The organism is Flavobacterium sp. NRK1 (genome assembly GCF_024054175.1).
In the GTDB taxonomy this organism is placed as follows: Bacteria; Bacteroidota; Bacteroidia; order Flavobacteriales; family Flavobacteriaceae; genus Flavobacterium.
Genome location: NZ_JAMXLA010000001.1, coordinates 2360571 through 2418241 on the forward strand (window position 1 = coordinate 2360571; position 57671 = coordinate 2418241).

At 35.5% G+C, this 57671-nt stretch carries 52 protein-coding genes and 1 pseudogene (1 of these 53 only partly in view); 23 read left to right on the forward strand and 30 right to left on the reverse strand.

Annotated elements, in window-relative coordinates; genetic code table 11:
* The 12 genes and pseudogenes from NHE85_RS10795 to NHE85_RS10850 all read right to left on the reverse strand — a co-directional run.
* Nucleotides 1–3057: pseudogene (locus NHE85_RS10795) on the reverse strand (hypothetical protein); the annotation flags it as partial.
* A gap of 39 nt (nucleotides 3058–3096) precedes the next feature.
* A complete protein-coding gene (locus NHE85_RS10800; RefSeq protein ID WP_252812038.1) occupies nucleotides 3097–4698 on the reverse strand; it encodes a T9SS type B sorting domain-containing protein in 1602 nt (533 codons plus the stop codon).
* Between the two features lie 131 nt (nucleotides 4699–4829).
* A complete protein-coding gene (locus NHE85_RS10805) occupies nucleotides 4830–5669 on the reverse strand; it encodes an ABC transporter permease (RefSeq protein ID WP_252812039.1) in 840 nt (279 codons plus the stop codon).
* A 6-nt stretch (nucleotides 5670–5675) separates the two neighbouring features.
* Complete coding sequence (locus NHE85_RS10810) at nucleotides 5676–6581, reverse strand: ABC transporter ATP-binding protein (RefSeq protein ID WP_252812040.1); 906 nt, start codon at nucleotides 6579–6581, stop codon at nucleotides 5676–5678.
* A 93-nt stretch (nucleotides 6582–6674) separates the two neighbouring features.
* Nucleotides 6675–8534: a hypothetical protein gene (locus NHE85_RS10815; RefSeq protein ID WP_252812041.1), complete on the reverse strand. Its 1860-nt coding sequence runs from the start codon at nucleotides 8532–8534 to the stop codon at nucleotides 6675–6677.
* Nucleotides 8535–8671: 137 nt separating this feature from the next.
* Complete coding sequence (locus NHE85_RS10820; RefSeq protein WP_252812042.1) at nucleotides 8672–9730, reverse strand: nucleoid-associated protein; 1059 nt, start codon at nucleotides 9728–9730, stop codon at nucleotides 8672–8674.
* Between the two features lie 111 nt (nucleotides 9731–9841).
* Nucleotides 9842–10387: a plasmid pRiA4b ORF-3 family protein gene (locus tag NHE85_RS10825; RefSeq protein WP_252812043.1), complete on the reverse strand. Its 546-nt coding sequence runs from the start codon at nucleotides 10385–10387 to the stop codon at nucleotides 9842–9844.
* A 132-nt stretch (nucleotides 10388–10519) separates the two neighbouring features.
* On the reverse strand, nucleotides 10520–10909 hold the full coding sequence (locus NHE85_RS10830) for a VOC family protein (protein ID WP_252812044.1): 390 nt from the start codon (nucleotides 10907–10909) through the stop codon (nucleotides 10520–10522).
* A 5-nt stretch (nucleotides 10910–10914) separates the two neighbouring features.
* Nucleotides 10915–11295, reverse strand: a complete 381-nt coding sequence (locus NHE85_RS10835) for a VOC family protein (protein WP_252812045.1) — start codon at nucleotides 11293–11295, stop codon at nucleotides 10915–10917.
* 60 nt (nucleotides 11296–11355) lie between these two features.
* Nucleotides 11356–11961: an HPP family protein gene (locus tag NHE85_RS10840; protein WP_252812046.1), complete on the reverse strand. Its 606-nt coding sequence runs from the start codon at nucleotides 11959–11961 to the stop codon at nucleotides 11356–11358.
* A 1-nt stretch (nucleotide 11962) separates the two neighbouring features.
* Complete coding sequence (locus NHE85_RS10845) at nucleotides 11963–13270, reverse strand: chloride channel protein (RefSeq protein ID WP_252812047.1); 1308 nt, start codon at nucleotides 13268–13270, stop codon at nucleotides 11963–11965.
* Nucleotides 13271–13308: 38 nt separating this feature from the next.
* Nucleotides 13309–14481 (reverse strand): tRNA modification GTPase, encoded by a 1173-nt coding sequence (locus NHE85_RS10850; protein ID WP_252812048.1) that lies wholly within the window; start codon nucleotides 14479–14481, stop codon nucleotides 13309–13311.
* Between the two features lie 152 nt (nucleotides 14482–14633).
* Here NHE85_RS10850 and NHE85_RS10855 point away from each other — a divergent pair, with 152 nt between their 5' ends.
* Nucleotides 14634–16787: a TonB-dependent receptor gene (locus tag NHE85_RS10855; RefSeq protein ID WP_252812049.1), complete on the forward strand. Its 2154-nt coding sequence runs from the start codon at nucleotides 14634–14636 to the stop codon at nucleotides 16785–16787.
* On the opposite strand, the gene NHE85_RS10860 is transcribed toward NHE85_RS10855, so the two are convergent.
* From NHE85_RS10860 to NHE85_RS10870, 3 genes are all read right to left on the reverse strand, one after another.
* On the reverse strand, nucleotides 16784–17296 hold the full coding sequence (locus tag NHE85_RS10860) for a hypothetical protein (protein WP_252812050.1): 513 nt from the start codon (nucleotides 17294–17296) through the stop codon (nucleotides 16784–16786). The two genes, NHE85_RS10855 and NHE85_RS10860, sit on opposite strands and share 4 nt — an antisense overlap.
* A 238-nt stretch (nucleotides 17297–17534) precedes the next feature.
* A complete protein-coding gene (locus tag NHE85_RS10865) occupies nucleotides 17535–18383 on the reverse strand; it encodes a helix-turn-helix transcriptional regulator (protein WP_252812051.1) in 849 nt (282 codons plus the stop codon).
* Between the two features lie 104 nt (nucleotides 18384–18487).
* Nucleotides 18488–19075, reverse strand: coding sequence for a hypothetical protein (locus tag NHE85_RS10870; protein WP_252812052.1), 588 nt, complete (start codon nucleotides 19073–19075; stop codon nucleotides 18488–18490).
* Between the two features lie 291 nt (nucleotides 19076–19366).
* On the opposite strand from NHE85_RS10870, the gene NHE85_RS10875 reads away from it, so the two are divergent.
* The 9 genes from NHE85_RS10875 to NHE85_RS10915 all read left to right on the forward strand — a co-directional run bounded on the left by NHE85_RS10875 (nucleotide 19367) and on the right by NHE85_RS10915 (nucleotide 24341).
* Entirely contained in the window at nucleotides 19367–19996 is a 630-nt protein-coding gene (locus tag NHE85_RS10875; protein ID WP_252812053.1) for a hypothetical protein, read from the forward strand.
* Between the two features lie 13 nt (nucleotides 19997–20009).
* A complete protein-coding gene (locus NHE85_RS10880) occupies nucleotides 20010–20429 on the forward strand; it encodes a hypothetical protein (RefSeq protein ID WP_252812054.1) in 420 nt (139 codons plus the stop codon).
* A complete protein-coding gene (locus NHE85_RS10885; RefSeq protein ID WP_308219351.1) occupies nucleotides 20407–21759 on the forward strand; it encodes a 2TM domain-containing protein in 1353 nt (450 codons plus the stop codon). The genes NHE85_RS10880 and NHE85_RS10885 overlap by 23 nt, the downstream gene beginning before the upstream one ends.
* Nucleotides 21750–22073 (forward strand): 2TM domain-containing protein, encoded by a 324-nt coding sequence (locus tag NHE85_RS10890; RefSeq protein ID WP_252812055.1) that lies wholly within the window; start codon nucleotides 21750–21752, stop codon nucleotides 22071–22073. Before NHE85_RS10885 ends, NHE85_RS10890 begins: the two co-directional genes overlap by 10 nt.
* Nucleotides 22074–22391 (forward strand): 2TM domain-containing protein, encoded by a 318-nt coding sequence (locus tag NHE85_RS10895; protein ID WP_252812056.1) that lies wholly within the window; start codon nucleotides 22074–22076, stop codon nucleotides 22389–22391. It begins immediately after the preceding gene.
* A 1-nt stretch (nucleotide 22392) separates the two neighbouring features.
* Entirely contained in the window at nucleotides 22393–22713 is a 321-nt protein-coding gene (locus tag NHE85_RS10900; protein WP_252812057.1) for a 2TM domain-containing protein, read from the forward strand.
* Nucleotide 22714: 1 nt separating this feature from the next.
* Nucleotides 22715–23035, forward strand: coding sequence for a 2TM domain-containing protein (locus NHE85_RS10905; RefSeq protein ID WP_252812058.1), 321 nt, complete (start codon nucleotides 22715–22717; stop codon nucleotides 23033–23035).
* Between the two features lie 42 nt (nucleotides 23036–23077).
* The gene (locus NHE85_RS10910; RefSeq protein WP_252812059.1) at nucleotides 23078–23833 is read left to right on the forward strand and encodes a LytTR family DNA-binding domain-containing protein; all 756 of its coding nucleotides are present in this window, start codon (nucleotides 23078–23080) and stop codon (nucleotides 23831–23833) included.
* 85 nt (nucleotides 23834–23918) lie between these two features.
* Nucleotides 23919–24341, forward strand: coding sequence for a hypothetical protein (locus NHE85_RS10915; protein ID WP_252812060.1), 423 nt, complete (start codon nucleotides 23919–23921; stop codon nucleotides 24339–24341).
* A gap of 100 nt (nucleotides 24342–24441) precedes the next feature.
* On the opposite strand, the gene NHE85_RS10920 is transcribed toward NHE85_RS10915, so the two are convergent.
* The 5 genes from NHE85_RS10920 to NHE85_RS10940 form a co-directional block, all read right to left on the reverse strand.
* The gene (locus NHE85_RS10920) at nucleotides 24442–24624 is read right to left on the reverse strand and encodes a CsbD family protein (protein ID WP_252812061.1); all 183 of its coding nucleotides are present in this window, start codon (nucleotides 24622–24624) and stop codon (nucleotides 24442–24444) included.
* 74 nt (nucleotides 24625–24698) lie between these two features.
* Nucleotides 24699–25739 (reverse strand): heme A synthase, encoded by a 1041-nt coding sequence (locus tag NHE85_RS10925; protein WP_252812062.1) that lies wholly within the window; start codon nucleotides 25737–25739, stop codon nucleotides 24699–24701.
* A 250-nt stretch (nucleotides 25740–25989) separates the two neighbouring features.
* Nucleotides 25990–27420, reverse strand: a complete 1431-nt coding sequence (locus NHE85_RS10930; protein WP_252812063.1) for a CCA tRNA nucleotidyltransferase — start codon at nucleotides 27418–27420, stop codon at nucleotides 25990–25992.
* Nucleotides 27420–27995: an L-threonylcarbamoyladenylate synthase gene (locus tag NHE85_RS10935; protein WP_252812064.1), complete on the reverse strand. Its 576-nt coding sequence runs from the start codon at nucleotides 27993–27995 to the stop codon at nucleotides 27420–27422. Before NHE85_RS10935 ends, NHE85_RS10930 begins: the two co-directional genes overlap by 1 nt.
* Nucleotides 27996–27998: 3 nt before the next feature.
* Nucleotides 27999–29102 (reverse strand): DegT/DnrJ/EryC1/StrS aminotransferase family protein, encoded by a 1104-nt coding sequence (locus NHE85_RS10940; RefSeq protein ID WP_252812065.1) that lies wholly within the window; start codon nucleotides 29100–29102, stop codon nucleotides 27999–28001.
* 124 nt (nucleotides 29103–29226) lie between these two features.
* Between NHE85_RS10940 and NHE85_RS10945 the strand changes: the two genes are divergently transcribed.
* The gene (locus NHE85_RS10945) at nucleotides 29227–30354 is read left to right on the forward strand and encodes a glycosyltransferase family 4 protein (protein ID WP_252812066.1); all 1128 of its coding nucleotides are present in this window, start codon (nucleotides 29227–29229) and stop codon (nucleotides 30352–30354) included.
* Nucleotides 30338–31309, forward strand: coding sequence for a hypothetical protein (locus tag NHE85_RS10950; RefSeq protein WP_252812067.1), 972 nt, complete (start codon nucleotides 30338–30340; stop codon nucleotides 31307–31309). The genes NHE85_RS10945 and NHE85_RS10950 overlap by 17 nt, the downstream gene beginning before the upstream one ends.
* 19 nt (nucleotides 31310–31328) lie before the next feature.
* Here the strand turns inward: NHE85_RS10950 and NHE85_RS10955 are convergent, their stop codons facing one another.
* Nucleotides 31329–32183 (reverse strand): glycosyltransferase, encoded by an 855-nt coding sequence (locus tag NHE85_RS10955; protein WP_252812068.1) that lies wholly within the window; start codon nucleotides 32181–32183, stop codon nucleotides 31329–31331.
* A gap of 94 nt (nucleotides 32184–32277) precedes the next feature.
* Between NHE85_RS10955 and NHE85_RS10960 the strand changes: the two genes are divergently transcribed.
* Together NHE85_RS10960 and NHE85_RS10965 are read left to right on the forward strand one after the other, a co-directional pair.
* Nucleotides 32278–33042 (forward strand): Kdo domain containing protein, encoded by a 765-nt coding sequence (locus NHE85_RS10960; RefSeq protein WP_252812069.1) that lies wholly within the window; start codon nucleotides 32278–32280, stop codon nucleotides 33040–33042.
* An 86-nt stretch (nucleotides 33043–33128) separates the two neighbouring features.
* The gene (locus NHE85_RS10965; RefSeq protein WP_252812070.1) at nucleotides 33129–33962 is read left to right on the forward strand and encodes a glycosyltransferase family 2 protein; all 834 of its coding nucleotides are present in this window, start codon (nucleotides 33129–33131) and stop codon (nucleotides 33960–33962) included.
* Between the two features lie 14 nt (nucleotides 33963–33976).
* On the opposite strand, the gene NHE85_RS10970 is transcribed toward NHE85_RS10965, so the two are convergent.
* Together NHE85_RS10970 and NHE85_RS10975 are read right to left on the reverse strand one after the other, a co-directional pair.
* Complete coding sequence (locus NHE85_RS10970; protein WP_252812071.1) at nucleotides 33977–35815, reverse strand: glycosyltransferase; 1839 nt, start codon at nucleotides 35813–35815, stop codon at nucleotides 33977–33979.
* Between the two features lie 8 nt (nucleotides 35816–35823).
* Complete coding sequence (locus NHE85_RS10975; RefSeq protein WP_252812072.1) at nucleotides 35824–36639, reverse strand: 2,3,4,5-tetrahydropyridine-2,6-dicarboxylate N-succinyltransferase; 816 nt, start codon at nucleotides 36637–36639, stop codon at nucleotides 35824–35826.
* Nucleotides 36640–36764: 125 nt separating this feature from the next.
* Here NHE85_RS10975 and NHE85_RS10980 point away from each other — a divergent pair, with 125 nt between their 5' ends.
* The 5 genes from NHE85_RS10980 to NHE85_RS11000 all read left to right on the forward strand — a co-directional run bounded on the left by NHE85_RS10980 (nucleotide 36765) and on the right by NHE85_RS11000 (nucleotide 40943).
* Nucleotides 36765–37499, forward strand: a complete 735-nt coding sequence (locus NHE85_RS10980; protein ID WP_252812073.1) for a class I SAM-dependent methyltransferase — start codon at nucleotides 36765–36767, stop codon at nucleotides 37497–37499.
* Between the two features lie 47 nt (nucleotides 37500–37546).
* Nucleotides 37547–37957 carry a Holliday junction resolvase RuvX gene (gene ruvX / locus NHE85_RS10985; protein ID WP_252812074.1) on the forward strand — a complete coding sequence of 137 codons (411 nt, stop codon included), beginning with the start codon at nucleotides 37547–37549 and terminating at the stop codon, nucleotides 37955–37957.
* Nucleotides 37958–38066: 109 nt separating this feature from the next.
* Nucleotides 38067–39578, forward strand: a complete 1512-nt coding sequence (locus NHE85_RS10990) for a malate:quinone oxidoreductase (RefSeq protein ID WP_252812075.1) — start codon at nucleotides 38067–38069, stop codon at nucleotides 39576–39578.
* A 127-nt stretch (nucleotides 39579–39705) separates the two neighbouring features.
* Nucleotides 39706–40323, forward strand: a complete 618-nt coding sequence (locus NHE85_RS10995) for a hypothetical protein (protein ID WP_252812076.1) — start codon at nucleotides 39706–39708, stop codon at nucleotides 40321–40323.
* The gene (locus NHE85_RS11000; protein WP_252812077.1) at nucleotides 40323–40943 is read left to right on the forward strand and encodes a hypothetical protein; all 621 of its coding nucleotides are present in this window, start codon (nucleotides 40323–40325) and stop codon (nucleotides 40941–40943) included. Before NHE85_RS10995 ends, NHE85_RS11000 begins: the two co-directional genes overlap by 1 nt.
* 55 nt (nucleotides 40944–40998) lie before the next feature.
* Here the strand turns inward: NHE85_RS11000 and NHE85_RS11005 are convergent, their stop codons facing one another.
* Nucleotides 40999–43218 (reverse strand): FUSC family membrane protein, encoded by a 2220-nt coding sequence (locus NHE85_RS11005; RefSeq protein ID WP_252812078.1) that lies wholly within the window; start codon nucleotides 43216–43218, stop codon nucleotides 40999–41001.
* A gap of 180 nt (nucleotides 43219–43398) precedes the next feature.
* Between NHE85_RS11005 and def the strand changes: the two genes are divergently transcribed.
* From def to NHE85_RS11025, 4 genes are all read left to right on the forward strand, one after another.
* Entirely contained in the window at nucleotides 43399–43986 is a 588-nt protein-coding gene (gene def, locus NHE85_RS11010) for a peptide deformylase (protein WP_252812079.1), read from the forward strand.
* Between the two features lie 56 nt (nucleotides 43987–44042).
* Nucleotides 44043–44483, forward strand: coding sequence for a DUF5606 domain-containing protein (locus NHE85_RS11015; RefSeq protein WP_252812080.1), 441 nt, complete (start codon nucleotides 44043–44045; stop codon nucleotides 44481–44483).
* Between the two features lie 76 nt (nucleotides 44484–44559).
* Nucleotides 44560–45333 (forward strand): nucleoside triphosphate pyrophosphohydrolase, encoded by a 774-nt coding sequence (gene mazG, locus NHE85_RS11020; RefSeq protein WP_252812081.1) that lies wholly within the window; start codon nucleotides 44560–44562, stop codon nucleotides 45331–45333.
* Between the two features lie 379 nt (nucleotides 45334–45712).
* Nucleotides 45713–49354 (forward strand): T9SS type A sorting domain-containing protein, encoded by a 3642-nt coding sequence (locus NHE85_RS11025; RefSeq protein WP_252812082.1) that lies wholly within the window; start codon nucleotides 45713–45715, stop codon nucleotides 49352–49354.
* Nucleotides 49355–49566: 212 nt separating this feature from the next.
* Here the strand turns inward: NHE85_RS11025 and NHE85_RS11030 are convergent, their stop codons facing one another.
* The 6 genes from NHE85_RS11030 to NHE85_RS11055 form a co-directional block, all read right to left on the reverse strand.
* Entirely contained in the window at nucleotides 49567–51651 is a 2085-nt protein-coding gene (locus tag NHE85_RS11030) for a DUF349 domain-containing protein (protein ID WP_252812083.1), read from the reverse strand.
* A 136-nt stretch (nucleotides 51652–51787) separates the two neighbouring features.
* Nucleotides 51788–52528 (reverse strand): shikimate dehydrogenase, encoded by a 741-nt coding sequence (locus NHE85_RS11035; RefSeq protein WP_252812084.1) that lies wholly within the window; start codon nucleotides 52526–52528, stop codon nucleotides 51788–51790.
* A 68-nt stretch (nucleotides 52529–52596) separates the two neighbouring features.
* Nucleotides 52597–53997 (reverse strand): tetratricopeptide repeat protein, encoded by a 1401-nt coding sequence (locus NHE85_RS11040; protein ID WP_252812085.1) that lies wholly within the window; start codon nucleotides 53995–53997, stop codon nucleotides 52597–52599.
* A 103-nt stretch (nucleotides 53998–54100) separates the two neighbouring features.
* The gene (locus NHE85_RS11045; RefSeq protein ID WP_252812086.1) at nucleotides 54101–55297 is read right to left on the reverse strand and encodes an aspartate aminotransferase family protein; all 1197 of its coding nucleotides are present in this window, start codon (nucleotides 55295–55297) and stop codon (nucleotides 54101–54103) included.
* Nucleotides 55298–55305: 8 nt separating this feature from the next.
* Entirely contained in the window at nucleotides 55306–56967 is a 1662-nt protein-coding gene (locus tag NHE85_RS11050) for an OstA-like protein (RefSeq protein WP_252812087.1), read from the reverse strand.
* A gap of 144 nt (nucleotides 56968–57111) precedes the next feature.
* A protein-coding gene (locus NHE85_RS11055; protein WP_252812088.1) for an adenylosuccinate synthase crosses the window boundary here: on the reverse strand, nucleotides 57112–57671 show its end. It continues 712 nt past the right edge of the window; 560 of the gene's 1272 nt are visible here — the last part of the coding sequence; the start codon falls outside the window, past its right edge — the gene reads right to left on this strand; the stop codon is at nucleotides 57112–57114.

Below are 57671 nucleotides of genomic sequence, written 5' to 3' on the forward strand. Positions count from 1 at the left end.
CCCCTGCCCGATGCCTGATGGGCCTAAAAGCTGGTCTTCCCTTACCGTAAGGTCAAACTCGGCCTGGCCGTCGTTTGGAAGGGCCTCGTTACAGATAGCAAGAGGGCTCGGGGTGGTAAGGGCATGCGGTGCATTGAAGATAAGCATGAAGCTCTCTACGCTGTAGCAGCCCGTTACGGGGTCTTCTACCCTTACCCAGATCACCTGCTGGTCTGAGCCCATATAAGTGGCAGGGTTGGTGATCCTGTTGGCTAGGCCGCTGTTGGCTCCTGTCTCGGTGGTATAGTATTCTACAATAAGATCATCCGGTATGGTAAGGCCAAGGGCATCGGCAATTACGGCATTCTGTACCGTAAGGTCTACCCTGCGTTTGCCGTCCTGTCCGTTGTTGTCCGCATCATCACAGAAGGTAAGATCCTCCAGTGAAGGCGCCTGTGGTGCAGGGGCTACCATCAGCGTCAGCATGAATGTATTAAAACATTTATATTGGCTTTCTACAACCCTTACATAGATGAACTGCAAATAAGGGGACGCATTTGTATAGTTATCAGGATTTGGTATGGCATTTACGCCATTTTGAGCATCGTCGGCTGTTTCATGAAAAGAAATTTCAAGGTTTGGCTCATTGTTCATCATGTCCGGTATTAGTGCACTCAAATCAAATTCTCCTATACCCTGACCGTTGGTATCACATACTGTAAGGTCATCCTGTGTTGGTTCGAGAATAATAGGAAGTGGCGCCACCCGGATATCTAAAAAGCCGATTCTGTAGCAGGAAGTATCGTCAAAAGTAAAACGTACAAAAATAGTTTCTACCCCTTGTTCCTGATTTTGATAGGCCCATGGCTCATCAATCATATTTATATTATCCTGAGCATCATTAAAAGTTGTATGAAAGGTGGTTGTAACGCTGCCCTGATCGGCTATGAATTCAGGAATTTTTGAAGTTAGGTCAAATATTTCTTTTTCATTGTTAGCAGGGGCAGTTATGTCACAAAGTGTATAAGTAAGCTGATTTGTTATTAAGACAGGCAAAGAATTTACAATAAGCTCTAAGGGTACTATATCATAGCAACCCGTAGCGTTATTGGTTACCCTTACATAAACTATTTTACTGTTTGACAGATAATTTACCGGGTTAAGTATTCCAGGCGTTCCCAAAGCAGCATCATTAGCGTTTAAATGGTAGGTAAGGCTATATTGGGCAGGATCTAAGGAGCCTAAGATTTCAACAGCCCTGCTGGTAAGATCAAAAATAGCCTGCCCGTCAGAATCGTTAATGCCATCATCGCATAAAGCATAGGGTAATGGAGTTATCGCTTCAGGAACAGGATTAACGATCAATTGTAATTCAGCAATATCAAAGCAGCCAATTATAGATTCTGCACGTATATAAAGCGTTTGATTATTTTGATCAATATTAGTGTAATTATCAGTATTTGGAATACTATTTACATTAAAAAAAGCATCTTCAGGAGTTTCATGAATGGTTACCGTAACATTTCCTAAATCATTTTCTATTTGCTGTAGTACTGGTATAAGGTTAAACTGTGTAAAACCATCATTATTAAAATCGCACTCAGCTAAAGCTGAATGTGGATTTATAGTTGGAGTAGGGAGAATATTAATTTCAAAAGTGCCAATTGTGTAGCATCCTGTTATTCCATCAGTAAGCCTTGTATAAATAGTCTGCGGATTTGTTATATTGTAATAATTGGTAGGGTGTGTAATAAAATTAGTTCCTGTTTCGGCATCGTCTTCATTGTCATAATATGTAATTTCTACTGTATCCTGATCACCCTTCATTACTTCGGCATGTAAAGTAAGGTCAAACGGCGTGGAATTGTCGTTTACATCATCAAGGTCACATTTATCCTGGTCAAAAGATATATTATCAGGATTATTGATAATAGGAGAAGGAATAATATTTATAGTAAATGTATTAAAGTCATAATTAAAACATCCGTCTGCATCTTCCAGTCTTGGCCAGATAGTCTGAGCAGTATACGGAGTCTGATTGTCAAACATGGGGCCTACAGGATTGCTTCCTGATAAAGCATCTTCTTCAGAAGTATAATAGGTGACTATGGATGAAGAGGGGTTTACACCTTTCACATTAGTATCATTAAGAGATAGGTCAAAAGTGTTTATACCATTTTTATTACTATCGCATAAATTTAGATCTTCGGGAATACCTGTTGTTATAGGATAGGTTGCCTCTATATTGAAAGTCTGAATAGAATAGCATCCTGTTACCGTGTTAGTCATCCGTAAATAAACAGTTTGCGGATTAGATACGTTCTGATATGCTTCGGGAGATGTTATTTGGTTTGTATTTGTTGTTGCACCGTCTAAATCATCATGATACGTAATTTCCATAGGACTTTGACTACCTATAAACATATCGTTGTAAATAGTAAGATCAAAAGTTGCAGTATTATCATTTACTCCGTCTTTATCACATTGCTGCATGTCTAAAGGAATGCCGTCAGGATTAAGAAATACGGGTACGGTGTGAAAAGTTGCTGTACCTGTCCATTCCATAGAAAAATTACCAAAGCCATGCGGGCGGTCTACAACTAAAAAATAAAACTCATTATCCTGTACCGTTATCCAGTTCACAAATGCATTTCCATCGGGACCGGGGCCTTCAGATATATCCGTTTCGGTTTCGTTCATACCTGTAGTGATATAATCAAGGCCTGCCTGAATAGGATTTGTTGTAGAACATCGTATGGCAGTACCTATATCATTACAATCCTGAATAGGCCCAAATAACCAGAAGTCAAAATCTATAATCAGGTCATCTTCTTCAGGTGTAAGAATAAATCCTAACGTTCCCCCTTGGTTAATCTGTATTTTAAGCCATATGGAATTATTCTCACCACTTGAACAGGCATTATTAAAATTTATTTCAGGAAAGTCACCTATACCAATAGCTTCAAGGTCATAATAATTGGCATCACCACATACTATTATAGCCTCAGGACAGTCGTTCTGGGCATATGAGGTAAAGCCAAAAAGAAGCAGTAATATTAGTGCATAGGTAATCTTCACAGCATAGCAATGTTAATTTTTCTATAAATTTAGAAAAAATTATCGTATCATCGCAAAGTGCCCTTTAATAATTCGTCCACTATCTAGTTGTAACACAAACCAATAATCAGTTGCGGGCAGCTTAACATTGTCTAATGTACCGTCCCAGCCACCGCTGCCTCTAAAGCCTGTTATTACTTTACCATACCTGTCAAAAATAGTAACTTTTGCCTGTGGCTGTAAGCTTAAATAAGGTATCCGCCAGGTTTCATTTTTGTTGTCTCCGTTAGGTGTAAAAAATCTCGGATAATTAAGTATAATAACATCTTCTGTTACGGTTTTACATCCGCTTTTAGCTTTTATAGCAATAGTATAAGGACCTGGTTCTAAGCCAGTAAAAGAAGTTTCATCGGTAAAAGTGCTATTGTTCAATGAAAATTCATAATCTTCAGCATTGGGCATAACTACATTTATAACATTGTCATTATTAGTAAAATCCTTAATATCCAAAGTATAAATAATATCAGGCAATGGTGTAACTGTTATAGTGAATGATGTTATATCGTGTCCATAGCAGCCTTCCGTGTTTTCAAGCCTTGCCCAAATAGTTTTTGAACCTGATTCATATTGAGCAGGTAATGCATTCGTTCCCGATTCGGCATCAAACTGAGTTGCATAATACGTAACTGCTGCAGTAGTATTGCCATCTCTTACTAAGTTATCATTTGCCGAAAGATTAAATTTTTGTACGCCTGTCTCATTAAAATCACAAAGGGTTAAATCTTCAGGTTCTCCGGCTACTACAGGATTGGTGACCTCTATGTTAAAATCAAGCACTTCAAAACATTCTGTAGCATTTCGCTGTAAACGCATATAAATAGTCTGAGGATTACTTGTATTAGGATAAGCCTCAGGATTTTGAATGGCATTAATTCCTAATATAGCATCATTAATACTTTCATGATAGGTTAAGGAAGAATCAAACTGATTATTAACCAGCATTGTTTCATTTTTGGTAAGATCAAAAACACTTATTTCATCATCTACTGTATCATTATCACATTGTAAAATATCAAGTGCTTCCGCCTGCGGATTATTAAAAACCGGGGCAGCATTAAATGTTGCAGTTCCTGTCCATTCTATAGAAAAATCGCTGGCGCCTATTGGCCTGTCTATAACCAGAAAGTAAACATCACCAGCTTCCACTGTCAGCCAGTTTATAAAATTATTACCATTTGGGCCGGGACCTTCGGCAATATCAAATTCATCTTCATTGAGGCCGGTTTGGTTATTAATGGCTCCTGATGCTTCGGGATTTGTGGTAGAACATCGTATGGCGTGCCCTAAATTGGCGCATGTAGCCTGAGGTCCAAAAATATAAAAGTCGAAATCTATAGTTACGCTTGAGCTGCTTGGGGTAAGTATAAAGCCCAGAGTGCCGCCCGTATTGATTGGAAGCCTCAGCCAGAGGCTGTTTGTTTCAAGGCCTTCACAGTCATTATTACTAAAAGAAAGTTCCTGCTGCGATCCGGAACCGGTAGCAGTAAGGCCTGAGTAGCCTGTGTTTCCGCATACTGTAATGGCATCAGTACAATCACTTTGGGCCAATAGCGGATATATGCTGAAGATTAACAGCATACTGAATATAAATTTGAATTTCATAGCAAGGGTAACGGTTAACTTTTTTGTTGTAAAGATATTGATTTACACTAAGCTAATATTAAGTTAAATGCATAAAGGGTAACCTTTTACTAAAAAATTACCCTTTATTACAATGTGTTGTGAAAATGAAATTATAAATCTCTTTTTTTGAGTATCCTGTAAGACATATATACAAAGAAAGCCAACCAAAACAGTACTATTACATATTCATACCAATGTGTACCATAATATTTTAGATTTTGAGTTCCTGACATCTGAGTTTCTATCGCTTTGTAGGCCTGAAATCGCGTAAAAGGCTCTTTAACAAGATTGTTCATAGACTCTAAAGGGAAAAAGCCCATAACTATCTCTATTGTAGTTTTATTGCTAAATACTTTCCAATGCAGTAATCCTCTGATTATATTTTCTGCAATCCACCAAACAAATACAAAACCTATTGCAAATGCAGACCTCTTTATTAAAACTCCGATAAATAAACAGAAAGCAAAAAAAGCAGATAGTTTAACAAAATAGGCGACTATATAATCTAAATCTGTTATTACTATTGAAAATTCATTGTAAGATGAAAATGTGTATCCTAAAATAAGAGACATTATAAAAACAAAAATTGTAGAGCCTAAAGCAAAAAGCAATACAGTATAAAATTTAGAGGCTATAAATTCTTTTTTACTTAAGCCGTCTATAAGATTTTGCTTTAATGTGCCATAAGTATATTCGTTAGCCATCATGGATACTATAACTACTGCCAGGAAAAATTTTAGCAGCGCTGCCATATAGGTATTGAAATGCCATATATACGGGAAGTTAAATATTCCCTGATCTGCAAGGCGAAAATCTATTCCTATGATTTTAAAATTTACAGATGCTAATAAAGCAATAAATGATAATAAAATAAAGTAAGTAAATATCAATATTTTACTTGCTCTGTTTTTCCATAATTTCTGAAGCTCTATATTTAAAAGTCGTTTCATGATGTGTTAGTTTGAAGGTTGGTTAGAAGTTAACTGAAGGAATTGCTCTTCAAGACTGTATTTTTTATTTACCAGGTGACTCAGGCAAATACCCTTTGAAAAAAGGTAGCTGTTTAATTCGCCTGGCTCTAAAGGAGAGTGAGGATATGCAATCAGTTTTCCTTCTGTTTCTTCAACTTTTGCTATCGCAGGATGCTCTAATAAAATATTTTTAAGCTGTTCGTTATCGTCAGCCTGAAGTTCAAAAAAGCCCTCATTGGCAGTCATCCCGGTAACGCTGCCTGTATATAATATTTCTCCGTTTCTTAAAACCACTACATGGCTGCATACCTTTTCTACTTCATCTAAAAGGTGTGAAGCAAGTAATATAGTAGTGCCCAATGAAGCTATGTGCCTTATTATATCTCTTATTTGTCTTATACCTTGAGGATCAAGTCCGTTTGTAGGTTCGTCAAGAATTAAAATTTCAGGATCATTTAACAAAGCAGAAGCGATAGCCAGGCGCTGTTTCATCCCTAAGGAAAAGGTTCTGAACTTACTGTCTTTTCTTTCTATAAGGCCGACAAGTTCCAGTTTTTCATCTATTTTAGATAAGTGAGCTCCTTTTATTTTACATACAAGTTTAAGATTGTCATAAGCAGACATGTAAGGATAAAAGTTAGGTCTTTCTATAATAGCCCCTACTTTTTTTAATGCTTCATGGGTTTCCATAGTTCCCCCAAACCAACTGTAATTACCAGCTGTTTTGTTAACCACATTAAGTATAATGCCTAATGTTGTCGATTTTCCACTTCCATTGGGGCCTAAAATTCCATATACGTTTCCTTTTTTTATCTCAAACGAAACATTTTTAACGGCATGTATCTTACCAAACCTTTTATCAAGGTTATTTATAGTTAATATAGTTTCCAAAATAGTTGGTTTTATAGTTCTTTTAGTTAGACGAGAGTAAACATCTTTTGTTACCGGCAATACCAAAAGAAATAAAAAACCAGAATTAATTCTCTATTGATAAGGAACAACAGTAGGCTTGCCAACCTGAAAATCAGGCAGCTGAATATCAGTGTTTTTAAATGAATTAGTTTTAAAAATATTCTGTCCTTCACTGGGTATTGAAGGATAAAAGGCAAAAGAAAGCTGAAAGCTGTTAAAAATTAAGTAGTCATTATAAATAAGTAGGCCCAGCCCAAACGTAGTATATATTTTGCTGTCATACAGCTTGTTTTGTTCGTCGCCTATAATACCCATGCTGAAATTGGCAAATGGATTTAAACGGAAACCAAAAACATTCCAGGGTGAGTAGGATTGTGTCTGCAGTGTTAAAATAAATTTTTTGGTACCCAGTAATGTTCTGGAATTAAATCCCTGTATTCCGGTATCGCCATTAAGATTCAGCTGATCTTTAATTATGGGCATCCTGTTATCACCAAAAACAATTGTAGGTTTTATAAAATGCCTGAAACGCCAGTTGCCCCAGTCTTTTATATTGCTAAAATACAGCATATTGAATGTAAGGGCAGTCTGCTCTGTACGGTCTTTATAATAAAAGGTGCCAATTTGTGCATCAAGGCTAAAATATCCCCAGTTATAATAATTACCAAAAGCATATCTTCCTCCCAGATAAATACGATGCTCATCATTTTTATGCTGTACACCACTGGTAATAGAATATACTTTACCTATAGGTATATCTTCAACGATATTATAATTAAAAAGGAATTTATCCTGAACGAACTTTCTCGATGTTAAACCTATACTTGCTAAATAAAGTTTTTCATTAGAGAAAAAACCAATGGAATCATATTCTAAAGAAGGCCTTTCTTTATAATGCTGTGTAAAAAAGCGGCCCGTGGTAACAAGCCTGGTAGTACGCTCTTCTTCACTTTCTCCTTCATATATTTTGAAGGAATAACCTGCCCAGTAGTCCTGCGCATCCGATCTGAAATTTTGTATTGCCCAGTCATTGTTTTTATTGGGTAAAGAGTCCTGCTGCATTCGTGACTCAAAATATACACCTCCTGCCCATTTGGTATATGCAGAGAAGAACTTACGGTCAAGGCCTACACTTTTAAGAGAATTATCGCTTTTCCATATTTCATAGTTTATGCTGGCATTTATATAAGTATTCATAATATTAGGAATAGTATATCTGGCCAGGTAAGATGTTTGTCCTGTATTAAACTTTTTATCAAAATCATTTCTGAATTCATGGCCCAATCCCATAAAGTTTCTTTCTGTAAGCTCTATAGATGTGCTTGAACTTGAAAATGAACCATTAGGTATAAGGCTCCATGAATCAAGTACCCTTATATCTAAATCTACAGAGTCTTTACTGGTAGCTACCGCAACGGGACGTATAACAACCCTTCGGGTATAGCGCTGGCTTCTTATTAAACGCTCGGATTCTTTAACCAATAGTGAATCCAGAGGCTTGTTTCTTTTAATTAGCAATAAATTTCTAATTGTGAGCTGTTTTGTTTTAAGGTGAATGCTATTGCCCGTACGTTCAAGCCAAGTGTTTGGCTTTTTGGTAGTGTCATTAATTGAATAGCCGAAAGGGTCGAGGGTTTCTACATTAATTTTACGGACAATTTTTCCCTGAAACTGTTTAAATGTATTTGTCATTTCCGGAGTCTCTTCCTTTATTTTTCTACGTGCCTGAGAAGGAGTCTGCTTTGTAACCGGCTTGAAAATAAGTTTATGTATAAATTTTGTAAACTTTTTTCGTTTAGAATAGTTTTCAATTTTTTTATACATCTGGTCTCTTTTCTCCTTCACTGTATCTTTTTGTGTGGTAACCTGAGACCATGACGGGGTAATAGCAAAAAATGCCAGCAATAAAATCAGTCTGAGTTTTATGGCCATATAGTTACCCTGAATTATGGATGAATTTAGGAAATATTAGTTTAATAAAAACATAAAAGTGAGTTGCAGCTTTTCTTTTACGAATGTTTTAACAACAAAAAAGAGGCCAAAGCCTCTTTAAGTATTTTTAATAAAAATCAGGATTTTTGCTCTTTGTTAAAATAAACAAGATAGTAATACATCTGTTTTTCTTCATCCCAGCCTTTTTCAACAAATTTCTCTGCGCTTTCAGGATTTATAAAGTCCATTTTAATCTGAATATTAGTATCCAGATTTATCACATTCTTTATTTTTTTTCTTGCGTCAGTAACTGCGGCATTGGCAATAGGGAAAGAAGTAACATCTTCAATGCTGTATTTAGGAGCCTTTTCTACCTTATAATTTTTAAATTCAGGTATAAGGTCAGGATTATCCAGTACTTCATTTAAGAATTTAGTTTCTTCAAAATCATCATTTTTTGCAAAGTGGTTAACAGCCCTGTTCATAAACATAACCTCCTGCTTTTTATCTTCGGCAGGCAATACTACATCTTTAGCAAAGTCCTGGCAAAATTTAAGGTACTTTTTAGTGATGAAGTTCTCATCCTGAAAAGCATCTACAGAAAGAAAATGTTCCAGCCAGTAACGCGCATCATAACGGTTGCTGTCTATTGTTAATATTTTATACCCGTCTTCTTTTTTATAATTAAAAATAAGGCAGCCTTTATCCAGTTTATTAAGGTTAATACCCTGTTGTAATAATAATTCAAGGTTAGAGCCTTTTTCTTCAAACTGAAGGAAATCTGTTTTTATTTCGCTTTTAAATATTCCTATTGCATCAACAGGATTATTATCAATAGTTACATGGGTAAGATACGTAACATATACCTCTCCGTTTTTAATATGCGGATGGTTTGACTGCTCAAAAAGATGTTTGGTTATTTTTTTAGATACCTCATGTGCCGATTCAGGATTTTCAAATATCTCTGAAGCAAGTTTGTACATATCATGGTAATCTAAATGAACATCATGTGCAAACTGAAAATAGTTTTCTTCCTTATCCCTGAATGGTTTAAAAAAGTATTCTTTTAAAAGAGGAAGAATTTCATCATTAAGGCTATAAGCCTGCTCAGATAAAAATATAGCTTCGTTTCTGCTTTTATTGCCTACTCTGTGTACAGAAAGGTTTTCTATGTGCGCATTAAAAAGATTGATCATTTTTTTAAAAGTAGCAAAATATCAAAGTTGCATAGCTACAAAGTTTATGCAACAGTTTTGTGATTAATTTTATATAGATGTTTCAGGTAACTGGCTTTTGGCTTTCTTGATTTAATTCCAGTTGTGGTCGTCCATGCCTATGTCGCCAAAGTTATTATCATCATCAAACATGTCCATATCTTCCTCGTCATAGTCATCATCAAATTCTCCATACAGGTCATCTTCTTCACCCTCTACGCCAAAAGCATGTTCGGGGGCGTTTGCGGGCATTTCACCATGTGCAAAAAGCAACTCAGGGTATGCTACACCACTTTCAGGTTCCTCAATAGCAGCAAGCTCAACAAAGAAGGTCCACATATTTAAAAAGTCATATACATAGATAATCTTATTATCCATCTCATCAAGGTTATCGGCAAGTATATGTTCAGCCATTGTTTTTTGCTCACCCGGTACATCTCCGGTGTCAAACAATGGAATTTCTTCTCCCTGTGTCCATTCTTCGTCACTCCTGTAAAACGATGCAATTTCCATTCCGTCAAAGCCAAAAGCATTAACAATGGCATTGTGCAGGTCTTCAAGTGTGTCGGTATCCATTATAGCAATGTCCCTAAAGATGTCTTCTTCAGCATCGAGTATAACTCTGAATTTATAAAGCATGATTCAAGTATTTTGTAAAACCCAAAGGTAATCTATAAATTCCTATTTTGGATTTTGGATTTTTATATTTTTTTGTTTAACGAAGGCTAAATCTTTAAATTTTTTCAACGGATTACCCTCTAAATAAATTAGTTACCTTTCGTAAAATTCAAGAGGTAAATTATCGGGATCAGAAAAGAAAGTAAATTTTTTACCCGTAAATTCATCTGTCCTTACAGGCTCACAAGTTACACCGTTGCTTTTAAGCCAAAGTATAGCTTCTTCAATAGTGTCTACCTCAAAAGCAAGATGGCGGAGGCCTGACGCTTCCGGTTGTGATATTCTTTCCGGCGGATCGGGAAATGAAAACAGTTCTATTGCATAAGTATCATTTACTGCAAGGTCAAGTTTATATGATAGCCGCTCTTCACGATAATTTTCTGCAAGAATGGCAAACCCCATTACTTTGGTATAAAAATATTTTGATGCTTCGTAATCAGAACAGATTATGGCTACATGATGAATTTTTTTAATGTTAAGCATTTTTATTACATGTATTCTGCTTCGGTTATCCACCATTGATTGCCAAAAGGATCTTCAAAACCTGCGGAGTAGCCATATTCTTTGTTTTCAGGTTTTTGCAGCGATATACTTCCATGCTCTAAGGCCAGGTTGTATACCTTTTCCAGATCTTCTACAAACAGAAACATAGCTGACGTTTTTTGTTTCCAGTTCTCGTTGCTTTGCGCAAACATTATTACAGCTTCACCTATACGTATTTCACCATGCATAATTGAGCGTTCACCTTCACCGGGCACAATCAGCTGCTCGCGTGCTTCAAACACTTTCTTTGAAAAATCAAAAAAATCGGCAGCTTTATCAAGAATGAGATAAGGCATAACCGGAAGATAATTAGATGGAATATTCATGTCGGTTTGATTTATATTACTATTTCAAAGATAACAGCTTAACTTTCAATTTCATAAAATTTATCCTTTTATTGACTTTTTCAGATATTTTTTAAACCTCCCGAATTTATGAATAGCATGGGGCGAGGGATACTGCCTGTTTTTTGTAATGTTGTTAAAAATAAGTGCTGTAACCAATAGTATTAAAGTTCCACTAAATACAGGATTTATTACATATTCATAACCCAATGCTTTTATTTGTGGGCTGCCTGTAACGGCAATAAGAGCGGTTGCACCACCCGGAGGATGCAGCGTTTTGGTTATCTGCATAAGTACGATGGATAAGGAAACAGCAAGAGGAGCTGAGAGCCATATCATTTCGGGCAATAATTTTTGTATTGAAACGCCTATAATTGCAGATATTACATGGCCTCCTATTAAGTTTCTGGGCTGTGCCAGCGGACTCTGTATTACTCCATAAACAAGAACAGATGATGCTCCAAATGAACCTATCAGAAATACAATATCCTGTTGGGGAAATGCTTTATATTGCAGCCAGGCTATTATGCCCATTCCTGCAAAAGATCCTAAAAAAGCCCAAAAATGTTCTTTAAAGTCTATTAGTGTTTCCCTATAAACTACATATTTAGTTTTGTGGTAACTGCGTTTTATTGTTTTTAAAGGCATATTATTTTTTTACAGGTGCTAAAGAATATACTGTATAAGGATATATAGCTTTAGCAGAATATTTTGCAACTAATGTTCCTAACAGAACAGGCATAAACAAGGTATAATCATTTATAATTGCACAAACCAAAAATAATGCTGTAAAAGGAGCATGTATGCTTGCGCTAAGCATAGCAGCCATGCCTATTACCATAAAGTTTACAGGTATAACGCCTGCGTTAAAATATGTATTTAAAAACGCAGCAAAAAATAAACCTATAAAAGCGCCTATAAAAAGGCTTGGAGCAAAAACACCTCCGTCACCTCCCGCAGAAAGCGTTACAGATGTAATTACTGGCTTAAACAGCAATAATCCTGTAAATAAAGTTATATGCGGCAGGGTTAATACCAGTGTATTTGCTGTAAGCAGGTTTTCTTTCATGGCATGGTATCCATCGCCATATAATTGAGGGAAAATAAACAGCATAAAACTAATTAGCGCTGAAGCTATGAGTATTTTATAATAATGACCTGCAATCTTAGCAAACTGTGCTTTAAAAAATATCACGCAACGTGTGAGATAGATGGAATTTATTCCACATAATAACCCCAAAACTATAAAGTAGGGCAGGGCATATAGGTTCCAGTGCATTATATTCAGTTCAAAAAGCGGTTTTTCATTAGTTATTGCAATAAAACAAAAGGCTACACCGGCAGCAAGCAGGTTAGTTATTAAAAATACTTTGCTTACTTTTTTAGCAATTACCTCATAAGCAAACAGAATACCGGCTAAGGGGCTGCAAAAAAGAGCAGTAAGCCCGGCAGTAATGCCTGCACAAATAAGTTCTTTTTTATATTTATTAAATATTTTTTCTTTTTCCTGAGCTAATGAACCAATAGCAGCAGTAGCAACAACTGTTGATACTTCAATGCCCGTACTACCCCCAAAGCTGACAGTAAGTAAACCATTTATAAAGTGCGAAGGAATTTTATACGCTGGTAATTTTTTTCCTGAGGCAGTACTTTCAAAAACTTCTTTAATTCCTTTATTTTCCTTCCCTTTAAATAAATACTGTCTTAGTATATAAATAAGCGACAGCCCTGCAAAAGGAAATAATACCAGATAAATTTTCTGGTATTGTGCCCTGTGTAAAAGCGCTTCTTCATAATGTTCGGTTATATGTTTTAGCGAGATAGCCAAAAAAGCTGCCAGAAAACCTACAACAATAGAGGCTATTATGAGTTTGGAGTATTTTGACAGATTGTATTTCTCTCTGATAGAATGATGATACATTGCGGTAAATATATTTATACATGCAAAAGTAAACATCAGACAGATGTTAATATAAAGAAATCGTATAAAAGTAATTAAAACAATTTGTAACCCAGTATAATGCTTGTTGTACTATATTTTGCATTCCAGTAAGCATAATTTATTATCTGATGGTTAAAATTATGCCTTATTCCTATGCTGTATCTGTCGTAACTAAATCCACCTCCTAATGAAAGTGTTGAGTTGCTCTGAATGTCAAGTATGCTGCCACTATACTGAATATAATTATCACCCAGAGAAAAGCTCAGCGTATATGCAGCATCAATAAAAAATTTAGATTTTTCATTTAAATACATATAATGTCTTGCTCCAATAGGTAAATTAATATAGGTGTATTCAATTTTCATTTTTTGGTTTCCTTTTTCTTCATCACTATTATAAAATTGATAATTAGGATCAATAAAAAGAGACCATTTATTATTATTAAAGGGTAAAATATATTCTAATTCGGCACCAATCCTATAAGTAACTTTACTATTAAAACTATAATAATTATCTGAAAGGTTATTTGAAATGTTTAATGATGTAAGGCTTACTCCCGGTGTAATTCTAAGGTTTATGTCTCCTCTGTTTTGTTTTAAAGTGTGATCATTTACTTTTTCTCCTGTATTGCCGTTATATTCATTAAAAAGTTTTACCAATGTATTCTTATTATAGCTCAGGCTTTCAAACTTTTTTCTGTTGATAGTACCATCCATCATAAGATTGTACAATTGCTGGCGAAACATTGAGTTTTTAGCAATATCTCCATCTAACAAATATTCTTTAAAAACAAGTTGTTCGGCCTTGGTATTGTCATCTTTACTAAAAAAATATTTTATTAAATTACCATCCTCATACTGGTATAGTGTCACTTTTCCTTCTACAAGTACTTTTAAGAAAACTGTTTCGGTTTGCCAATCTGGTTCTTTAGTATAGCTTAATTGTCGCAATTCAACAGGTGAACGATCTATATTTACAGTGAAACGAATAAATTTATAAGTATTGTTAACACTAAATTCGCTAATCTGATCAATAGTTTTTACAGCAGATTCTTCATTTTCAGAGAACTTATATTCTATACTTACAGGATTGTTTTTCCATGCTATGTTTTTTATAAGGCATTCTTTTTTAATACCTCTTTCTATAAAATAACCTGGCTGAAATGTAATTTGTGATATACCTAAAACAGGTAATAGTAGCATTAGTAGGGCAATAGCCTTTTTCATGATTAGGTTGGTGTTTGTTATAATTGGTTGCCACGAAAGTAGTGTTTTTTTTGATTTTGTACGATTCGTCCTCAAAAATCTACAATTGAGAATTATTTTTTATGAAAGAATATTATAGTAATGCAAATTTGACCTGACAAAACACCAGAATCATGAAACCGATTATTACTATTTTATTTTTAATGACTTTGCTTTCAACAGCAGCACAAGTTAAAATTGAAGGTACACTTACCGATGCTAAAGGCCATTTACTACAGGGAGCAAATGTATATATAGATGGTACTTATGATGGTGCCACAACTAATGAAAATGGCTATTTTGAATTTGAAACTGCAGAAACTGGTGAACAGACTCTGGTTATAACACTGCTTTTTTATGAGGATGTTAAGCAGCCCATTAATATAGAAAGTTATAAAGCACAAACCTTTATAATGAAAGAAAGTGTCAATACGCTTGATGCTGTAGTTATTTCGGCAGGCTCTTTTCAGGCAGGAGATAATAGTAAGGTAACTGCCCTTAAACCTTTGGATATTGTTACCACGGCAGGTGCTGCCGGAGATATTGTTGGGGCACTGTTAACATTGCCCGGAACACAAACGGTAGGAGAAAGCGGCAGATTATATGTTCGTGGCGGGGAGTCGGATGAAACTCAAACTTTTGTAGATGGTCTGCGTGTTGCCCAGCCTTATGGAGCCAGTGCTAATAACCTGCCAACAAGGGGGCGTTTTTCACCTTTTTTATTTAGTGGAATGACATTTTCTACAGGCGGGTATTCGGCGGAATATGGAGAGGCTCTGTCAAGTGTTTTATTGCTTAATACTATTGAAGAGCCTGTACAGGAACAAACAGATATTTCTTTAATGACTGTTGGATTAGGACTTGGCAATACTCAAAAGTGGGAGAAAAGTTCTTTAAGTTTTAATTTAGCTTATATAGATCTGACTCCATATCAATGGATTGTGCCTCAAAAAGTAGATTGGAATAAACCTTACAGGTCACTATCAGGTGAAAGTGTTTATCGTTATAAATTTAATAGCGGAATGCTAAAAGTATATGCCGCTTTTGATCATGCCAATTTTAATTTAAATCAGGATAATATTAATGAGCCACAGCCTGTAAAAACGGATATTACAAATGATAATTTTTATTTTAACACTTCTTATAAAGGTATGTTTGGCACGCAATGGACCATACAAACCGGACTGGCTTATGGCTACAGTCATAACAATATAGGATTAAATGAAAATACTATTACAAACGGTGAGCACAGCTCTCATTTAAAAATTAAACTGCGCAAAAGCTTTAATAATACAATTAAGCTGACTTTTGGTAGTGATTATTTTATTACCCATTTTAATGAAGATTATAACGAGCCCAATGGTTTTGCTTATAACAGCGGATATACTAATTCTATTGCTGCGGCATATGCAGAAACAGATATTTTTATATCAAAGCAATTTGCTTTTAAAGCAGGATTGAGAACTTCTTATGCAAGTGTATTGTCAGAAGGTACTATTGAACCTCGTGCTGCGCTGGCCTATAAAGTAAGCACTAAAAGCCAGTTTTCTGTTGCCTATGGCGACTTTTACCAAACTCCCAAACAGGATTATTTAAAGTATTATCAAAGCTTTGAACATGAGAAAACGGCTCATTACATATTTAATTATCTGTATAATACCGATGGCAGAATGTTTAGGGCAGAAGCTTATTATAAAAAATACGATAATTTGGTTAAATACAATGATTTAACTGCTCAATATAATTCGGTTTATAATAATTCCGGTTATGGCTTTGCAAAAGGAATAGATCTTTTTTGGAGAGATAACAAAACATTTAAAAATTTAGAATACTGGTTTTCATATTCTTTTATTGATAGTAAAAGAGATTATAAAAACTATGAATATAGCGTTACTCCGAGTTATATTGCAAAACATAACTTTTCTGTAGTAGGTAAATACTGGATAAATAGTTTACGATCTCAATTGGGGGTTACACATACTTTTAATAATGGCAGGCCGTACAACAACCCTAATGAGACAGTTTTTATGAATGGAAAAACCAAAAGCTATAATAACCTTAGTTTAAGCTGGGCTTGGCTTTTAAGCCCTCAGAAAATTGTATACTTTTCAGTGTCAAATGTTACCGGCAGTAATAATATTTTCGGATATACTTATGCTAATAACCCCGGAACCGACGGACTATATGCGAGACAGGCAATTACCCAACCGGCAAGCAGGTTCTTTTTTGTTGGTTTTTTCTGGACTATAAGTGATGATAAAACAAAAAATCAGCTTAATAACCTTTAATTAGGCTGTTTCTGTATAGGTGCTACGGGAAGTTCAATATTGCTTAGATCTCCAAAATTTACTTTACCATTGTAAGGCTGAAAGTTGAAACGTTTAGCATACTCATTAAATTTTGCAGCATTAAGATAAAGCTCTTTTGGAGCTTTATTGCCATATACATATATACTGTTGGTTTTATTGTCTTTTATAGTATAAAATTTAAACCCGTTACCATCTTTAAGATTATCCTGTTGATAAATAGCATTGTATTTTGTGAAATCTATTTTTTGTATTAAAGCTGTGATACTATCTCTTTCAGCATCTTTTATTATTGCGTAATAGTTGGTTTTGGGGTTTGGATAACGTTTCTGAAAATAGACTGTATCACTATTATTAAATTTTACAGAATACTCCATATTCATTGCTGAATACGAATACACAAAGCTGTCAAACGGTAAACTATTTTTATTTGTTTTACTACAGCTAAAGCACGCAACCATAAGCAATAGGGGCAGGACTATCTTCTTCATTTTTATTTTAGATAATTTAGAATATAAACCTACAAAAAAACAGGACGTAAAGCCCTGTTTTTTTTACCTAAACCTAAATTAAAAACAATCATGCCCTAGGTAAAGCACTATCATATAAAAAATTAATTAATCCATGCCTGATTTGTTGTAGTAAAAATATACTCTTTAATTGAGGTAGTAGTTATAGAAAAGCCATGAATGCTTATAAATTTATTGTCACACTGACTACAACCACAATTTAATTATATACTTTTTTTAGAATAGAAGCCTGAAGTTCTGTAGGAGTAAGACCTGTATTAGCCTTTATAAAACCACTAAAATTTGCGGGACTGTCAAAGTTAAGTTCGTACGCAATTTCTTTTAAAGACAACTGGTTAAGCAATAACAATCTCCTTATTTCCAGTATTAATTCTTCATGAATAAGCTTAAGGGCAGTTTTACCTAAGCTGTTCTTGCAGGCAAAATTCAGTTTATCGGCATTAGTTCCCATCAGGTCGCAATACTCAGATACTTTCTTTTTAGATTTAATATTTTGTGGTAAAAAAGAAAGAAACTGCGTAACTATCTGATGTTCCTGTAATGATACAGTATCATTGTGTAGTTCGGTTAAGGTAATGAGTATAATTTGCAGATAGCTATAAGCTTTATGAATTGAAAAAGGAGACAATTCTTCTTTTTGTAATAATTGCCATATATTTTTGGTAAGACTGTATAAATGTGAAAATGTATAATTATCCAGATTAAAGGCAGGCTGAGAAAAATATAAATGTGAATGCTTTAAAGGATGTATGAACTCAAATATATCTTTCCTAAACTGTATTATCATTCCCTCTGCAGAATTTCGCTGTAATAAATGAACCTGCCCGGGATATACTGTGAAAAGCTGTCCTGCATGTATATCGTATGGGGTAAAGTCAATAAGCTGAAAGCCATTGCCGCTTTTTACAAGGATTATTTCGAAATAATCATGACGATGGGGAGTGTGAAAATCATAAGGGTTTGGATAATCGAGCGGCTCAATTATTAAAAGCTTATTAGGATGCGGTAATGATACGGCATCTGTTTTTGGTATTTCTCTTTGATTCATGTGTTTGGCATTTTTTTATGACAAACAGCATCAAAACTGTTTACCCTAACGAGAAAGCTAATTTTTACGAAAAAAACAAAATAGAACCTTATTTATATTATTTTTTAAAATTTAATATAAATACAGGTAATAGTTAGAAGTCTCCATTGTGTCGAAGAAAAGTCATAATAGTATTTGGTAAATACAGCTTTGAGTTTATTATTACCTATTACAGTAACACTTTCCATATGTCCATATATTGCAGGATCCTGATTTACATCATTATCTTCAATGGAAACCGTTTGGGTATTTTTATCAAATTTATATACATACCCTAAGCCATTGCGGGTAAATTTTGCAGATCCGGGTTTGTTAGGTGTTGAAACAGTAACTGTAGAATGAGGAAGGTAGAAACTCATTAAATCCTCTATCTGATTATTATAAACAACAGGTTTTATTTCAAGTTCCGGCAAAGAAGAATCAAAAACAGCCGGATCTATTTCTTCCATTAAATTATTAGAGGAATACCCATCATTATTTAAATCTACACTCAAATCAGACATCATTGAAATGATATTATAAGAGCCGCTTAAAGATGAAGATGTTCCATTGCCATTTGGATTTTTTCCATCACTATCTATACCATTACTGCAACTGGATAATGATGCAAAAAAAAACGTAATAAACAGCGCTTTAAGTAAAGAGGCTTTCATTTCTTTTGATTTTTTAATTGGTATAATATCAAATAGTTGGCAATAATTTTATCAAATATACTAACTAAAACAATAAGTTGGTTGAGTAAATTAATTTAAAGAGCAAAAAAATTGTGATTTTTTTAAGTAATTTATTTGTTAATAAAGTAAAATCCCACAGGAACCTGTTATGTTTAATAAGTAAAACAATTCATCCTTAAAATTCTACAGTTGGGTTAAACACTTTTTAATAGGTTGTAAATAGTTGGCATATTTGTTTCATCAAAATACAACAACCTAAAAATTATAATTATGATACGAATTATTACATTATTTGTTTTAACGATTGCAGGTACGCTTACAGCTCACTCGCAGTCTAAGTATGAAGCGGGTATGAAAAAAGCTTTTGAATTGTGGGGCGAAGATAAGCCCGTTGAGGCATCAGCTTTATTTGAAAGAATCGCAGCGGTGGAAAAAGATAATTGGCTGCCTAATTATTATGTTTCTTTTATAAACACTATTGAGTCTTTTAAAACTAAGGATAAAGAAAAAATTACGGCTTTACTTGCTAAAGCACAATCTGCACAGGATGAGGCCATTTTACTTTCACCGGATAATCCTGAGCTTATGGTTACGCAGTGTCTAATTTATACTGCCTGGATAGTATATGACCCTATGGTAAACGGAATGAAATATTCTGCTAAGGCAAATGAGCTGTACGCAAAGGCATTAATGTTAGCTCCTGATAATCCAAGAGTAGTGTTTTCTAAAGCTGAATTTGAGATGGGAGGAGCAGCATATTTCGGACAGGATACTACACCTATGTGTAAAGAAGTAGAACGTGCTGTTAGTCTTTTTACTACCTTTAAACCGCAAGGGCAATTTTATCCGAGCTGGGGACAGGACAGGGCAGAGGCAAAATTAAAAGAATGCAAAAAATAAAAAAATACACTTAATGTTACAAAACATCGACTTAGCATGGATTTTAATACCTTTTATAATTGGAGCTATAATTTATCCAAGAATTGTAAAACACCGTACTGGAGACCCATTGCGGGATAAATTAAAAGATATGCAGATAATGCTTATAATGTTTGGAGTGCTTATGGCAGTATTATTATTTTCCTTACCTATGACGCCTTCTTTAAGTACTTTTGGCTATCCTGAGACTGTAGAGGAGATAGCAACTCCGGAAAAAGTTTTAAAATTGCTGCAAAGGTATAACAAGGCAATAGTTAGAACTACAGAGGTTCTCCATTGGTTACTGTTTATATCAATATTCTGGTTTGTGGGTTCAATGTGGCAGCTGATGAAAATTATGATGCAGCAAAGAGATAAGGAATTAATCAAAAATGATGATGAAAAGGTTATTTAAAGAAACATTAAAAGCAATAGGGCTTGGTATAATAATATTTATTGTACTGTTATTTGTTGCTATGGCTAAGGGTAAAGCTATTACCTGGAATCATTATCTGCTGGTTAATTTTCTTTATATAATGCTTTATTCATTAACGCTATACCTTGCAAACTCTTATATATTCAATTTTTTTGATAAGGCTTTTGGTAGGGTTATAATAAATGTAAAAAGAATATTTCTTGGTTTTATTACATCGTTTGTAGTTTCAGTGTTTATTATGTTCCTATTGCGGATTTTTGAAGATGTAGTTATTGAAAATAAAACTTTAAAGGAATTTATAGCTACAGAGAAGCTTTCCAATTATTATTTAGCAATGCTGCTTACGCTTGTTATTACGGTTATAGTTCATGGTTTTTATTTCTATAAAAGGTATCAGGAGAGTAGATTAAAAGAACAAAAAATAATTGCAGGTACAGCCTCGGCACAGTTTGAAACCTTAAAAAACCAAATAGATCCTCATTTTCTCTTTAACAGCCTTAATGTACTTAGTTCACTTATAGAAGAAAATCCGGATAGTGCGCAACGGTTTACGACCTCATTATCTAAAATATATCGTTACGTGCTTGAGCAAAAAGATAAAGAATTGGTAAGCGTGCAGGAAGAGCTTTCGTTTGCAAAAACATATATGAACCTGCTTAAAATGAGGTTTGAGAACAGTTTATTCTATGAAGCACCACAAACAATACTTAACGAAGACGGTAAAGTGGTGCCGTTGTCACTTCAGTTATTGTTAGAGAATACTATTAAGCATAATGTTGCAAGCCCGCAAAGGCCCTTACATATAAAAATTTTTGAAAAAGACGGTTATCTGGTTGTACAAAACAATCTTCAGAAAAAAGAAGTGTTGCAGCAAAGAAAAGGAGTGGGGCTTCAAAATATAGTAAGCCGCTATGCAATTTTAACTACCAGAAGAGTTGCAGTAGAACAAACCCAGGAACATTTTGGAGTGAAATTGCCAATATTAACAAAACAGGTTTCCGTTATGGAACTCTCGCATTATAATAAAGAAGAAAGCAACTATCTCAAAGCGCAAAAGAAGATAGAGGAAATAAAAGGATTTTACGGTAACCTTGCAGCATATATTGTGGTAAATATAGGTCTTGCGGTATTAAATTTTGCTACCTCCTCACAACATTTATGGTTTTTATATCCTGCTTTAGGATGGGGAATTGGATTGGTAATACATGGTATAAATGTATTCAATTACATGCCGTTTCTAAGTAGTGACTGGGAAGAGCGTAAAATGAAAGAATTAATGGATAAGGAGAAATCTAAAAAATGGCAATAACTATTATGGAAGATTTTGATAAAATAGCTTATGACAAAGCAAAAAGAAAAGTAAAAGAAATTAAAGGGTTTTATGTAAACCTGACTTGTTACTGTTTGATAATGCCAATACTTATATACGTCAATTTGAGATTCATGCCACAATTTCAGTGGTTTTGGTTTTCGCTGGCAGGGTGGGGCGTAGGTGTTGCTTTTCACGGTATGGGCGCATTTGACTGGTATCCGTTCCTGGGAAGAGGATGGGAAGAGAGAAAGCTTAAACAGCTTATGGATGAAATGAATAAAAGAGATGAACAAAAAGCTAAATATGAGTAAATGGAAAATGATTTTAGAAAGCAACTAAAAATAATGTTAGCTTATAAAAGAGTTGAACAACTAAAGAACTTTTACGTGCATTTGGCGGCCTATTGTACCGTGAACATTTCATTGCTGATATATTGGTATTTTGAATCTTTCATGCCGGAAACATTCTGGAGAACTACATTTTTTATTACAACTGTAATATCTGGTTTCATAGTTTTGGCTCATTCTATAATAGTCTTCGGAACTAAGCACGTATTTTCTAAAAATTGGGAAGAAAAGAAGTTTAAAAAACTCATTGATAAAGAAAAACATCTGACCAGATATGAATAGTATGGAAAAGAAAATAGAAAAAAAACTTGATTTTTGGAAAGCTTATAAAAGAGTAAAAAGTATAAAGGACTTTTATCTTCGTTTAGGAGTTTACTGTACTGTAAACGCTATTTTTTTAACGGCCTGGGTATTTGACACATCTCCACCAACTTATTTTTGGATGCCCACACTCTTTTTTGTAACATTTGTGGCCGGTCTTTTAGTAGTATCAAATGCTATAGTTCTTTACGGAGGTAAATATGTTTTGCCTAAGGAGTGGGAAGAACGTAAACTTAAAGAATTTATAGATAAGCAAAATCAAAAAATCACAAAGTATGAATAGTATGGAAAATTCATTAGAAGAACAGATAAAAGCGGATAAAGTAAGAAAGAAAGTAAAAGCTATGCAGGGTTTTTACAAACACCTTATAGCATATCTGACAGTTAATATATTTTTATTAATAATTAAGCTTATTAATATTGAGTCTGATGAAAACTTTTTTACCTGGGCTACTTTTTCTACAGCCATTTGTTGGGGTGTAGGATTGTTTTTTCATTGGTATGGTGTTTTTGGGGCGGATATTGTACTTGGCAAAAGCTGGGAAGAGCGCAAGATAAAAGAGATGATGGAAAAAAAGAATACTACCAAAAATACATGGGAGTAATTTATTTTTAGTATGTATAAGTATCATTAACCAACAGCCAAAATGAATGTTTTAATAATTGAAGATGAAAAACCGGCTGCAAGATTATTGCAGCGAAAATTACAAAAGCTTAATCTGGAAGCGGCCACTATGCTGCATTCTGTTGAAGAATCTATAGCGTGGTTTAACACTAACGAACATCCGGATCTGATATTTTTAGATATTCAGCTATCAGACGGGCTTTCATTTGAAATTTTTGAAGCTGTAACTATAAACAGCGCGGTTATATTTACAACTGCCTATGATGAATATGCTCTTCGTGCCTTTAAACTTAATAGTATTGATTATTTACTAAAGCCTATAGATGAAGATGATCTTGAAGCAGCGGTAAATAAATATAAAGAACGGCAGCCTGCATCACAAAACCTGTCTTTAGATTTTGATCAGATAAAGCGGATGCTTGCAAACCCCGCCGAAAAAGCTTATAAAAAGCGTTTTACTATTAAAACCGGCCAGCATCTTAAAATGGTAAACACGGAAGATGTGGAGTGCTTTTACAGCGAAAATAAGGGTACTTATATACATACTAAAGATAATAGGGATTATCTGTTGGAAACTACACTAGAGCAATTAGAAAATGAGCTTGACCCAGCTGAGTTTTTTAGAGTTAGCCGTAAGTTTATTGTATCTGTAAGTGTAATAAAAGATATAGTGGTATATACTAATTCAAGACTAAAAATTACTTTGCCTACTTATAAAGAGGATGAGGTTATTGTAAGCCGCGAACGAGTATCCGATTTTAGGGAGTGGCTAGGATAATTTATTCTTATTATATTTAATGTCAGTAAATTAACTTTCGTAAGAGATTTGTAGTTAACTTTGAGTATACTAATTACTTACTACTATGGAAACATCTGCTTCTTACACTAAAACGCAAAACATTTTCAGGATACTTCTTGGCTGTCTGCTTTTATTTACAGGAACCGGACATCTTACTTTTGTCCGTACAGATTTTCTTGCCCAGGTGCCGGATTGGGTGCCTCTTGAAGATGACTTGGTTGTAGTTTTGTCGGGTATTGTAGAAATATCGTTAGGGCTTGCATTAATTTTCCTTAAGCGTTTCAGAGTAACGGTGGGGTGGATTGCGACGATATTTTTTATAGCTATATTTCCGGGCAATTATGCACAATATGCTAATCACGTTGATGCATTTGGGCTTAATACTGACGGCTTGAGATTAACAAGGCTGTTTTTACATCCGTTATTGGTTGCCTGGCCTTTGTGGAGCTGCGGTTCATGGAGTGCAGCTTTTGGTAAGAGAGCGTAAAAATGTAAGAGTGTATAAAATAAAAAACTGTTCGATAAGCATATTGAATACTTATAGAACAGTTTCGGATTATGTGGTTGTTATCCCTGAAGGAAAGTGGTTATTCAAATAAAGATAAAATTTCTTTTTTTGCTTTGCCCAGTTTCTTTTCAAGTTTTCCCCACATTTCATCTTCTTTGCCTTCTTCATACGCTAAATCGTCGTCTGTAAGCTGGCCATATTTTTGTTTTAGTTTTCCTTTAAACTCGTCCCAGTTTCCTCTAAGTTCAGTTGAATTTGGCATGGTATCTTTTATTTATTTGTTTAATGTAAAGTTAACTGCTTAACTCTTAAACTTGTGGTAAGGGAAATGTAAAACTATGCTAAATGTTGCTGCGTTTTTCTTCCGCTTTCCAATATCATATAAAATTGAATACCAAATAGCGCTGATGCAGTAACAAGATGTGTTGTCTGCATTCCGAAAGGAAAATCAAAATAATACATTATTACGCCCGATGTTATTTCCAATAGTATAAGCCACATAACCCATGTTGCTTTTGCATAACCCAAATTCAGTTTTCTATTGCGAAGGTATAGCCAAAGGTTAATACCAAATACAACAAAAGAAAACGATCTGTGGATATAGAAATTGATTATTGGGCTGTCCATTACCAGATGCATATTTTCATATCCTAGCATTTTAACGCGCTCATCTACAAATTGGCGCACTTCAGTACCAAGTACAACCTGTATTAATGTAATTATTAACGAGGTTATAAGTAAAGATTTAAAAAGCGTGTCTTTTTTAAAGCTTATCGCTGTATGGGTAAGTGCTTTAGATTTATCGAGTATATACAATATAACAGCAACAATAATAAGAGCCACTACCATATGAAGTGTAATTTTAACGGGGTTTAATACCGAATATACTACAGTGGCCCCAAGCCATGCCTGAAAGCCCATCATGAAAACTGAAAACCATGATAATAGTATGATGCTGGTTTTTTTACGCCAAAACCCAAAAGAGGCTATTGCCATTATAAATACAGCCAGACCTGCCAGTGCACCAACAAGGCGGTTTACATATTCTACCCATGTATGTACAGGGTTAAATTCGGCATAATCATGTTTTGTGTAAGCTTCCCAGTTTCCGACATCATAGGTGTCTTTAGTGGTAAAGTTTTCTTTGGCTACCCAAAGTTTTTCATCTTTAATGATAACCTGCCCTTTACTAAATTCATGATTTGGAGACCACATTAGTTCCTTAATGTCTGTAGGGGGAATGTAATAGCCAAAACACCTTGGCCAGTCAGGGCATCCCATTCCGGATCCTGTCATGCGTACTAAAGCACCTGCTATTATTACTAAGTAAACGAGAATAAGGGCGGTTTTAGTAATTTTTTGAAAATTGAATTTCATATTTATAGTTTCAAAGTTGCAGAGAAGCAAAGTTACAAAGTAAAGAGATTCACTGTTAAATCAGAGCGACAAAGTAAAAGTGTTTATTGAATATTAATTATGATATAAATCATATATATTAATTCAATATGTTTTTAATTTTTTATTCATGAAAGAGCTTAGATTCTGTGCTTAATGCATTTAAATCTTTATTTGTAATGCTGAAGTTTACAACTTTGCTTCTCTGCAACTTTGTTACTTTGAAACTGTCTTATTTAGCAACCTCTAAACCCAACTTTTTCGCCCGCTCCATCATATAGGCATAAGCCGAATCATAATCATTATGAATTTCGCCTTCCAGTATAGCTTCTTTTATAGCTTCTTTTAGTACACCAATTTCCCTTCCAGGCTTAAGGTTAAAAGTTTCCATAATTTCTTCTCCGCTGATAGGCGGCTGAAAATTACGTACGTGGTCACGCTCTTCAACCTCTACAATTTTTTTACGTACTATTTTAAAATTATTATGGTACTTTTTAAATTTCTGAGCGTTTTTGGTTGTAATATCGGCCTCACATAAAATCATCAGGTCTTCTACATCTTCACCCGCATCAAAAATAAGCCTGCGAACCGCAGAATCGGTTACAATATCCTGTGCCAGTACAATAGGGCGGGAGCTTAGCATTACCATTTTAGCTACATATTTCATTTTATGGTTTAATGGCATGTGCAGTCTTTCAAATAGCTTTTTAACCATTTTGCCGCCTAAAAACTCATGGCCATGAAATGTCCATCCTACTTTCTTGTGGAATTTTTTGGTAGGCGCTTTGCCTATATCATGTAATAATGCCGACCATCGCAGCCACACATCATCAGTGTTTGGAGCAATATTATCTACTACTTCAAGTGTATGATAAAAATTATCTTTATGAGTTTGGCCTTCAACTTCTTCTACACCTTGCAATGCTGTAAGTTCTGGCAAAATAATATGCAGTAATCCTGTTTCGTGCAATAGCTTAAAGCCAACAGAAGGTACAGGAGACATAAGTATCTTATTAAGTTCATCAACAATACGCTCTCCTGAAATTATTTTTATTCGCTCTTTATTTCTTGTTATTGCTTTAAGAGACTCTTCTTCAATAGTGAAATTAAGCTGAGAAGCAAAACGTATAGCACGCATCATGCGTAACGGATCATCACTATAAGTAATGTCCGGGTTTAGCGGAGTACGTATTATTTTATTATTAAGGTCTTCTACACCATTAAAAGGATCTACAAGTGCACCAAAATTATCGGCAGATAACGATAGGGCTAAAGCATTTATGGTGAAATCGCGTCGGTTCTGGTCATCTTCAAGTGTACCGGTTTCCACTTGAGGGTTGCGGCTTTCCTGTGTATAAGATTCTTTTCGCGCACCTACAAATTCAATATCAATATCTTCAAAGCGCAGCATTGCAGTACCGTAGGTTTTAAAAACCTGTACTTTTGGTTTGTTGGGCAGTAGTGAAGATACTTTTTCGGCAAGTTCAATGCCGCTGCCTACCGCAACAATATCTATATCTTTTTTAAAATCTCTCTGCAAAAGAAAATCTCTTACAAAGCCACCTATTACATAACTGTCAACGTTAAGATTTTGAGCGGCCTGCGAGGTGATTGTAAATATCCTGTTGTTTAATGCTTCTTTGTATGAAGTTTTATTTTCCATTAAGGTCGTATCACTTTTACCTGTAAATCATTCCCCAGTTTTATTATGGTAGAAGGTTTAGCGGCAATTTTATCGTGGTGCAAATTTACGATATAGTCTACGCCGTCCAAAATATGATGGTCAATTTCTTTAAAAGAATTAGGTGTTGGCCTTCCGCTTACATTTGCCGATGTAGAAACCAGTGGTTTTTTCATACGTTCCATAAGCTTAAAGCAAAAAGGATCTTTTACTAGACGCACACCCAGTGTTTTATCTTCCGCTATAAGGTTAGGTGCCACATTGCGCGGATTATCAAGTATAAGGGTAGTAGGTTTTTCGGACAAGTCCATTATCTGCCATGCTACCTCAGGTATTTCTTTAAATACGGTATACATCATTCTGTCGGTATTCATAAGCACGATCATGCTTTTGCTTTCCTCTCGTTGCTTTAGTTCATAAATTTTCTTTACCGCTTCAGGGTTCGATGCATCACAGCCAATACCCCAAACGGTATCGGTAGGATATAGAATAATGCCTCCGTTCTTTATTACCTCATAGGCATTGTGTACTTCTGTACTTATATCGGGCGTACTCATTAATTACTTATAATTATTAATAGTATCTACTACTTTTTTTATTTCTTTTTCGGTAAGCACGGGGCTTATAGGTAAACTGAGTACCTCATTGTGTATCTGCTCTGTAATTGGCAAAGATAATTGATTTAGCTGAGCATATGCCTCCTGTTTGTGTGGCGGAACAGGATAATGTATAAGTGTTTGTATATCATTTTCTGCCAAATACTGTTGAAGTCTGTTTCTGTCCTGGGTGAGAATAACAAACAAATGCCATACATGACTGTTTTTGTCCGCAGGAATTTCAGGAAGCTTAATGAGCGGATTAGTGATTGTATCAATATAATATTGAGCTATTTCACGACGTTTGTTGTTTTCTGAATCAAGGTATTTAAGTTTTACATCCAATACTGCTGCCTGTATTTCATCAAGACGTGAATTAAGCCCCTGGTATTTATTTATGTATTTTTCTTCCGATCCGTAATTGGCTAATGCACGAATGGCTTTCGCAAGTTCATCGTTATTTGTAGTAACAGCACCTGCATCGCCAAGTGCGCCCAGATTTTTACCCGGATAAAAACTAAACCCTGCTGCATCGCCCAATGTGCCTGTTTTTTTGCCCTGCCACTCTGCGCCAATAGCCTGAGCATTATCTTCAATTAATTTAAGATCGTGTTTATGTGCCAATATTTTTAATTGGTCGTTAAAAACTACCTGTCCATACAAGTGGACTATCATTATTGCTTTTGTTTTAGAAGATATTTTCTCTTCTATAAGTTTAATATCTATATTGTATGTATTCAGATCGGGTTCAACAAGAACGGGAATAAGGTCATTATCGGTAATGGCAAGTAAAGATGCTATGTAGGTATTGGCAGGAACAATTACTTCGTCGCCCGGCTGCATATAGCCAAGTTCTATATAAGCTTTAAAAATAAGGCGTAAAGCATCAAGGCCGTTTGCAGTACCAATAGCATGTTTTGCTCCAATATATTCAGAAAGGTTTTTCTCAAATTCTTTTACTTCCTCCCCTAAAAGGTACCATCCGCTCCTGAATACTTTTAATAATCGTTCTTCAATTTCCTCCTGATGAAGCAGGTTTATTTTCTGAAGATCAAGAAATTTTATCATTGGTAAGAATTATACAACAAAAGTATTGAAACTTTATCATTCTTACGCACATTATAACTAAACTGCCAAGTTTTATACAAGGTTTTATATTAGATTTGATACATTTGCCGATTAAACGCTATTTATGAGATTGATACAGGTAACGGCATCCAGAGGCTGGCGCGGACATGAACAAAAGATTATTTATTTATATGAGGCTTTTAGAGATTTCGGCTATGTAGAAGACCAATGGATTGTTTGCGTTAAAGATTCTGAGATCTATAAGATTGCACAAAGTAAGGGTATGCAGATTATAGGGCTGGAATTTAACGGAGAGTACGATCTTAAATTTGCTAAATCTCTAAAGCATATAGCAGACGATAAAAATGCTGATGTAATATTTATTCATAATAGTGAATCACATACTATTAGCGTGCTTTCGGCGTTGTTATACGGGCTGAAACAGCCTTTAGTATTATGCAGAACTCTTATTAAAAGAGTAGATACAAACTTTCTTAGAAAGTGGAAATACAATTATAAGGGTATTAAAAAAATCATATGTGTATCGCACCCTGTTGTAAATGTGCTTAAATATGCGGTTAAAGACCATAGCAGGTTATGTGTTGTGGGTAGTGTTACTGATATTAATAAGTTTAAATATTCTGATACGGGAATTTTAAGAAAAGAATTTAATATTCCGGAAGATGTTAAGATAATTGGTAACATTGCTGCCTATACAGGAATGAAAGACCTTTTTACATGGGTACGCACTGTTGCAGTGCTTGTAAAACGAGGAATAAAAGCTAAATATATAATTATAGGTGATGGTCCGCAGGAGCAGGAAATAAAAGATCTTGCCCGAGAACTTGGCGTTTTTGATGAAATTATATTTGCAGGTTTTCGTAAAGATATTCCACAGGTACTGCCGGAGTTTGACCTGTTTTTATTTACATCTAATAATGAGCCTACGGGTGGTGTTCTGTTAGAATCTTATGCCTGTAAAGTGCCAATAGTGGCTGCCAATGCAGGCGGGATACCGGAAGTAGTAGTGCCAAACGAAACAGGCTTCCTGGTTGAAGTGGGCAACCCGGAGTCCTTTGCAGATAAAGTAGAAGAATTACTTAACAATAAAGAATTGCAAAAGAAATTTACTGAGAATGGTTATGAGTTTCTGAAAAATAATTTCACAAAAGAAATTATCGCCAAAAAAATGATTGACGAATTACAGGAAGTTGTAAACCAAAACCCGGTAAAGAATGAGAAAGGAAAATAATATGGAAGACAAAAGAGTGTTGTTCATAACATTTGATATGAGCGGGTATTATGATAGTGTATATAAAGAACTGAAAAGCCGCTATACCCATGTAGATTATTATAATACGGCAACTTTAAAGTTTAAGTATAAAAACATGCTGCAAAAGGTTCAGGCCTTTTTTTATAAAATAATTACGGGTAAAAAACTCAAAAACTACTATAAGTGTAAAGAGCTGGTAAATAATACTGTTTGCCATAAGTATGATATTACTATTATTATACGTCCTGATGTGTTTTTTGATTCGCAGCTTCAGGCTATTAGAAATGTGTCAAAGCGATTTATAGCTTACTATCACGACTCTATTAATAATATAAAGAGGAAAAAAGATATAATCAATTTTTTTGATGCCGTATATTCTTATGAGAAAAAAGATGTTGAAGATTTCGGCCTGCTGTTTATAAGCAATTTTATTTATTTTGAAGGCGAAGTTCACAACACTGAAACTTCATATGATGCTTTTTCTGTAATGTCTGATGATTACCGTGTGATTACGCTTAAGAATCTGGCGGAACATCTTAAAGAGAAAGGATATACCTGTGGATTTTATGTAATGAAAGATGGAGAGCTGCCCGAAAACACTAATATAACTTATATTAATAAGCGTATGTGTAATAATGAAGTAATAGACCATATTAAAAGGGCTCCTATTATTGCAGACATACATAAATTTGGTATTCAGGATGGTTTAACGTTTCGGGTATTTGAGGCAATGGGGTTTCGAAAAAAACTTATTACCACAAATAAGGACATTAAAAACTATGATTTTTATAATCCTAACAACATTTTTATAATAGAAGACGCAAGAAATATTAATATTCCCGATTCATTTTTTGAAACACCATATACAGAACTACCCGAAGAGATTTATAAAAAGTATACTGTAAAATCCTGGGTGGATAATATAGTGGCGTAAATACTATAAATTTTGCAGGTTATTGCTTGAGTTTATATATACCCAGAGCTTTTTTAAATGATTTATTAAAAAGTACCCATTTTACATATAATTCATTTTTAAAGCTTGTCCAGGCCCATTTACTATGCGGTAATATATCTTTACTTATAGCGGCCTTCATCCCGGCAGAAACAATAAATTCTTTTTTTAGTGCTTCCCACGGCACATTCCCATAGCCGTCAAATTCATTAACCTTGTTTTTCTCATGGATTATAGACATCCATAACCTTTTTCCGGTAACCTGCTTAACTCGGGCTTCTTTTTTCCAGTGGTTATGATCGTTAGCCCAAACAGTTTTAGGATTGTCGTTCTTTTCTATCAGGCTGATAAAAGGATTAAAAATATGTTCCTTTTTGCCCAGCATTATAGTAGGCTTAATTTGCAGCGAATAGCCATTAATAATGTCTATAGCCATATAATCCTGACTTTTAAACTGTTTTTGTACTTCATCAATAAAGTATTTGCTTATGCAGTCATCATTATCTATACGCGATGTTATTAAATATGGCTTACCTGAAGCTTCTGTGGTTATCAGCTTATTTATTTCAGGATAAAACGATGGCATTCCTTCAATATAAAACAGATTAATGTTTGGTGTATTGCCAATTATAGCTTCAATTTTTTGTTTGTATGACTCAGGAGTTGTAGTGTCAAAATAAATAAGCCAGGTAAAGTTCTGGTTGGTTTGTTCCGTTACTGACGGAAAACAAAAGTTTTCAAAAAGCCACAGTCTGTGTTCAAGCCACTCATCTGTAAGTAACGATTCGTTGTTTTTAGTAACATCCCATTTAGGATTTTTTAAATTAAAACGGGTAATAAGATAGTGGTTAAACATTGCCTGGCTTCTTGTTATGAAGGGTAAAAATAAACCAATTATTTGAAGTAAGAAATTCAAAATGGTTACTTTTGCATAAAATTGCAATTGCTGAATGAACAAAGTCATCCATCCGGAATTCAAAGCTCAAACTAAAGAGATAACCCAGATTATTGAAAATTTTGATACCCAGGGCAAATTATTTGTTGACGGGAAGAGAAATAAGATAAAACTTTTTGAATTAGGTAATGATACGGTAAATGTAAAGTCGTTCAAAATTCCCAATATAATTAATAAGCTGGTTTATCGGTTTTTCAGGAAATCCAAAGCACGCCGTTCTTATGAGTTTGCCAATATTTTACTGGAAAAGGGGATAGGTACTCCACAGCCTATAGCTTATTTTGAGCATTTTACAGCTTTTACACTTCAGGATAGCTACTACATGAGTGCCCAAATGGAAACCGAGCTTACCTTTAGGCAATTGATTGAAATTCCCGATTATCCTGATCATGAAAACATACTTAGGCAGTTTACACGTTTTACATTTGAACTTCATGAAAAGGGAATAGAATTTTTAGATCATACTCCCGGTAATACGCTTATAAAAAAAACAGGAGAAGGGCGGTATGCCTTCTTTTTGGTAGATCTTAACAGGATGAAATTTCATAGCAATATGACGTTTACCCAGCGTATAGTGAATATGGCTAAACTAACCCCTGAAACAAGGCTTATAGAGGTAATGAGCGATGAATATGCAAAGCTTTATGGTAAATCGTATGATGAGGTTATGGCATTAATGGTAAAGCATACCCAATACTTTAGTAACAGGTTTCACCGCAAACGCGCTATCAAAAGAAAGCTTGGGCTCCGAAAAAATTAAATATCTTATCTTTGTGCCGCTAAAATGCAGTGACTTCTTTTAAGTTTATACTTCTTTTAGCTTTTTAAAAATCTAAGCAGTTAAAAATGAAAATATCAGTAATAGTAAGTACGTATAATGCAGAAAAATGGCTTGAAAATGTACTTATAGGGTACAGTAATCAAACTTATAAAGATTTTGAGCTTATAATTGCTGATGATGGGTCACGCCCGTCAACTAAGGAACTGATAGACCGCTACGCGGCTAATTACCCGGTACCGGTGCGCCACCTTTGGCATGAAGACAAAGGTTACAGAAGACAGGAAATTTTAAACGTTGCTATTGTTGAAGCTGCAAATGAATATATTATAATGACTGATGGTGATTGTATTCCGCGAAAAGATTTTGTGGAAATGCACGCCAAATTTGCCGAAAAAGGCAGGTTTTTATCTGGCGGTTATTGCAAACTTACCATGAAGGCAAGTGAAGCGATAACCAAAGAAGATATACTTAATGAAAATTGTTTTGATGTTAACTGGCTTAAGAAACAGGATAAGTTAGGGTTCTCTCAAACACTTAAATTAACGGCAGGGCCGGTACTTGGTGCTGTTATGGATACGGTTACAACAACTACACCTTCTTTTAATAACTGTAATTCTTCCGGTTTCAGGGCAGATATGATAGCTATTAATGGCTATGATGAAAGGATGAAATATGGCGGGCCTGACAGGGAGTTTGGTGAACGTCTTGAGAATTATGGAGTAAAAGGCAAGCAGATAAGGCATAAAGCAATCTGTCTTCATCTTGATCACAGCAGAGGATATAAAACACCCGAGTCACTCGCAGCTAATCTGGCTATCAGAAAGGAAGTACGCGACAAAAAAATAAAATGGACACCTTACGGTATTAAGAAAGAAGAAGGAGTTACAATACCTGAATAGCAGGTAGTTTTTATTTATTTAGTTATAAGTTTATTTACTCTTTTTACAAATTCAGTAAGCTTTTCTTTAAAAAGATCTAAGGTCAATTTTTTATATAGCTCCAGTGATTTTTCCTTGAATTCCTTTGGATGATTGCTGCCATATATTTCAGGATAATAGTCCTGTAAATGTACCGCTACGTGTTTCTCACCGTCATCAAGCATATTCCAAGATCCTTTATTGATCCACGGTGAAAATATTGTAAATGTAGAAACATCAAGTGCTTTTGCCATATTTACAGCGCCCCCTTCGTTACCAATAAGGGCGTCACATTGTGATAAAACAGCCATAAACTCCCTTAATCCTCTGACGTAAAGATCAAACAAGATTTTTTGCTGCGTTTCTGCAGTACAATAATTATAAATTTCTTTTGCCTGTTCCTGTTGCTTTGGCAGGTAATTAAAAATTAGCTGGGCATTTGTATTTTCGGCAATAAGATCAAGTACTTGAGCCATTTCTTTTGCAGGCAGGCTTTTTATTTCATCACTGCCCAATACACTTATCATTATGATAGGCAGTTCAGGGTTTAAACTGGCAGCAAGTATTTTTTTAGCTCCTTTTATTTCATTTTCGGTAAGGAAAATTTTAGGATATTCTATTTCATGCTTTTTACCGGTAAGGGCTTCTGTAAGTTCCATACGATGCACTAAGGCAGAGTCTGGTGCTTTCCAGTTTGTTTCTATGGTTTTATCATAAAAAAAACGGGTATACCATTTTTTATAACCTATTCTTTTATTGGCGCCTGAAAATAGAGTAATAATGCCGCTTTCCCATTTATTATAGGCATCAACAACGGCATCATATTTTTTCTTTCTGATTTCAAATAAAAACTTTAGAAAATCTAATTTGCTTTTACGATAATCTTCTTTAAAGATAATTATGTTGTCTATATTCGGATTGTTTTCAACTACAGGCTTCGTAAAATCATACACCAGATAATCAATTTGTGCATTAGGATAGGTGGCTTTTAATGTATTGCATATAATACTTCCTGCAAGCACGTCGCCAATCATTTTTTCCTGAATTACAAGTATTTTTTTTCCGGCATAGCAACTATCATTCATTTGCTTAAGGTACACATACCTCATGTAAACGTGATAGCCTAATATTTTTGCCATTTCATAGCCACGCCTGCCGTTTACAAATCCCAGTTTTAAAATATAAAATTTAAAAAAGCGGAAACCCGGGCGTATTGTGAAATGAAAGACGTTTGTTTTTACGCCTTCAAGATAAAACTCTTTGGCCTTCAGTTTGGAGTATTGCAGTCTTTTCTGCAGAAAATCTTCTTTATCCTTAAAGGAATAATGATGAATAGCATGTTTTAATACCTTGCTTTTACCATGAATATCAAGTTTTTCATGAACCAGCTTATCTGAATAGCGGCACTTTGATTTTCGGAAAAGTCTCGCGGTTTTATCATCATTAAAATTATTGTTTACAAAGGGCCTGCCTTCATAATAAAATATACGTTTAACCCAAAAGGCAACTTCTTCGGGATCACTGTTTACTGTAGCAATAATTTCATCAATACCCTTTTCTGTAACTCTTTCGTCAGCATCAAAAAATACTACCCAGTCATAAGCTGCCAAATCTATGGTATAATTTCGCTGTGAGGAAAAATCATCAAATACCCGCTGGTAAAATCTTACATGCGGGTATTCTTCCCTGATTATTGAAGGAGTATTATCTGTACTGAAAGAATCAACAACGACAATTTCGTCTGCGAAAGACATATTGTCAAGGTATTGTCTTATGTTGTGCTCCTCGTTAAAAACAATGGCAAGGGCCGATATTTTATTATTGCTTTCGCTCATAAATAGTATTAAACCGCTACATCATACTCACGTAATGCATTGTTTAGCGAAGTCTTTAAATCTGTTGAAGGTTTACGCTTACCAATTATTAAGGCACATGGTACCTGATATTCACCGGCTGCAAATTTTTTGGTATAACTACCCGGTATAACAACACTGCGTGCAGGTACTACACCTTTCATTTCTACAGGCTCATCTCCTGTAACATCTATAATTTTTGTAGATGCAGTAAGACATACATTAGCACCAAGAACTGATTCTGTTTCTACTCTTACACCTTCTACTACTATACATCTTGAACCTATAAAGGCACCATCTTCTATAATAACCGGTGCAGCCTGAAGGGGCTCTAATACTCCGCCTATACCTACACCGCCGCTAAGGTGAACGTTTTTACCTATTTGTGCACAGCTTCCTACTGTAGCCCATGTATCTACCATAGTGCCTTCATCTACATAAGCACCAATGTTCACATAGCTTGGCATAAGAATAACGCCTGAAGATATATAAGCACCATAACGTGCTACTGCATTAGGTACAACGCGAATGCCTTTTTCGGCATAATTACGTTTAAGTAGCATTTTATCATGGTATTCAAATATACCGGTTTCAAGGGTTTCCATTTTCTGGATTGGGAAATACATAACAACTGCTTTTTTCACCCACTCATTTACCTGCCAGCCACCTTCTTTGGGTTCAGCTACACGTAGTTTTCCTGAATCTAAAAGTTCAATTACTTCACGAATGGCATTTGTTGTAGCCTCTTCCTGCAACAGCGCTCTGTTCTCCCAGGCCTGTTCTATAATGGTTTGTAAATTTTGCATTTCAAATAAGTCATTTCGGCAAATATAAGCTGGATTTTTAAGATAGCATAAAGTAAAATTGGCATTATACAATATCTGTTTTCAAACATAATGAATTATATTTACTTAATAGAGATATTTTTAAGATGAAAGACAATTTTTCCGATCAGGCAAAAGGGTATTCGCAATACAGGCCTTCCTATCCGCCGGATATGATTCAATACATTGTTTCGTTTGCGAAAAACAAACAAACGGCTTTAGATGTTGCTACAGGTAACGGGCAGGTAGCCGTTGAACTTGCTAAGCATTTTGAAAAGGTTTATGCTACGGATATAAGTGAAAAACAACTTGAAAATGCTACGCAGGTATCTAATGTTGTTTATAAAAATGAAGGTGCCGAAAGAACATCTTTTAATGATAATCAATTTGATCTTATAACTGTGGCGCAGGCTATACACTGGTTTGATTTTGATGCTTTTTATAAAGAAGTCTATCGTATTCTTAAGCCTGAAGGGATTTTTGCAGTTCTGGGTTACGGTTTGTTTTTGGCTAATGGTAAAGCAGGAGATCTATTGAATCATTTTTATTATGATATAACCGGACCTTACTGGGATATAGAACGCCATTATCTGGATGAAAATTATACAACAATCCCATTTCCTTTTGAAGAAATAGAAGCTCAACAGTTTACCAATAAATTTAACTGGACGTTTGAACAGCTTACCGGCTATCTGGAAACTTGGTCGGCAGTACAGCATTATATCAAAAAGAACGGCACCAATCCTTTAGATCTAATCAGAGAAGAATTAAAAGAATATTGGGAAAAAGGAGATAAACAAGTTACTTTTCCTTTACTTTTGAGAATTGGGAAATTGATATAAAGCTCAGTTGGTTTCAATCTTAAATTTTCAATTTTTAAATCTGATAAATGAGAATCCTTGCTATAGATTACGGACTTAAACGTACAGGTATTGCAGTAACCGATGAGATGCAGATAATAGCATCCGGATTAACTACAATAGCGTCTGAAACTACTATTGATTTTCTTAAGAGATACTTTGCAAAAGAGCGTGTTGAAAAAGTGCTGATAGGCGATCCGAAACAAATGAACGGGCTCCCATCGGAAAGTTCTGTTTTAATAGAAGCTTTTATTGTTAAATTTATTAGTGAGTTTCCTGATATGCAGATTGAAAGAGTTGATGAACGCTTTACAAGCAAGATGGCTTTTCAAACAATGATTGATAGCGGTTTAAAAAAGAAGCAAAGGCAGGATAAAGCGCTTATTGATGAAATATCGGCAACAATTTTACTTCAGGATTATTTATCACGAAAAAAATAAACAATTTTATTTGTGTATTAATAAAAATAGAAATTAACGCCTTTTCACGGGGATTTAAGATAAAATTTTGAGTTATTCAAAGTAAATTTGCAGTAATCAAATTTACACAATGTCCACAACTATAAAACATGAACCAGATGTGGTTCTGATTGGCGCAGGAATTATGAGCGCCACACTGGGTATGTTCTTAAAGGAACTCATGCCTGAAGTGAAAATTGATATTTACGAAAGGCTTGATGTAGCCGCAGCCGAAAGCTCTGATGCATGGAATAATGCAGGTACAGGGCATTCTGCCTTTTGTGAGCTAAACTATACTCCCGAATTGCCAAATGGTACTATAGATACATCCAAGGCAGTTAAAATAGCTGAATCTTTTGAAGTGTCTAAGCAATTTTGGGCTTATCTTGTAGAAAAAGACCTTATTACTAATCCTGAAGATTTTGTTAGGAGTATTCCGCACATGAGCTTTGTATGGGGTAAAGACAATGTAGAATACCTTAAAAAACGTTTTGAGGCACTTACCAAATACCCTATTTTTCAGGGTATGGAATATGCAGAAGATAAGGCTATCTTAAAATCATGGATGCCGCTTGTAATGGAAGGGCGTAATGATAAAGAGTCTGTTGCTGCTACAAATATGCCAATAGGTACTGATGTTAACTTTGGCGAGCTTACCAGAGATATGTTTTCATGGCTTGGCAAGCAACCGGGAGTTAATCTGTATTTTGAGCATGAAGTAAGAAATATGAGGCGTTCGGCTAAATCACCCAAATGGAAGCTTAAGATAAAAGACCTTGCCACGGGCGATAAGAAACGTGTTTATGGCAAGTTTGTTTTTATTGGTGCCGGAGGAGGTTCGCTGCACCTGCTGGAAAAGGCCGATATCCCTGAAGGGGATGGTTTTGGCGGATTTCCGGTAAGCGGGCAATGGCTTAAATGTATTAACGAAGAAGTTATTGCCAAACACAATGCAAAAGTATATGGTAAAGCATCTGTAGGTGCACCGCCAATGTCGGTACCACATATAGATACCCGTATGATAAATGGTAAAAAAGAGTTACTGTTTGGCCCTTATGCCGGTTTTAGTACTAAATTCCTGAAACAGGGGTCTTATCTGGACCTACCTACATCTATACGCGCAAACAATATAGGACCTATGATCGCGGCAGGCTACCATAATATGTCGCTTACCAAATATCTTATACAGCAGGTAACACAATCTCAGGATGACAGGATGGAAGCTCTTAGGGAATATCTTCCGGATGCTAAAAAAGAAGACTGGGTACTGGAAACTGCAGGACAGCGCGTTCAGGTTATTAAGAAAGATGAAAAAGAAGGTGGTAAACTTGAATTTGGTACTGAAGTGATAAATAGTGCAGATGGTACCCTTGCTGTGCTTTTAGGAGCTTCTCCGGGAGCGAGTACGGCAGTATCTATTATGCTTGAACTTATGGATCGATGCTTTAGTGAACAAATGAAAACTGAAGCCTGGAAACAAAAATTAAAAAGCATGATACCATCTTATGGGAAATCACTAAACAGCAACCCGGAGCTGCTTGATGAAGTAAGGCAACATTCTCATAAAGTACTCGGGCTTGAAGGCCATTTAAAAAGTAATTAAAATTATTTAATTATACATTTAGCCGTTATAACAATTCTGTTATAGCGGTTTTTTTTTGCCTGTTTTACGGTTTTCCGTAACTGATTTCAGTTTTTTTTGTATATTATTGTAGAAAATTATAGTTATAATGAAAAAAATAGTACTTATAATTTTTCTATTACTACCATGTTTTGGCTTTAGCCAGAAAATTAAGGACTCATTGCTTCTTTCAGATAAAGAAAAAATAAAGGAAAAGCTCGACCTAATGTTTTATCTTGACAGATGCAGTACTGAATATTGGAAAAAAACAAAAGAGGAGCGTATTAAAAGCGATAAAGCATTTTCTTTCTTTTACTCTGATACTATTCTTAAAAATAATCCCACTTCCCTTAATATTAAAGAATATCTTGGACTGTTTTCTCCGTTAAACTGGAAAGGTTTTATGGAAGCTGTATATGAAAAAAACATAAGTGAGTATATTGTAATGACAGAGAAATATGGATATCTTTCTTATGACAGAATGGATGTAAATATTAACAATACAGATAGAACAAACGCAGTTATTGTTTTTGTTATGCGATCCAAAAGTCATGATAAAATTATTAAAAAGCTTATAAAACAGGAAAAGAAGATTGGTAATATGCCTCAAAGAGATTATGACTATTATAAATTTGTACTTGAAAGAAAAAGCGTAATTACCAAAAAGGATATTGAGAAACTTAAAAGAAAAGATATAGAATTGAATATTTCCAAAACTCCTTTGTGATGAAAAGGGCGATTTTTTTTATTGTATTTCTGTTTTCATTTTGCGGATTTAGCCAGTCAGAAAAAGATTCTTTATTCGCCAGAGAAGCATGTGAAATATATAATAAGCTTGAGCTAATGCATCATCTTGATGCTTGTATTGCAAATTATTATTTAATGACTGAAGAGGAAAGGATTAAAAGCAATCAGACCTTTTTGTATTATTATCAAAGAAATATAGTGGGCACATGTGTATTTTCATCTGCCGATATACTAAGTTATCTGGAAGTGTATGTTGAAAAGGATATACCACAGGGATGGTCAGCATTTATAGATAGGGTATATAATGTAAATGCAAAAAACCTGTTGGCTTTAACGGATAAATATGGATATCCGTCATTCAATAAAATTGAGAAGTATGCAGGTAAATATGATATGCCTAATTTTTCAATAGTATTTGCACTGCGTAAAAACAGGTATCGCAAGGATATAAAAAAAATGATTCATAAAGAATATAAAAAAGGCAATGTGACAGAGAACGAGTATCTTATTTTTAAAGCGATTGCAGGAAAAGATGTTATCGCTGAAAAAGATGTAAAAAAAATGAAAGATATGGGCGTAGAATTTATTTATCCGAAATAAACCATCCAACTAATTTTTATATACCTGTCCCGGCAATTTTTTTGTCGGGATTTTTTTACCCTTTTAGTTCCAGTTGTCGGGCTGCTTTTACAATTTTTTCCGATAAGCCGGAAAGCCACACTAATTGCTCTATAACCAGTTGTGCTTCTTCCATTTTAAGCCTGAATTCTTCTTCTTCGGTTATATGGGCTTCCCTGAGTTCGCGGGCACGAATATTTTTAAGTTCTGTAAAACGGAGTGCGAGTTCTTCATTGTCGGCCAAATGTGCCTGTTCAGCTTGTGCATCCATATTAAGCAGGGCTATGGCTAGGTTAAGGTTTTTTATAACAGTGTTTACAACTACATTAAAGGCTTCCGAAGCTTTATAAGTTTTATGCGACTGAATATAAGTTCCCAGCGATGCTAATGACGATAATAAAGTATAATTAAGAACTGCAAGTTTATAAACCTGGGTATGCTGCTTTTGTTTTGATTTGGGTTCATTCATCATACGCTGGTAAGACGACATAAGATTGCCAAGTTCTACAAATGCATTTTTTCGGGCTAACCTGTATGAGGTTGTTACAGTACCTTTTTGGTTGTAGTACAATGATATTTCTGCCAGGTAATTTCTATTTGCCTCAATAGATTTATTTATGTAAGCAGGCAGATTTAAAAACTCCCAGGATGGCCATAGAAAATAATTGGCCGCAAATGCAATACCTGCTCCAATAGCAGTATCTAAAATACGGTACTGTATCACATGAGATATGTCAGGCGTAAGCATACTGTACACAAAAATCACATAAATAGTAACAAAGGTAGCGCCTATTCTGTAGTTAATAGCTGTAAAGGCAAAGCCCATTATCATGCATATAATTGCTAAAGTACCTATGATAACAGCATGGTGCACAAAACTCAGAAAAATAAATGCAATAATACCGCCTGTTATGGTGCCTATAATACGCTGATAAGAACGTTGCTTTGTGAGTCCGTAGCCGGGGCGCATAATTACTACTATGGTAAGTAATATCCAGTACACATTTTGCAATGGAAATAATAACCCCATTGACGTTCCTGCCGCTATAGCCAGCGTTAACCTTAGTGAATGCCTGAATATAGTAGATGAGAAGCTAAGGTTTTCTTTTAAGGTATGAAAAGGATAATATTCGGGCGTAAGGAATTTTTCAAGGTCTTTATCTCTTCCTTTTATGTCTTTAAGACTGGTTTTAGTTGTAAAAGCCCTTTCAATGGTTTTTATTTTTTCAATCTGTCTTTCTGCATAATGCAGCATATTTGATAACATCCATACTCCTTCAGATGCGGCTTCTTTTCCTAATTCTTTTTCATATTCTGAAATAGCTTTTTCGAGGCCTTCCAGATCATTAGAAAGATTATGTTGTGTTATGTATGTTTTTTTATTTTCAAGGCTTTTACATATTTTTTTAAGGGTAGAGGCAAGGTTATAGGCTAAGTTTTGGTATTTATCAAGCACTTTTGGATGTGCACTGAATTTTTGATGTATAGTGTTATGATCAAAAGATGTTGACATAGCCAGCTCGAGTATTTCCATAAGAGAAGTAAATACCAAAAGCATTTTACGGCTGCGGTTAGAGTTTTCGGTATTAGACCGGTTCCGAATCAATACCTCGCGCAGATTCTCATGGGTAAGATTGATTTCTACCTGTAAATTAAGTTGTTTTTCTATAATAGCAGCCCTGTCGGCATCAGCATTCCACAAATCGCCCCTCAATTTCATATATTTAGAAGTAAGGCGCATACATTGGGCTATCTGTAATTCTGTATAACGGTTTGGGCTAAGATAATTAAAGGTTACAGAAATAAGAGTGTACAATAATCCGCCTGCAAGAGTGTAGGCAACATATTCGGGTATTTCCCAGCCTGTATGTATATGCCCTGTAGCTAAAGTAGTTGCAAGTAACCCTGAAAAGGAAACCATTGTGGCACGCTGCCCATAAACCGATATCATAGAAAGGAAAAAAACAAGAGCAAAGGTTATGGGATAGAATATCAACGGATAGGGATGCAGTATATTTACTATCAGCACACATCCGGAAACAATAAGTGAGGCTATTAACAGACCTTTGGTGCGGTGGAGTAAATTACTTGGAATATCTGCCGGATAGGTTAAAAAAGCACCCAGAGCAACAGCAAATCCTACATTAAAAAAGCCTAAGCGTGATAATACAATTGCCGGCAGCGCAGCAGCAAACGTAACAATAACGGCTCTGGTGAAATTAGTACTGTCTGTAAAACTACGTATCCTTTGGAGCATAAATACTAAACTGAATGGTAAAGGTAAGGAATGCTTAAATCATTTTTAATGCTGTGTCGGCAATTCTCACAAAATTTTAGGATTTAAACTGACAATGGCAAATCATTTTAATTTATTACTTTTGCGGTCTGAAAATTGCAGTTTTGCTGTAATATGGCTAATTATAAAAGCACTACGAATATGATATTACCAATTGTTGGATATGGTGACCCGGTGTTAAGGAAAAAGGGAGTTGATGTAAACCAAAATCATCCTAACCTTAAAGAGGTTATTGCAAACATGTACGAGACGATGTATAATGCTTATGGGGTAGGGCTGGCTGCACCTCAGGTAGGCTTGTCTATCCGTTTGTTCATTATAGATACAAGTCCGTTTAGTGATGATGAAGATCTGTCTAAAGAAGAACAGGAACAACTAAAAGATTTTAAAAAGACTTTTATAAATGCTGTTATTCTTAAAGAAGAAGGAGAGGAGTGGGGCTTTAATGAAGGCTGCCTTAGCATTCCTGATGTTCGAGAAGATGTATACCGCCAGGAAAGAATTACCATAGAATATTATGATGAAGACTTTAATAAGCATACAGATGTTTATGACGGTCTCATTGCAAGGGTAATTCAGCATGAGTATGATCATATAGAAGGTATATTGTTTACCGACAAAATATCATCTCTGAAAAAAACTCTTATTAAAAAGAAATTACAAAATATAATGGAAGGTAAAACAAGACCTGATTATAAAATGAAATTTGTTGCCAAAAAAGGCAGATAATTTTTGTTTTTTATCGCAAAGATTAGATATTTGCCTTCCCTTAAAAAAAATAAACAATGAGCATCGAGAAAATATTATCCATTTCAGGAAAACCGGGACTATATGAGCTTAAACTACAAACCCGTACCGGATTTGTTGCAGAATCTCTAATAGATGGAAAAAAAGTAACAGTAGGTTTAAGAAGTAATGTAAGCCTTCTTTCAGAAATATCAGTTTATACTTATGACGGAGAGATCCGCCTTTCAGAAGTATTCCGTGCGATAGCGGCTAAAGAAGATAACGGCCCGGCGCTTTCACACAAAGAAGACAATGCAAAACTTGAGTCTTATTTCAGGGAAGTACTTCCTGAATTTGACGAAGACAGAGTTTATGCTTCTGATATTAAAAAAATACTTAACTGGTACAATATGCTTCAGGCAAAAGGACTTGTTTCTAAAGATGAGCCTGCCGCTGCAGAAGCTCCTGTTAAGGAGGAAGAAGTTAAGACCGAAGAATAATAAGGACTTAGTTATATAATTTATCCTGCCATTTGTTATTCAAGTGGCAGGATTTTTTATTTTTACAATAAAAACAATGAATACACGCCAGCAACAGTTAGACGCTTTTAACAGGCTTCTTGATATAATGGATGACCTCCGCCAAAAATGTCCTTGGGATAAAAAACAAACACTCCAAAGCCTTCGGCACCTTACGATAGAGGAAACGTACGAACTTGGTGACGCTATTCTTGATAATGATTTGCAGGAAATTAAAAAAGAGCTTGGCGATATACTACTACACATTGTTTTTTATGCCAAAATAGGCAGCGAAACTGAAGATTTTGATATAGGAGATGTTGCTAACGAAATATGTGAAAAGCTAATTCATCGTCACCCTCATATTTATGGTGATGTTGTAGTGGAAAATGAAGAGGAGGTAAAGCAAAACTGGGAAAAGCTTAAACTTAAAGAAGGTAAAAAATCAGTGCTTGAAGGGGTGCCGAAAAGCCTGCCCGCCCTTGTTAAGGCGAGCCGTATACAGGATAAGGTAAAAGGAGTAGGTTTTGATTGGGAAGAGCCACATCAGGTATGGGATAAAGTGCAGGAAGAAATTGAAGAATTTCAGGACGAGGTTAAAAAGGGCGATCAGGATAAAATAGAAGCTGAATTTGGCGACGTAATTTTCTCTATGATCAATTATGCCCGTTTTTTAAACATAAACCCCGAAGACGCTTTAGAACGTACCAATAAAAAGTTCATTAAGCGTTTTATGTATCTTGAAAGTAAAGCTTCAGAATTGGGGAAACCTTTAGCAGATATGACACTGGCTGAAATGGATGTGTTTTGGAATGAAGCTAAAAAGCTCTGAAACTAAATATTCTTTAATTTTTTAAAATTTAATTTTCTTTTTTTAAAAATTATCTAATCTAATTTATATTAAAATATCAATATTTTAAATTTATAATTCAAATAAATTAAACGTCAGTATATTAGATAATTAACTTTTTACTAAGTTATAAAATTTATTAAAACACCGAATTAGTGCCTAACGTGTAACTAATTCGGTGTTTTTTGTTATATATCTTTAAAAATCACAAATTCTCATGAAATTAAATATTTAATTCTTAAATTTCTAAAAATTATGTTAACCTAAATTTACTTTCATGTTAAAAAAATTACCTTATCTATTAGGGTGTCTTTTTGCCACATTATCATTTAATGTGCTCAAGGCACAAAATTATCAACAAATGCCCATTTCCACGGGGCTGAATGCCGACGTTATTGCCGATGGCGTTGGTTCTGTAATTTCTTCAACCACTATCGATATTGATGGTGTTAATTACAATTATGTAGCTGTTGGTTTTCAGGCCACAGCTTCAGCTACTCCCATTACTTACGGTGTTCCTGCAAACGGATTTATTGCTTCTGCAGTAGGCAGTACGCCTGGCTTAACGTATCAGTTAGCACCTTTAACAGGTAATAACTCATTAAGGCTACCAACTACTGCTCCAACAGGAACAATCACTTTTGCCACACCTTTGGCGGTTAATACACTTTATATGCTTGCTGTTACAGGCAGTGGAGCAGGTACTGTTACTGCTGTTGTAAACTTTTCTGATGCAACAAGCCAAACATTCACTGGTGTTGCTGTTGCTGACTGGTTTGGAGGCAGTAACTATGCAATACAGGGTATTGGACGTGTTAACAGAACCACTAATGCTTTGGAGCCAAACACTACAAATCCAAGAATGTACCAGATACCGTTAGCGATATCTACTGCAAATCAGTCAAAACCAATTCAAAGTGTACAAATAACCAAAACTTCTACGGGTGGTGAAGTAGTAAATGTATTTGCTTTCTCAGCTGATGCTTATACAAGTTGCCCTGCACCTACCGCTATTACTTATACATCTACAATGGATGGAGCTGTAATTAACTGGACAGCGCCTTCAATTGTTCCTTCAGACGGATATGATTATTATATTAGTACAAGTGCAACTGCACCAACAGCAACTACTACACCAACAGGCAATGTTGCAGCAGGTACTAACACAAAAACACTTACTGGTCTTTTACCGGGCCAGACCTATTACTGCTGGATACGTTCTAATTGTGGTGGTGTAAAAGGGTTTTGGCAAACAGGTACTTTTACTCCGGGTCAGATAACATATACTTACACAGGAGGAGAGATTAATACTCTATATGAAGATTCTTCTACAGTTTCTACAAATTCAACTACTACCTGTCCTGGTGTAATGACTGTTAGTGTACCTCCAGGATATAAAATTGCTTCGGTTGGCACATCATATATTATGACTACTGCAAGTAATGGTTGGATGAGCGAACAACGTTCTTTACTCGTTTGTAATACAACCGGCCTTAAAGAGGCATCATTATCAGCAGGAAGCGGTAACGGGGGGACATTTAATTACAACCGTTCAGGTATAGCTATTGCGAATGACCTTACGGGAAGCGTTGAGTTTGAATTAAGAGCGTGGAGGACTTTTGGAGGGTCAGGCTGTAATAATACTTATAATAAAGTAGATAACAATACTTGGAAGGTAATTGTAACTTATGCGCTTGATAGCTGTACAACTCCGGATGCTCCTACAGGGGCAGCACAAAATTTATGTCCTACAGCTACATTTGCAGATCTTTCTGCCGATGGTATCGTTGGGGCAGTATATAACTGGTATGCAGATCCAACAGGTGGTGAGGCGATAGATCCTGCAACGCCAATTGCAGTTGGTACTTATTATGTTAGTCAGACTGTTGGTACTTGTGAAAGTCCGCGTTCTGCTGCAATAGCTGTAACTTTAGATCCTACGCCGCTACCTACAGCGGTAGCACAAACACTATGTGGAGGTACTGTTATTTCTGATCTTGAAACTACAAGTGGAGAAAATATTCAGTGGTATACAGCCTTAACGGGAGGTACGGCTTTAGCAGCAACTACTGCTCTGGAGACAGGTAACTATTATGTTTCTCAAACAGTTAATGGTTGTGAAAGTGCAAGGGCTACCGTAGCAGTGACTATTAATACAACTCCTGCTCCTGTAGCAGCTTCTCAAATATTTTGTGCAGGCGAAGGTTCTACTGTAGCTGATATTCAGGTTACTACTGAAGAAGATACTACAGTACAATGGTATGCCAGTGCAACTGCTACTGAAACTTTAGATACTGCAACAGTATTAGGTACTGGTACTTACTATGTATCTCAGTCTTTAGGCGATTGCGAAAGTGTAAGAGTAGCTGTAAATATAGCTGTGTCAACTATCGTTGCTCCAACTACCTTCCCTCAGGAATTATGTTCGGGTGCTACTGTTGCCGATTTAGAGGCGGGAGGCAGTCCGGTTGCTACATATAAATGGTATGCATCTGAAAGTGATGATGAACAACTTGCTGAAGATATGGCTGTAACTTCTGGTACTTATTATGTAACTCAAACACTTGGTACATGTGAAAGCTCAAGAGCAGCAGTTGAGGTTACTATAAATAATGTTACTGCTCCTGAAGCAGCAGATCAGGAATTTTGTAATGGTGCTACAGCAGCAGATTTAACTGCTACAGCTTCGGAAGGAGCTACAATCAAGTGGTACGCAAGTGAAGATTCAGCAACTGCATTAGGTGCAGATACAGCGCTGGAGACCGGTATTTATTATGTTTCTCAGAAACTTAATGATTGCGAAAGTGACAGGGTACCTGTGCAGGTAAATGTTAATGCAGTAATTGATGCTCCTATAGCGGCAAATCAGGCGGTTTGTATGGGGGCAACAGTGGCTGATCTTTCAATTGAATTATCAGAAGGTGCTACGGCTAACTGGTATGCAAGCGAAACGGCAACAACTCCGTTATCTTCAGAAGAGGTATTGTCAGAAGGTACGTACTATGTATCTCAGAATATAAGTATTTGCGAAAGCGAAAGAGTTGCTGTTGAGGTAACTCACACTATTGTACCGGTGCCAACCGCTGAAAATTTTGTTGTATGTTCAGGAACAATGTTCTCAGAATTAACAGTTGAAGGCGAAGAAGGTGCTGATTTTAACTGGTACACTACGTTAGACGGATCTACTTTAGTTGATCTTGAAGGAGAAGTGTCTGCGGGAACTTTCTATGTTTCTCAAACAGTTAATGGATGCGAAGGCGGAAGATTAGCTGTAAATGTTGCTTTAACAACAACTGCTATGCCAACTCCTTTTGCAGTTCAGTCTTTCTGTGGTGAAGCTTTTGTTTCTGACCTGACAGCTGGAGAAACTGAAACTTACACTGTAAACTGGTATTCTCCTGAAGGAAACTTAGTATCATCAACCGATGCTCTTGTTTCAGGTACTTATACTGTTTCTCAGTCTTTTGAAGGTTGTGAAAGCCAGGTTGTGGAAGTTGAGGTTGTTGTTTCGGCTATTCCGGATATGCCTGTAGGTGATGCAGAGCAGGAATTTGAAGAAGGAGCTACCGTAGCTGATCTTGACGTAGAGTTTGTTGCAGATGCAATTGTAGAATGGTTTGTATTAGATGAAGATGCATGGATTAGTATTCCTGCTGCAACACCTCTGATTTCAGGTAATACGTATGGTGCTTCTCAATCAATTGGAGCATGTAGCAGTGAAATACTTGCTATAGAAGCAACTGTATTACTGGGAACTGAATCATTTGAATTGAAAAATGTAGTAGTGTATCCTAATCCTGCAACAGATGTACTTACTGTTGAAGGTAAAGATACTCTTACTGAAATATCAGTGGTTAACCTATTAGGACAGCAGGTTATGCGTCAGTCTGTAAATGCAAATACTGTACAGGTAAATGTTTCTTCATTACCACAGGCAACTTACATACTGCAGGTAAATGCTGCAAATGGTGCAACTGCTTCATTTAAAATTGTAAAACAGTAACAGAGTAATAGTTTTTAGTTCATAAGGGGGTCTGGTGTTGGTTACCGGGCCCTCTTTTTTTATACTTAATATTTTTTCTGATATAATCCCCTGCTATAAACCGAATCTCATAATCAGAGAATATAACGTTAAGCGTATGGCTGAATATTAAATTATAGAAATAAAAAAAACCATCCTGTTAAGGATGGTCTATCGTTATATATAAGTAATGCCTATTGTTGTTTAAGGCTTCTTATCTGTTTAAGTTTTTCTCTCCACGTCTTAAGGTCTTCTTTATGGCGCTCTATATTTTTTTGTACTTCTTTTACAAGAGGATTATCTCCTTTAGCATTTGAAATGAACTGGATGTTATTCTCAAGCTGGAATATTTCTCCCTGTACCTCGTCAATTTTACGCATAATAAACAGTTGCTCATTTTCCAGTCTTCTGGTATCATCACCTTCAGCAAGCTGTTCTAAGCGGTTATTAAACCTTACCATATCTGTTTCTTTCTTAGAGAGGCTAAGCTTGTCAAACAGTGCATCAAGTATCTTATTGAATTTGCCTTCTATATGTCTTCTTGCCTGAGGAACACGTCCTAATCCTTTCCAGTTTTCTATATGCTTTTTAATTGCATCCAGATCGGTTTTGTGATCGCCGGTAAGTTCAAATTCTTTCAGGTTTTCAAGATATTCTTTTTTCTTATCAAAAGCTTCAAGTTCTTCTTTATTTGCTTCATTGCGTTGTGCGTGAAGCCTGTCGAAATAATGGTTGCAAGCTGCTTTGAAATCTTTCCATACGCTGTCAGAATATTTTCTTGGAACGTGGCCTATGGTTTTCCATTCATCCTGTATTTGTTTCATTACAGGTGTTGTGGCGTTAAAATCTTCACTATCCTGCAGTGACTGGGCTTTTTCTACAAGAGCCAGTTTTTTATTAAGGTTTTCCTGCTGGTCTTTTTTAATGTCTTTATAAAAAGAGTTCTTAACCGTATTAAAGTTTCTTACAGCAGCTTTAAATGCTGCCCAGGTTTCTTCATTTACTTCAAGAGGCACTTTTCCTGCTTTAAAGAACTGTTCCCTTAAAGCTTCAATGCGATCTATTTGTCCCTGCCATGCATTATGTGCTGTTATTTTTTCTTCAGCAATAGCATTTATCTGGGCAATAATGTCGTTCTTTTTAGCAAGGTTCTCTTCTTCTTTTTCCTTGCTTTTTGCTACAAGGGCTTCACGCTTGTCATGAAGTTGCTTTGTAAGTTCGCTAAAACGATTCCATATTTCTTCACGATGTTCTCTTGATACAGGCCCGATTTCTTCTTTCCATATCTTATGAAGAGCCTGTAGTTCACGAAAAGCCTTGTTTACATCTTCTTCTTCAACAAGTTCCTCTACACGTGCAATAATTTTTTGCTTTTGCTCAAGATTATGTTTAAAGTCCATATCCCTTGCTTCTCTGTCAAGATGAAGATGGTCATAAAAACGTTCAATATGAAAATGGAAGTTATTCCAAACATGGTTGTATTTGTCACGCGGAATAGGCCCTGCATTTTTCCAGCGATCGCGAAGTTCGCTTACATGTTTAAGTGAGTCTTTAATATTTTCGTCGCCATCAACAAGATTTTTCAGTTCTTCAATAATAGCAAGCCTGTTTTCAAGATTGCCTTTAAGATCTGTCTGTAATTTTTTAAAATGGCTGTTTTTTCTGTCTCTATACTGATTGTATAAGGTGTCGAATTTATTTTTTAAAGGATAGTGATATTCAAAATCAGAAGTGTCGCCATTGTTGTCGTGGCTGTATTCATCTTTCTTCTCCTCAATAAAATGATTGTATTTAGAGTAAAATTCTTTTCTTATTTCTTCTATATGGTCTTTAACAGACATTACTTTTTCTACAGCAGTAAGTTTCTCCAGCTCATCTGTAAGTTCTTCCATTGAGAGCTCCTCATAATTAAGCATGGGTATATCGTGCCTGTCAGTTAGCGAGTCGTCTTCGCCTTCTTCGGCATTACTTTCATCTATAGAATCAACGGCACTGCGTTCTTTTTTTTCTGTAGATGATGGTGTTTCAGTAGTTTTGTCTTCAATGGCTGTAACAGCATCATTATCATCATCACTTTCCGGCTCATCGGCTACTTTTGCTGCTTCCAGTATTTCTTTAGGCGCAAAAGGCAGCTGGCCTTCGGTTTCATGAACTACAGGTACCTCACCATCTTCAATAGTGTCGTTTTCAGTAGAGTAATCGGTCTGTAAGGTGCCGTTTACTTCGTTTAATTGTTCTCCATCTGCTTCATGCAGGTTATCATTCTTTTCTTCTAACATCGTAAAAATGCTTAAGGGATTAATATCTTTAATGCCGAAAGATAGTAAAGCCAGTTTAAAATTCAAAGAAAAACATCGATTTCTGAATGTTTGGATGGTTTTATTAAATATAAATAACGATTTGTTAAAAGAAGAGTTATTTTTTATTCCAAACCTTCCATGCCTTTTCAGCCTGATGTACCAGCATGTCGTAGCCATTTTTTGTGACTGCACCATTTTTAGCTGCTTTTTTTAGGAAAGCAGTCTCTTCAGGATTATATACAAGGTCGAAAGCAATATGCCTGTCTGAAAAAAGGCTGTAATCTATTGGAGGATATTCATTTATATTAGGGAAAGTGCCTAATGGTGTGGTGTTTATTATTATATGGTACTCATTAAAAATATTCTCTGTAAGGTCTTCATAACCATAAATTACATCTGTTGCGGTTCGCGATACAAAGTCATATTCTATTCTCATTTTTCTAAGAGCATAGGCAATTGCTTTTGCGGCACCGCCGGTTCCTAAAATCAATGCTTTTTTATGATGTGGAAGCAGCAGTGGCTCTATAGCTCTTTTAAATCCGTAATGGTCAGTATTATAGCCTTTGGTTCGTTTTTTTGAAACAACAATAGTATTTACAGCACCAATTATTTGTGCAGTTTTAGATACCTTATCCAATAATGGTATAACCTGTTCTTTGTAGGGAATAGTTACATTGAGTCCTTTTAGCCTTTTTGTTTTTTGAAGTATTTCCGGAAGCTGGGAAATGTCTTCAATATCAAAGTTGGTATAAGTGTAATTTTCAAGGCCTTTCTTTTTAAACTTACTTTTGAAATACCCTGCAGAAAAGGAGTAATTAATATTGCGGCCTACAAGTCCAAAACGTTTTGTTTTCATTCCATAAAAATAAAAAAACCTGATTAAGCCATGCTATAATCAGGTTAAATATTATAAAATAAAATTAATTATTGTCTGCTTTCATGCTTTTTAATAGCGTCCTGTACAATATCTGAATACCATATTGCGGGAAAATATTCTTCAATAAGCGTATGGTGTTTAAAACCTAATCTTAGCCCATTACTTAAATGAAACACTGCTTTATCTTCTTCCTGCTGCATAAAGTACAATCCGGCAAGTCGGTATTCAATCTCATATTCTTCAGGAAAATATTCAGAGGCCTGGAGCAAAGTAGTAATAGCGGTATCATATTCACCCAGCGTTACAAGAGTATCTGTCCAGAATAACCAGGTATCAAGCTGGTAATCACCAAACTCTACTGCTTTTCTATAGCCTTCTTCTGCTTCTTCATGAAAACTCAGCGCTTTGTTTATAATTGCATAGCGTTTCCAGTATAATTTATTTTCGTTGTCAATACCAATAGCTTTATTTACATAGTAAAGTGCTTTCTGGTAGTTTTTACGACGAATATAAAAATCGGTAATTGCTATCCATGCTTTATCAAGTAAGGGATCTTCATGTACAGTTCTCAAATAAAACTTAAGGGCATCTTCAAAATTGCCTAATCTTTCATAGCATTTACCAACCCTTAGCAAAGCAAAAGATGTAGGGTCATCAAGCTCCATAGTAATGGTGTAGCATGCAATAGCCTCTTCATATCGTTTTAACTTCTCTAAAGATTTGGCTTTTTCAAGAAATGCTCCCAGAAAGCTGTCGTCAATAAGCGTAGCATAGTCAAAGGCACGTAATGCTCCTTCATAATCTTTTATGGCATAGTATTGTCTTCCTAACTGATGCCAGGCTACTTCACTGTATGGGTTCTTGTCAATAAAATTATTCAGAAACTCAACAGCTTCAAGGTTTTGGTCTAAAAAATCAAAACAATATACCACATTATATAATGCGGAGTGATCTTCAGTATCTTCATCAAGGCATTTAATAAAATTATCACGTGCCATTTCTAAATTATCCATAAAAAGATATTCCATACCTATAAGAGAATATACATCTGCATAATCGTCTGTATATTTAAGGGCAGTTTGTAAAAGCTCTACTGCTTTTTCATGCTGGTCTCTTTTAGAATAAATATTTGCTTTTTGTATATATACCTCTTCGTTAGTAGGTTCTATGGCATATAAGTCATTTAATAATCTTTCTGCAAGGTCTAGTTTGTCGTCAAAAACTAAAAGCTCTACCTGTACTAATTTTAAACCTGTTGACCTGGGATGTTGTTCCAGACCTAATTTTAAGGCCTTCTTAGCTAAATTAATTTTTCCGGTGTCGAGGTAATGAAGAATAATGTCTTCAAACTCTTCAGAATCAAAGAAAAGTACTTTGTTGGTTTTCAACATAGATTCAAACTTTGATAAGGATAAACTGTAATCTTCTTCTTCGTGGCTCAAATTCATACTCCTATTGTTTAAAATTATCCTTATTAAAGTTACAAAATGTAACTCCTAAAAGGAAATAATTTATATTTCTTTTGAACAATTTAATTAACAAATTTTATTGTTAATTATTGTTTTGCTCTTCAAGAATCTCATTCATAACTTCAATAATAATGCCACAACCTTCCTCAATCTCCTCATTACTAATAGTTAGGGGAGGGGTTATTCTTATTGCGCATCCTTCAAACAGCAGCCAGAATAAAATAAGGCCTTTGTCCTGGCATCGCAAAATTACTTTGTCAGTAATATCAGCCCTTTCAGTCATCGCTGCAAGCATTAAGCCCTCACCCCGTACTTCTTTAATCAGGGGGTGAATAAGCAGTTTTCTGAATATTTTTTCTTTTTCCAGCGTCTGCGCCATTATGTCAGTTTCGGTCAGCTCATGTAGCGTAGCTAAGCAAGCAGCAGCAATTACCGGGTGTCCGCCAAATGTTGTTATATGCCCCAGCTTAGGATCATGGCTTAATAAATCCATCATCTTTTCTGAAGCTGTAAAAGCTCCTACCGGCATACCACCACCCATTCCTTTACCCATAACAACTACATCCGGTACAACATCATAGTTCTGAAACCCAAATAGTTTTCCTGTGCGTCCAAAACCTGGCTGTATTTCATCAAGAATCATTATAGCGCCTACTTCATCACATCGCTGCCTTACTTTTTTAAGAAAATCATTATGCGGCTGTATAAAACCGGCGCCACCCTGAATGGTTTCCAGAATAATACCTGCTGTTTTAGTAGTTATTTTTTGTAAATCCTCTTCGTTGTTAAAGGTTATAAAATCCACATCAGGTAGTAACGGGCGAAATATCTGCTTGCGTTCCTCAAACCCCATAACACTCATAGATCCCATAGTGTTGCCGTGATAAGCATTAAAACAGGAGATAAGCTGGCTTCTGCCTGTTACTCTTCTTGCAAGTTTTAAGGCTCCTTCAGTTGCTTCGGTGCCCGAGTTGGTAAGGTAGGTTTTATTTAATTGTTCAGGCATGTTTTGTGCAAGCAATTTACAAAACTCGGTTGCAGGATGCTGGGCATATTCACCATATACCATTACGTGCGAATATTTGTTAAGCTGGTCTATGATCGCCTGATTTACTCTTGCATTCTGATGTCCCAGGCTTGCTGCCGAAACGCCGGCCACAAAATCAAGATATTTTTTATTATTGCTATCGTAAATATAAGATCCCTTGGCGTGAGAAACTTCCATTCCTAAAGGATAAGGAGAAGTTTGCGCCTGGTATTTTAAAAAGTCATTGATCATTCGCATTATTATTTTTGTTCCTCTTTAACCTCAGGTTTAGGCTTAGGTTTTGGGTGGTCTTTATCATAATCCAATGTCTGCTTTAATGGTTCCATTGGAGTGTCTTCTATTTTTTTATCTGCTACCGATTTTTTAACTATACTGTCATGAAGTTCTTGTTCTTCCGGAGGGAATATGTCGTCTTTTGTTTTTATCATTTCATCTCCACGCCATAAAAAGCCTCTCAGTTTACGCACATTTTGCGGTAGTTCGGAATCAGGATAGATTTGGCTTTCGGTTTTTCTGAAAAGTGTTGCAGAGGTAATTTTATTGTCTTTCAGTTCAAGATGAATACTGCTGCCTACACCTTTATCTATACCAAATAAAACCTCTTTATCATACATATAGTATATCTTCTCTGCATTTCCTATTAAATCTACCTCATAGAGTTTATTATCCCTGAATTTACCATACAGGTTCTTTCCTTTTATCTGGTTATATCCCGTTCCTAGGGTATCTTTCTGAATTATAAAAGCATTTGTAAGTACCTTTAGCGAGTCTATTTGTTCAGTTTTACTGTTAGATATTATGTGTATAACTTCTCCTGTAAGCTGGCTGTCGCCATTCCATACCACAGGACGTTTAATAAGTTGCGTAAGCCCTTTTGCTTCATCAGAATGTATCGAATCGCATTTACCGCTCATATCTACCTTATAAAATCGTGCATTATTGTATCCTCTCACAATTCTGAAGCCCGGTTTTCCTGTAACTACCATACGTTTTGCATGGGTGTATAAGGTGTCTTTTTCTACAAGTGTTTTTGCTACGGCATGTTTTGTCATTATAAGGGAGTCGCCCTCTTTAAATCTATATATTTCAGAATAATGCCCCTCTAAAACATATTTGTTTACTGTGTCGGTGACTTTTACATTGTTAGTTGCGGATGAGTAATTTCGAGGCCTGTCATAATAAATACTGTCTCCTTTTATAATCCGCGTACCATATTTTATGTAGGAGTTGGTTAGCAAATGTGCCAGATTTTTTTTTGTATCATAAAACCCTTTCTCAGTATAAATATAGTCTTCTTTACTTGTAATTGTGGTAGGGCCAAATACATATGAATGCCCAGAGTTTGTGTAATAATCAAGATGGTTTGACTTTAAAACATATTTTGGGTTGGTAAGGGTAACGGCAGTTCTGAATTCATATTTCTTTTGAGCTACTATATAGCGCCCTGATTTACTTTTAAGAGTATTGTCAGCATTATAAATAGTTCCGTAAGAATTATAATAAGCCTGTTGTGCAGCCCTGTCAAAATAAATAGTGTCGGTAACAAGCCTCATGTCGGGAGAGCGCATCACTATATCTCCTGTTGCGTAAGCAAATTTTTTGTTGCCATTATATTCTGCATAGCGCCCATCCATAAAAAGGCTGTCGCCCTGATTCATTTTTACATCGCCAAAAAGCTTTATATAATTCTCTTTAGTGAAATGATACGCTTTGTTACAAGTCATTCTAATACCATCATGTAATACCCTTACATTGCCGGTAAGAACAACAGCGTCAGGAATTTCCGTCTGATTCCCTTCAATAAAATCTACGTGCTCAATTATAATTAACTTTTTCTCCTGTGCGCACAAAACATTATTGCAGAGAATAAAAGATATAAGAAAAAAGAGAAGCTTTTTCAAGTTGAAATAATTTGGAACAAATTTACGTAAAAACAATAACAATAGTTGTGCTTTGCTTTATTGTATAGTTAAAAGTTTCGGGGTTACTATATATTTTATTCACTAAAGACAAGTTATAAAAAAAGCCGCATAAAGCGGCTTTTTTTATTTTATAATTGTCTGGGTTCTGTCCGGGCCTACAGATATAACTTTAATAGGTACTTCAACTTCTTTTTCAATAAACTCAATATATTCTTTAAGTTCAGCAGGAAGCTGTTCATAGGTTGTCATTCCTGTAAGATCTGCTGCCCATCCTTTTTTCTCAACAAAAACAGGCGTTACATTTTCAGGTTCTATGTTATAAGGCAGGTGACTAATTTCCTGTCCTTTATATTTATATGAAGTACATACTTTTAAAGTATCAAAACCAGAAAGTACGTCACCTTTCATCATATATAGCTGTGTAACACCATTTACCTGGATTGCATATTTTAGTGCAACAAGGTCCAGCCATCCGCAACGTCTCGCACGACCGGTTACAGATCCGTATTCATTACCAACGCGTGCCATTGTAGCACCATCTTCGTCAAATAATTCAGTAGGGAAAGGCCCGCTTCCAACACGGGTAGTATATGCTTTAAAAATACCAAATACATCTTTAACCCTGTTTGGTGCAATACCAAGTCCTGTACAGGCTCCGGCAGCAGTAGTGTTAGATGATGTGA

Coding starts and splice junctions, on each gene's coding strand:
- NHE85_RS10800 (WP_252812038.1), bottom strand. CDS start 4,698: ATGAAATTCAAATTTATATTCAGTATGCTGTTAATCTTCAGCATATAT.
- NHE85_RS10805 (WP_252812039.1), bottom strand. CDS start 5,669: ATGAAACGACTTTTAAATATAGAGCTTCAGAAATTATGGAAAAACAGA.
- NHE85_RS10815 (WP_252812041.1), bottom strand. CDS start 8,534: ATGGCCATAAAACTCAGACTGATTTTATTGCTGGCATTTTTTGCTATT.
- NHE85_RS10820 (WP_252812042.1), bottom strand. CDS start 9,730: ATGATCAATCTTTTTAATGCGCACATAGAAAACCTTTCTGTACACAGA.
- NHE85_RS10825 (WP_252812043.1), bottom strand. CDS start 10,387: ATGCTTTATAAATTCAGAGTTATACTCGATGCTGAAGAAGACATCTTT.
- NHE85_RS10830 (WP_252812044.1), bottom strand. CDS start 10,909: ATGCTTAACATTAAAAAAATTCATCATGTAGCCATAATCTGTTCTGAT.
- NHE85_RS10835 (WP_252812045.1), bottom strand. CDS start 11,295: ATGAATATTCCATCTAATTATCTTCCGGTTATGCCTTATCTCATTCTT.
- NHE85_RS10840 (WP_252812046.1), bottom strand. CDS start 11,961: ATGCCTTTAAAAACAATAAAACGCAGTTACCACAAAACTAAATATGTA.
- NHE85_RS10845 (WP_252812047.1), bottom strand. CDS start 13,270: ATGTTTACTTTTGCATGTATAAATATATTTACCGCAATGTATCATCAT.
- NHE85_RS10850 (WP_252812048.1), bottom strand. CDS start 14,481: ATGAAAAAGGCTATTGCCCTACTAATGCTACTATTACCTGTTTTAGGT.
- NHE85_RS10855 (WP_252812049.1), top strand. CDS start 14,634: ATGAAACCGATTATTACTATTTTATTTTTAATGACTTTGCTTTCAACA.
- NHE85_RS10860 (WP_252812050.1), bottom strand. CDS start 17,296: ATGAAGAAGATAGTCCTGCCCCTATTGCTTATGGTTGCGTGCTTTAGC.
- NHE85_RS10865 (WP_252812051.1), bottom strand. CDS start 18,383: ATGAATCAAAGAGAAATACCAAAAACAGATGCCGTATCATTACCGCAT.
- NHE85_RS10870 (WP_252812052.1), bottom strand. CDS start 19,075: ATGAAAGCCTCTTTACTTAAAGCGCTGTTTATTACGTTTTTTTTTGCA.
- NHE85_RS10875 (WP_252812053.1), top strand. CDS start 19,367: ATGATACGAATTATTACATTATTTGTTTTAACGATTGCAGGTACGCTT.
- NHE85_RS10880 (WP_252812054.1), top strand. CDS start 20,010: ATGTTACAAAACATCGACTTAGCATGGATTTTAATACCTTTTATAATT.
- NHE85_RS10885 (WP_308219351.1), top strand. CDS start 20,407: ATGATGATGAAAAGGTTATTTAAAGAAACATTAAAAGCAATAGGGCTT.
- NHE85_RS10890 (WP_252812055.1), top strand. CDS start 21,750: ATGGCAATAACTATTATGGAAGATTTTGATAAAATAGCTTATGACAAA.
- NHE85_RS10895 (WP_252812056.1), top strand. CDS start 22,074: ATGGAAAATGATTTTAGAAAGCAACTAAAAATAATGTTAGCTTATAAA.
- NHE85_RS10900 (WP_252812057.1), top strand. CDS start 22,393: ATGGAAAAGAAAATAGAAAAAAAACTTGATTTTTGGAAAGCTTATAAA.
- NHE85_RS10905 (WP_252812058.1), top strand. CDS start 22,715: ATGGAAAATTCATTAGAAGAACAGATAAAAGCGGATAAAGTAAGAAAG.
- NHE85_RS10910 (WP_252812059.1), top strand. CDS start 23,078: ATGAATGTTTTAATAATTGAAGATGAAAAACCGGCTGCAAGATTATTG.
- NHE85_RS10915 (WP_252812060.1), top strand. CDS start 23,919: ATGGAAACATCTGCTTCTTACACTAAAACGCAAAACATTTTCAGGATA.
- NHE85_RS10920 (WP_252812061.1), bottom strand. CDS start 24,624: ATGCCAAATTCAACTGAACTTAGAGGAAACTGGGACGAGTTTAAAGGA.
- NHE85_RS10925 (WP_252812062.1), bottom strand. CDS start 25,739: ATGAAATTCAATTTTCAAAAAATTACTAAAACCGCCCTTATTCTCGTT.
- NHE85_RS10930 (WP_252812063.1), bottom strand. CDS start 27,420: ATGGAAAATAAAACTTCATACAAAGAAGCATTAAACAACAGGATATTT.
- NHE85_RS10935 (WP_252812064.1), bottom strand. CDS start 27,995: ATGAGTACGCCCGATATAAGTACAGAAGTACACAATGCCTATGAGGTA.
- NHE85_RS10940 (WP_252812065.1), bottom strand. CDS start 29,102: ATGATAAAATTTCTTGATCTTCAGAAAATAAACCTGCTTCATCAGGAG.
- NHE85_RS10945 (WP_252812066.1), top strand. CDS start 29,227: ATGAGATTGATACAGGTAACGGCATCCAGAGGCTGGCGCGGACATGAA.
- NHE85_RS10950 (WP_252812067.1), top strand. CDS start 30,338: ATGAGAAAGGAAAATAATATGGAAGACAAAAGAGTGTTGTTCATAACA.
- NHE85_RS10955 (WP_252812068.1), bottom strand. CDS start 32,183: ATGTTTAACCACTATCTTATTACCCGTTTTAATTTAAAAAATCCTAAA.
- NHE85_RS10960 (WP_252812069.1), top strand. CDS start 32,278: ATGAACAAAGTCATCCATCCGGAATTCAAAGCTCAAACTAAAGAGATA.
- NHE85_RS10965 (WP_252812070.1), top strand. CDS start 33,129: ATGAAAATATCAGTAATAGTAAGTACGTATAATGCAGAAAAATGGCTT.
- NHE85_RS10970 (WP_252812071.1), bottom strand. CDS start 35,815: ATGAGCGAAAGCAATAATAAAATATCGGCCCTTGCCATTGTTTTTAAC.
- NHE85_RS10975 (WP_252812072.1), bottom strand. CDS start 36,639: ATGCAAAATTTACAAACCATTATAGAACAGGCCTGGGAGAACAGAGCG.
- NHE85_RS10980 (WP_252812073.1), top strand. CDS start 36,765: ATGAAAGACAATTTTTCCGATCAGGCAAAAGGGTATTCGCAATACAGG.
- ruvX (WP_252812074.1), top strand. CDS start 37,547: ATGAGAATCCTTGCTATAGATTACGGACTTAAACGTACAGGTATTGCA.
- NHE85_RS10990 (WP_252812075.1), top strand. CDS start 38,067: ATGTCCACAACTATAAAACATGAACCAGATGTGGTTCTGATTGGCGCA.
- NHE85_RS10995 (WP_252812076.1), top strand. CDS start 39,706: ATGAAAAAAATAGTACTTATAATTTTTCTATTACTACCATGTTTTGGC.
- NHE85_RS11000 (WP_252812077.1), top strand. CDS start 40,323: ATGAAAAGGGCGATTTTTTTTATTGTATTTCTGTTTTCATTTTGCGGA.
- NHE85_RS11005 (WP_252812078.1), bottom strand. CDS start 43,218: ATGCTCCAAAGGATACGTAGTTTTACAGACAGTACTAATTTCACCAGA.
- def (WP_252812079.1), top strand. CDS start 43,399: ATGATATTACCAATTGTTGGATATGGTGACCCGGTGTTAAGGAAAAAG.
- NHE85_RS11015 (WP_252812080.1), top strand. CDS start 44,043: ATGAGCATCGAGAAAATATTATCCATTTCAGGAAAACCGGGACTATAT.
- mazG (WP_252812081.1), top strand. CDS start 44,560: ATGAATACACGCCAGCAACAGTTAGACGCTTTTAACAGGCTTCTTGAT.
- NHE85_RS11025 (WP_252812082.1), top strand. CDS start 45,713: ATGCCCATTTCCACGGGGCTGAATGCCGACGTTATTGCCGATGGCGTT.
- NHE85_RS11030 (WP_252812083.1), bottom strand. CDS start 51,651: ATGTTAGAAGAAAAGAATGATAACCTGCATGAAGCAGATGGAGAACAA.
- NHE85_RS11035 (WP_252812084.1), bottom strand. CDS start 52,528: ATGAAAACAAAACGTTTTGGACTTGTAGGCCGCAATATTAATTACTCC.
- NHE85_RS11040 (WP_252812085.1), bottom strand. CDS start 53,997: ATGAATTTGAGCCACGAAGAAGAAGATTACAGTTTATCCTTATCAAAG.
- NHE85_RS11045 (WP_252812086.1), bottom strand. CDS start 55,297: ATGATCAATGACTTTTTAAAATACCAGGCGCAAACTTCTCCTTATCCT.